Here is a 44,066-nt window from a genome sequence, read left to right on the forward strand (position 1 = left end):
GTGGGCACGAGCCCTTCCGGGGCCCTGGGGGCTCATGTCGCGGCGTCGATCGACGTCCGTGATCGGCTGGCCCTCCTGGATGACGGCGCTGTCGCCGCTCTGAGGCCAGTCGTCGCCGCCGATGTCACCGAGGAGCGCTACCTCGTGCCCGGCCGGACCGACCCCAGCGTCATCCTCCTGCGCCAGGGCGGCGGGCTGGGCCGCTCCATCCAGGTGGGAACCGCCCTGGCCGCGCTCATCGGCGTGGCCGACGGCGAGCTGTCCATCGCCCAGATCGCGGGCGCCGTCGCCGCCCTCCTGGACGCCGATGCCGAGGCGCTCACCGCCGAGCTCGTGGCCCAGTGCCGGGACCTCGCCGCCTGGGGAGTGCTCACGCTTCCCCCCGCCCCCTGATCACCGGAAACCGCCTCATCGAGACCGGTCGAAAACGCCATCGAAACCGGTCGAAATGGCGATCGAAACCGGTTCGGAGCCGCGTGGTGAGACTGCTCGAAGCATCGCGTGGCCGTGGCGGCCGCATCGGATGGTGACGCAGTGATCCCGCCAGGCGACCGGCCTGGTGCCCGGCTCGGACCTGTCGATATGGTGAGGCTTACCTGATGATCGGCCGACCAGTGGAGAGATCCGGCATGACCAACCCCTGGGAGATCTACGACGCGCTCATCGATGACATCCCCGATGACGCGCGCGTGACTGCCGTCCACCGCGGTCCGCAGTGGAGCCGCGTCCTCAACGACGCCGGTGGCCTGGGCGCCGGCTACACCATCGACGCCCACTCGCGCCCGGCGCTCAGCGCTGACTCCCCCGTGGAGGGCCGCTCGCTGCGAGACGCCGCGTCACTGGTGAGATCATGGAACCTGGCCGAGGCGAGCGTGGGCCTGGCCGCCATCAACTCCTGGTACTCCCGCCAGGAGAGCGCCGTCGCCAATGGCTTCGTGGCCACGGGCAAGGGCGTGGGGTGGCGGGAGGTCTTCGACCCTTACAACGAGCGCTTCGCGGGCGGTCGCATCGGCATCGTCGGTCACTTCCCCTTCGCCCGGGGCGCGCTGGCCCGCACCGCGGAGGTCATCATCCTGGAGCGCGATCCGCGTCCCGGCGACTACCCGGACACCGCCTGCGAGTACCTGCTCGCGGATTGCGACGCCGTCCTGATCTCGTCGTCGAGCCTGGTCAACAAGACGATGCCCCGCCTGATCGAGCTCGCCGTCGGCGGGGGAGCGCACACGGTCCTCGTGGGGCCGTCGACGCCGATGCACCCCCTCTTCCTCGACCTCGGCGTCGATACGATCACCGGCTGGGTGGCTGATAGCGGCCTGGAGCCCGCCATGCTCGATGTCCTGCCCGGCATCGGCCCCGGCCACCGCATGCATCTGCACCGCGTTCCCGCCTGACCACGACGGGTGGATACGAGTGCGGGCCCGTGGGCGAACCGGTCTCGTTGCCGTTTTCGACCGGTCTCGATCGCCACTTCGACCGGTCTCGGCGATTAGGGGAGGCGCCAGTCGACGGGGGCGGCGCCCTGCTCGACCAGCAGCGCGTTGGCGCGTGAGAACGGCCGCGAGCCGAAGAACCCCCGGGAGGCGCTCAGTGGCGAGGGGTGCGGCGAGGCGACGATCGGCGTCGAGCCCAGCATCGGCGCCAGCGACTGCGCGGGGCGGCCCCACAGGATCGCCACCAGCGGGCCACCGCGCTCCACCAGGGCCTCGATCGCCCGCTGCGTCACCCGCTCCCAGCCCCAGCCCTTGTGCGAGGCCGGTGAGCCCGGCCGGACCGTCAGCACCCTGTTGAGCAGCATGACCCCCTGGCGGGACCACGGGGTGAGGTCGCCGGAGGTCGGTCGCGGCACGCCGAGGTCGCTCACGAGCTCGGTGAAGATGTTCTCCAGGCTCCGGGGAGGGCGCACGCCCGGCGCCACGGAGAAGCTGAGCCCCATGGGATGGCCCGGCGTCGGATACGGGTCCTGCCCCACGATGAGGACTCGCACGTCGTCGAGCGGGTAGGTGAAGGCGCGCAGCACATCCGTGCCCGCGGGCAGGTAGCCGCGCCCCTCGGCGATCTCCTGGCGCAGGCGCGCGCCGATCTCATGGATCGTCGGTTCCACGGGCGCCAGGGCGCGCGCCCATGAGGGGTCGATGATCCGGTCGAGTGGCTGGGGCTCGCGGGACTCGCTCATGCCCCGAGCGTAGAGCGTCATCGCCGCCGAGGGGGCATGCGCGGGGCCCCGCATGGAAGCCTCCCGGCGGGTCCGCCCCAGGAGCCGCCGCGTCGCCCGTGCCCATGGATCAGCGGGGAGATATAACCACGCCCTCGTCGTGTCCGCTGCGCCGGGGACGATGGGCCGGTATTCTGCCCGCGTGAGCCACTACGACTACCCCGACGACGAGTTCGACGACGGCAAGGGCGCCGGGCCGGCGCCGATCGGCGTTCATCGCGCCGAGCTCCCCGCCTGGCGGAGCTGGGTATCCCTGCTCGCTGTGCTCATCCTGGTCCCGATCCTGGCCTGGGGGGCCGTCAAGCTCCTGGGGCGCTCCAGCAATAGCTCCACGAGCACGGCCGGCACGTCGACGGCGACCCCCGCCGGAACCGGGGCGCCCGCCTCTGAGGGCGTCGGCGGCGCCACCCCCAGCGATGGTGCGGGTGACGCCGCCGCCTCCGCAGCGCCGACCGGCGAGGCCGACATGTCCACCGGCATCACGCTCTACAACGGCACCTCCATCCAGGGCCTGGCGGGGCGCACCGGCGAGAAGCTGACCGCCGCCGGATACACGCAGGTCAACGTCTCACCGGGCGCCTACACCGTCGAGCAGCCCACGAAGACCACCGTGTACTACAACTCGGCCGAGCAGGCCGCCACGGCCCAGGCGGTCGTCGCCGCCCTCGGAGGCGGCGAGGCCGTGGAGGACCCGGGCCAGGCCCAGTCCAACCCGATCGTCATCATCCTGCGCGAGGACTACCCGGGCGCCTCCGAGGACGGCGCCGCCACCACTCCGGAGGATGGCCCCAACGGCGCCACTCCCGAGGTCGGTCCCAACGGCGCCACCGCCGAGGCGGACAACGGCGGCATCGGTAACGGCAGAGGCAACAACCGCTGATGAGCGCCTGATGGGCGATGGACACGCGCCCGACCCCGCCGCCCCGGTTGAGGAGCCGACGCGCGGCACGGGCACGGGGGCCCTGCGCCGCCGGACCGCCATCGCCCTCCCCCTCCTCGCCGGGGGCGCGCTCGCGGCCGTCCCCGCGGTCACGAGCCTGACGTCGCGCCCCGAGCCAATCCTCCTCAGCGAGGGGCTCGCCGTCGGGGCCGACGGCGTCGTCCACCCGCTCGCCCCCGGGACCGCCATCGACTACCTCCCCGGCGCGCGCGTGCCCGCCGCCTCCGCCGATCCCCTGGGCCTCGACGACGACGTCCGCACCACCGCCCAGGCCGTCGCCCTCCAGCGCGCGGGCATCGCCCGCCTGCCGGAGGGGCGCTGGCAGGGCCTCGCCGCTAACGCCCTGGCCGACCTGCTCGCACTCACGGGTCCCGACCTCGCCGTCGAGCCCGCCTCCGCCGCGGACGCGGCGACCCGTCCCGTCGAGACCGAGGGCTTCCCGGCGGGCGCCGTCGTCGCCGGTCCCGTGAGCGCCTGGCGCTACGTGTGGCCCCGCGACGCCTCCTTCGCCGCCGTCGCCCTCGACGCCGTGGGAATGCGGGCCGAGGCCCTCGCCGTCCTCCGCCGGCTCGCCGCGCTGCAGCTTCCCGACGGCGGATTCGAGGCCCGCTACAACGCCGTCGGCCAGGTGCCGGATGGCCGATCCCGCCAGGAGGATGGAGCGGGCTGGTTCCTCTGGGCGCTCGGCCGGATCATCGCGGGGGCGCGCATCGAGACCGGGCGCGCCGGGCCCCAGTCGCCCCAGCCGGCCCCGGCCGACCTCGGCCTGCCGAGCGATCTCGCCGCTACCGCGGCCCGGGCCGCCGACCGCCTCATGAGCCTCACCTCCACTCTCACCCGCCTTCCCCCGGCGGGACCCGACTACTGGGAGGTGCCCGAGAGGCGGACCACCCTCGGCCTGGCCGCGCCGGTCCTCCTGGGCCTGGAGGGCGCGCTCGCGCTCACGGACTCGCTCCCGGCCGATCGGGTCGACGCGGCGGGCGCGCCGGTTCGGCCATCCGCGGGCCCCTCGCAGGCCGCCCCGGGCCGCGATGCGCTCGCCCGGAGGGTCGACGAGGTCCGGGCCGCCATCGAGTCCTCCTTCAGCCCCGGCTGGGGTCGTCACGTGCGCGACGATGACGTGGACGCCGCGATCGCGCTCGTCGGCCCGCCCTTCACCCGCGCCCTCGCGGGCAGCGCGCGGGTCCGTGCCGGGGCCCGGGCGCGGATGACCCGTGCCGGGGGCGGCGTCGCCCCCGGCTCCCACTGGCGCGACGACGGCGTCTCCTGGACCCCGGAGACGGCCCTCCTGGCGTGGTCGGCGGCGGCCCTGGGGGAGCGGGCCGAGGCCGAGGAGCTCATGGCCTGGTTGGAATCGCATCGCACGGCGGCGGGCGCTCTGGCGGAGAAGGTCCTGGCGGATGGCCGCCCCGCCGGCCCCGCGCCCCTGGCCTGGACGTGCGCGCTCGTGCTGCTGGCGGTCGGCGAGCTCGCCGACTGACCGGCTCGGGGTCGCCGGGCGGGCCGCCCGCATCCACCGGGCGATCCGGTTCGCCGTCGGGGGAAGCCGGGCCCATGGCGCGGCGGGCGTCTTGCACTCGGGCACCGAGAGTGCCAGCATTGCCGTTAGCACTCGGAGCCTTCGAGTGACAATTGACCCGGCTGGGACGTGAGGGCCGGTGCCGGGCGTGACGTGAACGCCCGGAGCCGATCCGTCCGTCGCGGGCGCGAACCAGCCACCCACCACGCAGTGGAGGAACACAATGCCCAAGATCATCGCTTTCGAGGAGGAGGCCCGCCGCGGCATGGAGCGAGGCCTCAACACCCTCGCCGACACCGTCAAGGTCACCCTCGGCCCCAAGGGCCGCAACGTCGTGCTCGACAAGAAGTGGGGCGCCCCCACGATCACCAACGACGGCGTGACCATCGCCAAGGAGATCGAGCTGGAGGACCCCTACGAGAAGATCGGCGCCGAGCTGGTCAAGGAGGTCGCCAAGAAGACCGATGACGTTGCCGGCGACGGCACCACCACCGCCACCGTGCTCGCCCAGGCGCTCGTGCGCGAGGGCCTGCGCAACGTCGCGGCCGGCGCCAACCCGATCGCCCTGCGCCGCGGCATCGACAAGGCCGTGGCCGCCGTCGTCGAGCGCCTGCTCGCCGACGCCAAGGACGTCGAGACCCAGGACGAGATCGCTGCCACCGCCTCCATCTCCGCCGCCGACCCCCAGATCGGCGAGTTCATCGCCGAGGCCCTGGAGAAGGTCGGCCACGAGGGCGTCATCACCGTCGAGGAGTCCAACACCTTCGGCCTCGAGCTCGAGGTCACCGAGGGCATGCGCTTCGACAAGGGCTTCATCTCCCCCTACTTCGTCACCGACGCCGACCGCCAGGAGGCCGTCCTCGAGGACGCCTACGTCCTGCTCGTCGAGTCCAAGATCTCCAACGTCAAGGACCTCCTGCCGCTGCTGGAGAAGGTCATGCAGGCCGGCAAGCCGCTGGCCATCATCGCCGAGGACGTCGAGGCCGAGGCCCTGGCGACCCTCGTCGTCAACCGCATCCGCGGCACCTTCAAGTCCGTGGCCGTCAAGGCCCCCGGCTTCGGCGACCGCCGCAAGGCGATGCTGCAGGACATGGCGATCCTCACCGGCGGCACCGTCATCTCCGAGACCGTCGGCCTCAAGCTGGAGAACGCCACCATCGAGGACCTGGGCCAGGCCCGCAAGGTCGTCGTCACCAAGGACGAGACCACGATCGTCGAGGGCGCCGGTGACAAGGAGGCCATCGAGGCCCGCGTCGCCCAGATCCGCGGCGAGATCGAGAAGTCCGACTCCGACTACGACCGCGAGAAGCTCTCCGAGCGCCTCGCCAAGCTGGCCGGCGGCGTCGCCGTCCTCAAGTCCGGTGCTGCCACCGAGGTCGAGCTCAAGGAGCGCAAGCACCGCATCGAGGACGCTGTGCGCAACGCCAAGGCCGCCGTCGAGGAGGGCATCGTCGCCGGTGGTGGCGTGGCCCTCATCCAGGCCGCCGCCGCCCTGGAGGGCCTCGAGTTCGCCGACGACGAGGCCACTGGCGCCGCGATCGTCAAGGTCGCCCTGGAGGCCCCGCTCAAGCAGATCGCCGTCAACGCCGGCTACGAGGGCGGCGTCGTGGTCGACCGCGTGCGCAACCTGCCCACCGGCGAGGGTCTCAACGCCGCCACCGGCGAGTACGTGAGCCTGCTCGCGGCCGGCATCGCCGACCCTGTCAAGGTCACCCGCTCCGCCCTGCAGAACGCCGCGTCCATCGCGGGCCTCTTCCTCACCACCGAGGCCGTTGTGGCGGACAAGCCGGAGCCCCCGGCCGCCCCGGCCGCCGGCGGTGACGAGATGGGCGGCATGTACTGATCCGCTCCTCCCCTGAAGGGGATTTCTCCGGGGCATCAGCCCCCGGGCCCATCGGCGGCGGGCCGTTCCACTGAATCCCAGTGGGGCGGCCCGCCGTCGCACGCTGGGGCCCGTCGCGCGACGGCGGCTCATTTGGGGACGAAGAGGGCCTGGTTGCCGGACTCGGCGTTGGAGTAGGAGTCGGCGGAGACGCCGAGCGCGGCGCGGAGCATGTCGAGGCTGTCCTGGACCCTCAGCTGGGTGAGGTGCCAGGAGGCCGCCGCCGTGCTCATGGACATGGAGGCAGTGCCGGACCAGGTGGTCTCCAGCGTGGCGATGTCGCTGTTCATGGCATCGACCTCCGCCTGGATGGTGGCGATGCGGGTGGCGGTGCGGCTGGCGGTGTCGGAGACCGCCTGGGTGTCGACGGAGAAGACGGGCATGATGAGTACCTTTCCTGCGTGGGTGGGTGAGCGCCGAGCGGCGCCGTCGATTCCACGGTAGGCGCGCGCCAAGGAGCCCTCGGTCATCCGCGCACAGGCCGCTCCGAGCACTGCGCGCAGCGGCGCCTGTGGTGCTGGGCGCCCGGAGTCGGGCTCCGCAGTGGTCCCGGCCCGCGAGTTCGTATCTTTGGTGACGAGTTCGCACCCCTGCCCGCCGAACTCGTCACCAGAAGTACGAAGTCGCCGGGGGTGAGGGGCGCAGGAGGGGCTCAGGGGGTGAGGGGCGCAGGAGGGGCTCAGGGGGTGAGGGGCGCAGGAGGGGCTCAGGGGGCGCGGAGCAGAGGGGCGAGGCGTGTCAGAGGGTGCGGGGCTCAGAGATCGCCCGCGCCGTCCTCGACGACCTCGTCGAGGATCGGCGTGAACTCGCCTGTGCGGGCCTCGCGGGCGATCTTGGCCTCCTCGGTCTTGAGGCGCAGGCGCTCGGCCATGCGCTCGCGCTCGGCCTGGGCCATGGCCTGGCGGTCCCGCGCCACCGGCTCCTCCCCCGCGCGGGGCGAGGCCAGGAGGCGGTCGATGTCCTCGGCGCAGGTCTCCATCGAGGTGGCGTGCTCGTCGTGCTCCCGCCTCACCTCGGCGGTGCGCGGGATCCCCCGGGAGGGGGTCTGGGGCGACGGCGAGGACGGCGCCGATGACACGGAGCCCGGTGCCGGGCCCGATGCCGCAGGGGCCGCCGGCGGGATCGAGGGGGGCAGTGCCTCAGGGCGCGCGGCGGGCTGAGCGGGGGCGGCCGCCGTCGGGTCACCCGCGGACTCAGCGGGCCGGGCCTCCGATGGGGCCGTGGCCGCCGGGGAGGGGGGTGCCACTCTCTCCGCAGGAGCCGGGACGACCCTCGCCCCCTGCGAGGGGCCGGCCGGAGTGGCGGGCGAGGCCGCGGCACCGGCGTCGGCGCCCCCGGGGCAGGCCAGATCGTTGCCGGTCAGGGGCTCGCCCGCGGCGATCTTCGCCAGCGCGCACTCGATCCGGTTCTTCTCGGCGGCCAGGTTCTGCCGGGCGGGCAGCTCCCAGCGCTCGCCGAGCGGTGAGGAGAAGAGACGATCGCGATCCAGGAGCCGGGTGATGATCGCCAGGCGCGCCGCGTAGTAGCGCTCGTCGGGGATGTGGGCGTACTCCTCGCGGACGGCCATCCGGTACTTCTTGTACAACTGCGGCTCGACGGCGAGGGTTCCCAGATCCGCGTCATTGAGGGCGCTGGCGTCCATGTCGTTGGCGGGGAGTGTATGGCTCTTGAGGTTGAGGATGAGCGCGCAGACGCGGTCCACCGTGGCATCCGGCACCCCCAGGGCGGCGAGCTCCTTGGCGGCCTCGGCGGCGGAGGCGACCTCGTCCTCGCCGCCGTTGCGCTGGTAGGTCTCCTTGGTCTCCGCGGAGAACACGCAGCCGTGGTACCAGGCGGCGATGCGCATGATGTCGGGGTAATGGGACTCATCCGCGAGCTCGTCCACGCGGGCGAGCATGTCGATGACGTGCTTGAGGTTGTGGAAGCGGCGGTCCGGGGTGGACCAGCGCTCGATCAGCGCCTGGCCGGCAGCGCGGATCCGTTCCGGATCAGCCGTCGTGCCCAGGGCCTTGAGGCTGCGCACGAAGGCGGGGAGCAGCCACTGCGGCGCGTCGTCGACGGCCATGCCATGCCTCCGATGCCTCATTGGAGATAACAGAACAGTTGCCATCGTAGGGCTGCGGGGCGGGAAAGTCGAAGCGCGACCGTGTTCTGCCCGCCACCTCGGGCAGCGCTCCCCATGAGGGTCCGCCCGGGGGCTCCCCACCTGCGGCGACGGGCCTCACGTTCAGGCCGGGCCTACTCCGGCGCCTGGCCCGGCTCCTTCCCCCGCGCCGCCCGGGCCCCGCCGCCCGGGGCGGGGGGCTGAACGGGCTTGGCCAGGGGGATCTCGATGCGCACCGTCGCGCCGCCGCCCGGGGTCGGGGTGATGCCGATCGTCCCCTGATGGCGCTGGATGATCGCGGCGACGATCGACAGGCCCAGTCCCGATCCGCCGGTCTCCCGATTGCGGGAGGTGTCCGCCCGGTAGAAGCGCTGGAACACCTTGCTCGCGTCCTCGGGGGCGATCCCGGGTCCGTGGTCGCGCACCTCGATGATGGCCGAGCGCTCGCCGATCGGTCCCAGTGCGATCTCCACAGGCGTCCCCGCGGGCGTGTGGCGCACCACGTTGCCCAGGAGATTGGTGATGACCTGGGCGAGCCGGTCGCGGTCCCCCATGACGGTCAGCGGCTGAGGGTCCGCGGGGGCGCCGTCGAGCCGCAGCAGCGCGCAGTCGCGCTCAGGGGCGAGGACCGCCATGTCGGTGAGCGCGCCTGCGCACACGGCGGTGAGGTCGACGGGGGCGATGTCCATCTTGCGGCCCTCATCCATGCGGGCCAGCTGGAGGAGGTCCTCCACGAGGCGGCCCATGCGGGTGGCCTCGGACTCGATGCGCCCCATCACCTCGCTCGTGCGCTCCGCGGGCACGCCGCCCATGCGGTAGAGCTCGCCGTATCCCTGGATCGCCGACAGCGGGGTGCGCAACTCGTGGGAGGCGTCGGAGACGAACCGCGTCATGCGCTCCTGCGCGGTGACCTGGACGGAGAAGGCGTGCTCGTTCTGCTGGAGCATCGTGTTGAGGGCCTGCTGCAGCGAGCCGACCTCCGTCATCGGCGGCTCGGTCGCCGGCACGCGGGCGGACAGGTCCCCCCGGGAGATGCGGCCCGCCACGCCCTCGATCTGCCGCAGCGGGCCGAAGGACCGGTGGACGAGGTAGGTGGCCAGGGCCGCCCCGACGAGGACGACGATGACGTCCGCCACGGCGACGACGAGCCTGGTCTGCTCCACGGTCTCCTGGACATTGCGCAGCGGCAGCGCGATGGCGACGATGCCGGCGTAGTTGCCATCCTGATCCTTGATCTCCAGGGGCAGGACGCGCCAGTAGTGGCCCGGCAACGAGGAGGGGACGGTGAACGGGTTGCCGTCGTCCAGCGACAGGGTTCCCAGCGACGGGATGCCGTACTCCGCCGTCGTCTTGTCATTGACCATCCGGCCGATCTTGCCGCTGGAGTACTGGGCCTCCATGTAATAGGTGGTCGGGGCCTGCGAGCTCCTTCCATCCTGCTGGAGGTACTCCAGGCCCCGGTCGCCGATCGTCCGGGAGGTCACCTTGAGCTGGTCATCGACCTGCCCCATGAGGTGGGTCTGCAGCAGTGAGGTGGTGACCAGGGATGTGGTCAGGAGCCCCACGGTGAGCAGGCCCGTGGTAATGAGCGCCAGTCGGGTGCGCAGCGGCTGGGAGTGCCAGTAGCGCTTGGACTCGACGATGGGGTGGAAGCGGTCCCGCCTCCGGGATGGCGGCATCAGTCACCCTTGGGCTCGCGCAGCATGTAGCCCACGCCGCGACGGGTCTGGATGAGCGGGACCACGGTGGTGCCGTCGATTGCCTCGATCTGGTCCACCTTCCGGCGCAGGTAGGAGATGTAGGACTCCACGATCGCGGCGTCCCCGCTCCAGTCGTACTCCCAGACGTGATCGAGGATCTGGGTCTTGGAGACCACGCGCCCCGCGTTGATCATGAGGTAGCGCAGCAGCTTGAACTCGGTGGGGGAGAGCTCCACCTCGACGCCGGCGCGGTGCACCTCGTGCGCGTCCTCGTCGAGGATGAGGTCGGCCACGCGCAGCGTGCCGTCATCGGCCTCGTCGACGGCGTGCGTGCGGCGCAGGATGGCGCGGATGCGGGCCACCACCTCCTCCAGGCCGAAGGGCTTGGTGACGTAGTCGTCCCCGCCCACCGTCAGGCCCTGGACCTTGTCGTCCATGTCGTCGCGGGCGGTGAGGAACAGGATCGGCGTGGCGATGTCCCGCTCCCGCACCCGCCTGGCCACAGTGAAGCCATCCATGTCCGGGAGCATGACGTCCAGGACGATGAGGTCGGGCTCATCGGACTCGATGGTGCGCAGGGCCTGGTTCCCGTCTGTGGCCGTGATGACATCGAATCCCGCGAAGCGCAGGGAGGAGGCGAGCAGGTCGCGGATGTTCGGCTCATCGTCGACAACGAGGAGCTTGGCCTCGGTGGATGCCTGAGGCGTGCCGATGCGTGCGTCGAGATCCATGCGCCCATTGTCGCAGGATTCCTGGGAGTTTCCTGAGTGATCGCTGGGGTGCGGGAGCGCCCGCGGGAGGCCGGGCCGACCCGGTGCGGCCGGGCTCAGATGAACTGCAGCGGGTCGAACTCCTGCAGCGGGATGATCCGGATGCGCGGCAGCACGGAGGTGAAGGCGTCGACGTCGTACTCCAGGTCGTGGATCCTCAGTCCCCGGGCCTCCAGGGCGGCCAGATGGGAGTTGAGGAACTCGCGGAAGCACAGGACGCCGACCTGCGCGCCGCCGTCGAGGAGCCTCTCGACCTGGGGGATGTAGTCGCCGTCGTGACTGCCCAGGAGCACCTGGAGGCGAGCGGACTCGTCCTCCTCGCGCTGGGCGGCGAGGCGCTCGGCCAGCGCATCGAGGGTCCGCTGGATACCGGTGTCCACCACCTTCTCGTCGACGGCGCCGGAGCCCGACAGCGGGATCGGGCGGTAGTCCATCGCCATGAGCGCCTGGATGAAGCCCATCGGCATGTGGCCGCTCGTGGCGTTGAGGAAGAACAGGCCGTGGGCGTCCTCGCCCTTGCCCTCCGACGACGACGCGTCCGACAGGGAGTCGCAGAAGGATAGGACGCGGTCCCACCTGGGGCGCTCATCGGGCTCGGGGCGCCGTCCGAGGACGCTCATGCCGAGGGTGGCGTCGATGTTCTCGCCATCGATGAGGAGGTAGGTGGGGTTGCTCATGCGCCTATCGTAGCCGGGCGGCGCGCCGACGGGCGCGCCGCCCGGGCCGGGGCAGTGGGATGCCGGGGTCAGTACCGGGCTCGGCGGGTCAGTACGAGGAGGCGTCCTCGTCGGTGACGGGCTGGGCGGCGGGCCTGCTCTGGGCCTTGAGGGCCTCGAACGCGGCGTTGACGGCGTCATCCCCATCGGTGATCTGGGCGGGGGCGGCGGCCGCGGAGGGCAGCGCCCCGTTGCTGCCGGACTTGAGGGCGGCCAGGCGGGCCTCGGCCTCGATCTGGGCGTCGGAGGCCTCGAGCTCGGCGAACTGGGACTCCAGGGAGGAGCTCGCCAGCTCCATCTGGCCGGCCGCCTGCGCCTCGACGCGGCGCACCTGCTCCTCGTAGCGGGAGAGCTCGGAGGTGGGGTCCATGACGTTGATCGAGCTGATGGCCCCCTGGACCTTGACCTGGGCCTCGGCGGTCTTCTGACGGGCGATGAGCTGGTCGCGGCGGGACTTGAGCTCGCCGAGCTTGACCTCCATCTGGTTCAGGCCCGTCTTGAGCTGCTCGACCACCTGGCGCTGGGAGGCGATCATCGGCTCGGCCTCCTTGGCCTCCTTCTCCGCCGTGATCTGCTTGGTGATGGCCACCTTGGCCAGGGAGTCCCACTTGTCGGCGCCCGCGGCGTCCCCGGCGGCACGCATCTCGTCGGCCTTGCGGGAGGCGGCCAGTGCCTTGGCCCCCCAGTCCTTGGCCTCGGCGACGTCGGCCTCGTAGTCCTTCTCGGTCAGGCGCAGGTTGCCGATCGTCTGGGCAACGGCCTGCTTGGCCTCGGCGATGGAGTTCGTGTAGTCGCGCACGAGCTGGTTGAGCATCTTCTCCGGGTCCTCGGCGCGATCGAGGAGGGCGTTGATGTTCGCGCGGGTCAGCTGGGCGATACGGCCCAGGATCGACTGCTTCTCAGCCATGGTTGGGGTTCCCTTCGGGTGGTGGTTGAGGTGATAGGGGTTGGACAGTGGTGAGGGGGCTCAGAAGTCCCCGCCGGAGCCTCCGAAGTCGCCGCCGCCGAAGTCTCCTCCGAAGCCGCCGAAGTCCCCGCCGCCCCAGCCACCGATGTGATGGGGGCGGTCGTCGTCGAAGATGCTGCCCATGAGGATCCCTCCGAGCACGAGCGAGCCGAGGTCGAGGCCGCCGCCGCGGCGGTCATACCCCCGGGAGTAGTTGGAGCCGGGGCCCCAGGCGTTGCCGGCATTGCGCACGTCGGCCTCCGCCAGTGCCTGCGCCTGCGCCACCAGCGGCTCTCCGGCGGCCACTTCGGCCAGGGCCGCCTGCGGGTCCGCGGCCTGCGTGGTGGTGGCCGCCGAGGCGTGGCGGGCCGCCTCGGACAGGGCGGTGCGGGCGGACGAGCCGACGGCGCCGCGGTGCGTGGTGATGTAGGTGGTCACGGACTGCACCTGCGAGTTGAGGCGGGACAGGCGCGAGCCCAGCTGACTGCGGGCGCGCGAGTCGTTCTCCTCCTTCGCCCGCGCCGGAGCGAGGGCCGCGTCGATCGCGGTCTCGGCGCGGCTGAGGTGATCCAGCGCGGCCAGGGGGTCGCCCGTCACCTGATCGCCGGTGACCGGGGCGGACGGGTCGGTGCTGGCGCGCCCGGAGGCGGCGCGGCCCTCGGCGATCGCGGCCTCGGCGTCGGCCACCAGCGGGGCGAGTGTGGCACTGGGCACCTGGTCGGCCAGGCGCGTGGCGTCCACGAGGTCGGAGGACAGGGAGGCGATCGCCGCCGCGAGGTCCGCCGAGGCCGTGCTCAGCCGCTCATTGGCGCTGGTCACCTGGGCGGCCAGGGTGCCGGCCTGGGCGATCGAGCCCTGGGCGATGCGCACCTGCTCGACGGCGGTGGACTGCTGCCCGGCGTCGGCGCTGGCCCTGGCCTGCTCCAGGGCGGTGCGGCCCGCGGCCAGCAGTCTCTCGGCGCGCACGGGCGCCTCGGAGACCGAGGTGAGGGCCGAGGCGGGGTAGGTGGCGCGCAGGGTGACCAGGAGCGTCTTGGCCATGGTGATCGCCTGCTCGGTCTCGTCGGCGCGCTGGGCGGTCTCCGACATGGAGGTCGGCAGGGCGGACTCGATGCCGCGCCGCTCCTCGAAGAGCTGCTTCTGCGCCTGGATCGCGCCCATGGCCTGCTGGCAGCGGTCGAGGATCTCCCCGTACATCCGGCGCTGCTGGGGCTCGGTCTCGGGGATGTCGTCGTCGAGGATCTTGCGCAGCTCGAAGCAGCGGCTCAGATGCGCCTTGGCCTGGCTCAGCGCCTCGGTGAAGGAGTCGGTCGCGGACAGGCCGAACTGCGCCTGGGCGTAGGACAGCTCCTCGTCGGCGGCGCGCATCGCGTCATCGGCGGTTACGAGGGCGGCGCCCGCCTGGGTGATGAGCTGGTCCAGGGGCACCGGGCCGGCCTGCTCGGGCGCCTTCTTCTTGCGATTCCAGAACACGGTGTCCTCCTGGGGGGATGAGGCTCTCGACTTGCGTCGGCGCGAGATGGCGTAGGCGGTCCCCGCAGCGGCGGCGCCCCCACCGGCCAGCAGCACGAGGCCCGTGGCCGGCAGGCCCGACGAGTCGCCGCCCCCGGACCCGCCTCCGCCCTTGGCCTTGGCCAGGAGCCCCGGAAGCGCGGCGACGGCGCCGTCGAAGTCGTGGGAGCGCATGTAGGAGCCGATGTCGCTGCCCAGCTCGCTGCGCTTCGAGGCCGGGATGCCGCTGCCCGTGGCCAGGTAGTAGGAGTTCGATCCCGAGGCCGGCATGTTGATGACGAGCAGGGCGTCCGAGGCGCCCATGCCCTTGGCGCTCCACTCCTTCTTGGCCAGCGCCTCGGCCTTGCTCGTCTCATCGGTGGTCGTGAGGATCGACAGGGTGATCCCGTCCTTCGCGGCCTTCTCGACGGCGGAGGCGGCTGCGGCGTCGTCCAGGATGTTCGCGCCGTCGACGACGCGAGCGGCGGCGCCCGTGGCCGGCGCGCCCGTGGCCGGCGCCGCGGCGGCCATCGCGGCGGAGGCGGTGATGGCGGTGGACACCGGTGCCGGTGCCTGGGCGTCGGCGGCGGGCGCGATGAGAGTCCCCGCGCCCAGGGCGAGGAGGATCGGGATGGCCGGGCGCGGCGCGCCACAAGGGCGGCGCGAGGGGCGGGCTGTCGATAGCATCACGGCCCATCGTCGCCGTCGGAGTGTGCCTGAGGCAACTCGTTTCGCCCACGCCTGAGCGATCCGCTCATGGTCGTCGGCCCCGATGGTCTCGGAGGCGCGTCCCCGCAGGGCGGGAGGGATGACACTCCGTCAGGACATAGGACGTCAGATGAACGTTATGATCCTGGCGCCCGGAGTTCCCGCTCTACCACCCACAGTCCCTGCACGCATAGAAGGACAACGATGTCATGCTGCTGAGATCGAGGCGGCGGAAGGCCGCCCTCCTGCCCATCTTCGCCAGGCCGCCCAAGCCCCTCGCCGTGGCCGTTCTGGCGCTGACGATGATCATCACCCCCTCGGCCGCGGCCGCCGAGGACGTCCAAGGCGGCCAACCGCAACAGGGGCCGAGGCGGCCCAAGGCGGGCAGCCGACCCACGACAACCCGCTCCTCGAGCCGCTGAGGGCGAGCGCCGAGGTCTCCATCGCCATGACCGGCCAGGACTTCCGTCTTCGACGGCACCAGGGCCATCAGCCTCGATGATCGCGCCGAGCGGTTGCGCGGGCTGCACCACGGCACGGTTCTCATCCGCTTCCGCAGCCGGGGGACCAATGCGCCCGGGCTCCTCCTGGGCGCCAGGAAGGCCGGAGCCGCCCTGGGGGCCGTGCCCGGCAAGGAGCTCGATCGAGTGCCGGACGTCGCGTCCTTCTTCGTCAAGAAGGACGGGGGCGTCGTGCGCTACGCCCTCCCGCAGGGCCAGGCCGAGTCGGCCCTCGGAGCGGGGCGCGACCAGTGGCACATGGCCGCGTTCAGCTCGACCGACGCCAAGACGATGCGTCTGACGGTCGATGGGCGCGAGGTGTTCAGCACCACGAATACCGCCTTCGACGGCCTGCTCAGCGCCCTCACCGGGATCAACGAGGTGAGCATCGGCGGCTACCGGGAGGCCGACGGCACGGTGCGCCACGGCTTCACCGGCGAGATCTCCGATGTCCTGGTGACCTCGCAGGCAGTGTCCGATGAGGACGCCAAGACCATCACGCTCGCCGGAGCGCGCTCGGACGGCCCCGGCGGGGCGCGCGCCGAGCTCTTCAACGACTCGCCGGACAACACCTGGGCGTTCACCGGGGGCGCCGACGTCGCCGGCGGCTTCTCGCAGACGCGAGGGGTCCGCAATTACGTCGGCCAGTTCGAGGAGTACATCCGTTGGGACCGGGCCCAGAGCGGGAACAAGGTCCACGCGATGCAGCGCTACACAGTCAACCTGGCCCGCCCCGGCGCGGTCCTGTCCGACGTCGTGGCCGACTTCGACACCCGTGTCGCGCCCCTGAGCCCGAAGGCCACCGCCTACCTCATCGGCCCTGACGACTACGCCGCCGACGAGGCCGGGGTCCCCGCCTTCCAGGGCAGCCTCCGGCAGTTCATCGACAAGGCGGTCGGCGTGCGATCCGGCGCCTTCGCCGTCGTCCAGCTCCCCTACCAGCCCAAGGAGGGGGCGGACCTCGCCGAGCGCTACGCGGCGGCCGCGAAGGACGTCGTCAACGAGTACGCGGGCAAGCCCGTGATCCACTCCAGGATCATCATCGTCGACCACCTCTCCCAGACCAGGGCGGACAGCGACTTCACCTCGGCGGTGCTGAGGGCCGACTCCGCGCTCACCGCCCGGGGCCACCTCATCCTGGGCCGCCAGCTCGCCGATGCGACGATCGGCCTGCCCTCCGACTTCCCCGGGAAGGGCGTGGCCGTCGATCGCAAGGAGAGCCCCGCGCCCACGACCTTCAGGACGGAGACGCCGACCGCCGCCCTGAAGTCCGGCTCCCTGTCGGTCTCGATCCCCCAGGAGGTCGGCGGGCGCTGGCGCGTCGAGGCCCGGGTGATCCTGTCCGACGAGGACACCGACCTCGCCCCGCCCAAGGTCGGCGCGACGCTCTCCTCCGTCTCGGTGGATGCCGGGGGCACCGCACCGCTTCGCGGCCTGCCGGGCACCGGGCGCGTCGAGATCGTCACCACGTCGGCCGACGGCGCCCAGCGACTGACGACGCTGCGCGGCGACCTCGCATCCGGCTCCTTCAGCCCCGCCGCCGCCACGCCGATCGAGAGGCTCTCGGGCAAGCTGGGCCAGGGGCGTCCCCTGACCTGGCTGTTCATGGGGGACTTCATTACTCACGGGGCGCTGCACACCAAGGGCTACGACGCCGTCCCCCAGGTCGTGGAGAAGTACGTCCACGAGGTCCTGGGCCGCAAGGACGACGTGGTGGTCAACACCGCCGTGTCCGGGTCCACCACTGCGGACACCCTGGCGCAGATCGGGCCGCGCCTGGAGAACTACCCGGCCGACGTCGTCTCCCTGATGATCGGCACGAACGACTCCACCAACGCGGCCACGCCCCCCGAGACCTACCGGAAGAACCTCCGGACCATCATCGAGCGCATCCGGGCGAAGAACCCCGACGCGGTCATCATCCTGCGCACCCCGACTCCGGGCAGCAGGAGTGAGCAGGTCAAGCCCTATGTCGCCATCATGAAGCAGCTCGGCGCCGAGGACGACGGGCTCGTCGTCGTCGACCAGTTCACCCGATGGCAGGAATCCGCGGAGTCCTACCCCTGGCTCATCAGCGACCCCGCGGACGCCAACAAGGTCGACCAGATCCTCATGGGCAACAACCTGCACCCCGGGTTCAACGGGCAGCGCTACATGGCCAGGCTCTTCCTGAGCGCCCTCGGCCTGTGGACCCCGGACAACGAGCAGGCCGTGCTCCAGTACGAGCCGGCCATCTCGGCGGCCCAGGCGCCCGCGCCGGGGATCACGGTCAGCGCGGCCGCCTCGGGGACCACGGCCACCGTCGACCTCCAGCCGTTCACGCAGCCGCAGGTCGGCGCGATCGGCGACATCGCCGTCACGGTCTCCGGGAAGGACGAGGGCTGGTCGGTCACCCGAGTGGTTCCGGCGGGGCAGGCGGAGGCCACCTTCGAGAGTCTCCCCAATGCCTCGTCCTATGTCGCCACGGCCATCGCCTACCGGACCGGCTCCCCGGTCCGAGTGGCCTCGGGCGAGGCCGGCGCCCAAGGGCCGGGCGACGCGCCGCGCCCGCCGGAGCGCCCCCAGCCGGAGGCCACGGATCACTGGGTCCCCCAGCCCGACGGGACATGGAGGTTCCAACGCGCGGACGGCTCCTGGGCCACGGGATGGCTCAACGATCGCGGCACCTGGTACCTCTTGGACAGCGCCGGCACGATGCGCACGGGCTGGGCGCTGGACGCGGGCAACTGGTACTACCTGCGCGAGAGCGGCGCGATGGCCACGGGTTGGGTGAGGCTCGGACCCGACTGGCACCGCTTCTCCGAGTCCGGGGAGTGGATCGGCTGACGGAGCCGGGGCCGGTCGGGGCGCTCACGCGCCCCGACCGGCCCTTTCCTCACAGGTCGTCGGCCTCGACGATCTCGTAGGCGTAGCCCTGCTCGGCCAGGAAGCGCTGGCGGTGGGCGGCGAACTCCTGATCCTTCGTGTCGCGCGCGACGACGGTGTAGAAGTGCGCCTGGCGGCCGTCGGACTTGGGGCGCATGATCCGCCCCAGGCGCTGCGCCTCCTCCTGCCGGGAGCCGAAGGAGCCGCTGACCTGCACCGCCACGGAGGCGCCGGGCAGGTCGATGGAGAAGTTGGCGACCTTGGAGACCACGAGCACGGGGACCTCGCCCGCCCGGAAGTCGTCGTAGAGGCGCTGGCGCCGGCGCACCGTCGTCGCCCCCGTGATGATCGGCGCGCCCAGGTGCTCGGCCATCTCCTCGAGCTGGTCGACGTAGGAGCCGATCACCAGCGCCTCCTCGCCCTGATGGCGCGCGAGGATCCGCTCAACGACATCCAGCTTGCGCGGGCTGGTGGCGGCCAGCCGATAACGGTCCTCCGCCTCCGAGGTGGCGTAGGCCATCCGCTCCCCGGCATCGAGGGTGAGGCGGACCTCTGTGCACACGGCCGGCGCGATCCAGCCCTGATTCTCCAGGTCCTTCCAGGGCGCGTCGTAGCGCTTGGGCCCGATGAGGCTGAAGACCTCGTCCTCGCGCCCGTCCTCGCGCACGAGCGTGGCCGTCAGCCCCAGGCGGCGGCGCGCCTGGAGGTCCGCCGTCATGCGGAACACGGGGGCGGGCAGGAGGTGGACCTCGTCGTAGACGATGAGCCCCCAGTCGCGCGCGTCGAGCAGGTCCAGGTGCGGGTAGACGCCCTTCCGCTTCATCGTGAGCACCTGGTAGGTGGCGATCGTCACGGGGCGGATCTCCTTGCGCGACCCCGAGTACTCGCCGATCTCGTCCTCGGTCAGCGAGGTGAAGCGGATGAGCTCCTCCTTCCACTGGCGCGCTGAGACCGCGTTGGTCACGAGGATGAGCGTGGTGGTGGATGAGCGCGCCATCGACGCCGCCCCCACGAGCGTCTTGCCGGCCCCGCAGGGCAGGACGACGACGCCGGAGCCGCCGGCCCAGAAGGCATCGACGGCCTCGCGCTGGTAGGGGCGCAGCGCGAAGGCCCCGGGGGCGCCGGCGGCCGCGGCGGCCGGGTCCTCGGCCAGGGCGATGGGGTGGGCCTCGCCGTCGACGTAGCCCGCGAGGTCCTCCGCGGGCCAGCCCAGTTTGATGAGCGCCTGCTTGAGGCGGCCCCGCTCGGAGGGGTGCACGACGACGTCGGTGCCCCCCAGGCGCTCCCCGAGCATCCCCGCGGTGCGCTTGGAGCGCATGACCTCCTCCAGGACCGGCCGGTCCGCGGCGCGCAGGATGAGCCCGTGCGCGGGGTCGGCGATGAGCTGAAGGCGCCCGTAGCGGCCCATCGTCTCGGCGATCTCGGTGAGCAGGGCGTGCGGGACCGGGAAGCGCGAGTAGGTGACGAGCACGTGGACGACCGTCTCCGCGTCCAGGCCCGCGACGCGCGCGTTCCACAGGGCCAGGGGCGTGATCCGGTAGGTGTGGATGTGCTCCGGGGCCCGCTCCAGCTCGGCGAAGGGCGCGATGGCGCGGCGCGCGTCATCGGCGGCCGGGTGAGCGGCCTCGAGCAGGACCGTCCGGTCGCTCTGGACGATGAGCGGGCCGTCGGGGGCCGAGGGGGTGGACGGGCCGGGCGTGGTGAGCATAGGGGTGAGTATCGCGCTCCCGGTGCCGAGGAGGATATGAGCGCTCTGCCACGTCGGTGGAGCCGGCCCCCTGCTCTATATGGGTCTATGGGCGAGTATGTTGTTCTCGGATACGCGTGCATACGACTGCGGAATCAGTGGACGCGGGGCGGGGTGGCGCGGGGCGGTACCGTTGGTGGGATGAGCAGTGAGGAGGCGCGGCGGCGCGCGGCGAGCGCACCAGGCCCGGCGACGGTGGAGGACCTGGCCGCGCGCCTCACCGGCCTGCCCGACCGCGAGATCGCCGCCCTCCTCCTGGCCCGCCCCGACCTCCTCTCCCCGCCGTCGCCCTCCTTCACCGCGCTCGCGGCCCGCGCCGCCGGGCGAACCAGCACCGATCTCGCCCTCGCCCAGCTCGATGCGGCCGCCATCGCCGTCGCCGAGGGCCTCATCGGCCTCACCGGGCAGGCCGATCCCGTCAGCGCCGACGATCTCGCCGCGCTCCTCGCCGACCGCCTCTCCCTGCCCCTCGGAACCGTCGCCGACCGGCTCTCCCAGCTCTCCCGCCTCGCCCTGACGATCTCGAACCGGCCCGCCCCCGGCCTCGCCGAGGCCCTCGCCCCCGACGCCTCGGCCTGGCCCCCTCCCGTCGAATCCCTCACCGGCCCCAACCCCGACTCCCTGACCGTCATCGCGCCCGCGACCATCGCCGCCGAGTCCGCTCAGCGCGCCGAGGAGGCCGTCCGCCTCGTCACCGCGCTCCTGCGCGAATGGCTGCGCGAGCCCGGCCCCCTGCTGCGCACCGGCGGCGTCGGCGTGCGCCCCCTGGCCCGCACCGCCGAGGCCCTCGGCCTGGCCCCCGCCCAGGCCGCCACGATCATCGAGATCGCCGCTGCCGCGAACCTCCTCGGCCTCGACGACGACGGCGCCGCCTGGCTCCCCGCCGCCCCCGCACTGGACTGGCTCTCCCACGACGACGCCCCGCCCCTGCCCGAGCGCTGGGCAGGCCTCGCCACGGCCTGGGCCTCCAGCGCCCGCACCCCATGGCTGGTCGGCAGCCGCGGTGAGGACGGCGCCCTGAGGGCGGTGCTCGGCGACGCCGCCGAGGCCCCCTGGGCCTGCTCCTTGCGGCGCCGCGTCCTCTCGCTCCTCGCCGCGCTCCCCGACGGCGCCTCCGCCACCCCCGGCTTCGTGCGCGCCGCTCTCACCGCGGCCCGCCCCCGCCGCCCCATCCCCGAGGGCGCCATCACCGCGATCCTCGCCGAGGCCGAGCTCCTGGGGGTCACAGGAGCCGGGGCGCTCTCACGCGCGGGCCGCGCCCTGGCCGAGTACGAGCGCGCGGGCGCCGAGGCGGATACGGCCCCACTGGCTGCCCTGGAGGACGCGCTCGCCGCCGACCTGCCCGAGCCGGTGCCCATGCTCCTGGTCCAGTCCGACCTCACCGCGATCGTCCCGGGCCGCCCCGTCGCTCCGCTCGCCGCCCTGCTCGAGCGCAGCGCCGTCGTCGAGTCGCGCGGCGGAGCCCTCACCCTGCGCTTCACACCCGACTCCGTGCGCGGGGCGCTCGACGCGGGCCTGAGCGCCGAGGAGATCCTCGACGCGCTCGGCGCCTACAGCCCGGCGCCCCTGCCGGGGGCGCTGGAGACCCTCGTCGAGGACGCCGCCCGCCGCCACGGCGCGATCCGCGTGCGCCCCGTCGCCTCGATCCTGCGCGTCCCCGACCCGGCCACCGCCGCCGGGCTCCTCGCCGAGTCCCGGCTGGCGGGCCTCGGCCTGGATGAGGTCGCCCCCGGGATCCTCACCGCGACCGCCGGTGCGGGACGGGTCCTGCGCGAGCTGCGGGCCACGGGGCTCGCCCCCGCCCCGGAGGACGAGCACGGCCGCCTCGTCATCGACGGAATCGCGGGCGCCGGCGCGCGCGGCCGCGACGGAGCCCCCGAACCCACCCGCCCGGGCCAGTCCGTCCCCTCCCGCCGCCGCGTTCCCACCAGCCGGGAGCTCGCCGTCATGGTGGGCAGGATGCGCGCCGGCCAGGAGGCCCTCACCGCCGCCGGGCCCGCTGTCGCCGTGAACGATCCCGTCCACGCCCTGGCCGTCCTGCGGCAGGGCCAGGCCAGCCGCTCCCTGCTGCGGCTGCGCCTGGCGGGACCCGACGGCGAGGTCCAGGAGCGGCGGGTGCGGGTGCGCGCCGTCGAGCCCGGGCGGGTCCGACTGGCCGACGTCGTGCGCGAGACCGAGCTGACCGTGGCCGTCCACCGCATCGTCTCCGTGGAGCCGCTCAGCCGGGGCTGACCGGGCGCCCGGCGCTCCTGCGGCGGGCCCGCCGACGAGAGGGGCGTGGACGCCCCCTCTACACTGGGGGCGTGACTGGAACCGAGAGCGCCGTGGTAGGCGCGACCTCCCCCGAGATGAGCGCGACCCCGCAGAGCCCTGAGGCCCCCGAGGTCCCCCGGGGAAGCGTGGGGACCGCAGCCGACCCCGCCACCGCGAACCTGCCCCGCGGGGGCTCGCTGCCCACGGCGTCCCAGGCCGCCCTCGCCGCCAAGGATCGCACGCTGACCAGCGCGACCGCCGTCGAGCTCGCGCGGACCGCCCTCATGGAGATCACGATCCCCGAGACCGTCGGCGCCCACGCGGCGGCCCGCGCGGATGCCGAGCGGCTCGTCACCCACCTCTTCGAGTGCACCCTGGCCGGCTACCGCGGCTGGCGCTGGGCCGTGACGATGAGCCGCGCGCCGCGCTCGCGGACCGCCACCGTGGTCGAGCTCGAACTGCTGCCCGGCGAGGACGCGCTCCTCGCCCCCGTGTGGGTGCCCTGGGCGGACCGCCTGGCCCCCGGCGACGTCGGCCGCTCCGATCGCCTCCCCCTGCGCGAGACCGATGAGCGCCTCGAGCCCGGCTGGGAGGCCACTGGCGATGAGGAGGGGGACCGGGTCGCCCTCGACGAGCTCGACCTCGGGCGCGCGCGGGTCCTCAGCCCCGAGGGTGTCCAGCGGGCCGCCCAGCGCTGGTACGACGGCGATCACGGACCCCACGCCGACGGCGTCCGCAAGGCCCACGCCACCTGCTCCACCTGCGGCTTCTTCATCCCCATGGCGGGGCCCTTCCGCCAGGCCTTCGGGATCTGCGCCAACGAGTGGGCCCCCGACGACGGCTCCGTCGTCTCCCTCGACCACGGCTGCGGCGCCCATTCCGAGACCGACCTGCCCGATCAGGGGCCGGAGTGGCCGGTGGCGCCCTCGCGCATCGACGAGGGCCGCATGGAGGTCGTGGCCTCGGACGGCCAGGACCTGCGCGGCGGTGTTCCGCTGGACGAGATCGCCGAGGAGGCGGCAGTGCCCGCCGCCGGGGACGTCGCCGAGGAGACCGCGCCCATCGGGCCCGCCGCCGACGAGGCCCCGCAGACCCCCGGGACCCCCGTCGGCGCCGCGCCCGGGGCCGAGACGGATCCTGCGGGGGATGACGCGCCGGGGACCGCTGACACCAGCCAGGACCGCGCCGTCGCCGCGCGCGACGCCGTCGCGGTCCTGGCCGCCGAGCTCGGCACGGAGCGCTCCGCCGAGCCCGCCGGGACCACCGCGCCCACCGGGACCACGGACGGGCCCGATGCCGAGGACGAGGCTGCTGACTCAGTGACCGGCACGACCGGCACGACCGGTCTGACCAGCCTCGCCGACCTCGAGGCCCTCATGCCCAACCGCGCCTGAACGGCCGCCCCTCCCCGAGGCCGCCCGCGCCCCTCCCCGAGGCCGCTCGGACCCGCTCATGAGCGCGGCGACGTCGTCGGGGAACGGGAAACTGCCCGGGCGGTAATTGCAGGAGGCGTCCTCCGCATGAAGATCGCCGGTCATGTTGTAGGCGCGCGCCCGACTGCCCCCGCACACGGCCTTGTACTCGCAGGCCCCGCAGCGGCCCTTCAGCAGCCCCGGGTCGCGCACGCCGGTGAAGACCTCGGAGCGGCGGTAGATCTCGGTCAGCGAGGAGTCGCGCACGTTCCCGGCGCTCTTCTCCAGGAAGCCCGAGGGCGTCACCTCCCCGGTGTGGGAGACGAACACGAAGCCGCTGCCCGAGCTCACGGTGATCGGCGGGCGCCGCCGCCGGGGCCCCGAGTCGAGCCCGAGCTCGACCACGCGCTCCCGCAACCGGCGGTACAGGGGCCCGTACCCCATGATCCGCATCATCTCCTCGTCGGAGACGCCCCGGTCGGCGAGGACCTGGCGCTGGAGGCACACGCGCCGGAAGTGGTGCCCCTCGGTGGTGCGCACGGGGACGGCCTCGCCCATGTCGTAGAAGGCGCCGAGCACGTCCTCCACCTCGTCGGCGCCCAGGGCCCCCAGATCCACGCCGCGCCCCGTGGGTACCAGAAGGAACCCCGACCAGGTCATCGCCCCGTGGTCGCGCACGAGCGCGGCGATGTCCGGGAGCTCATGGACGTTATGGCGCGCCACCACCGAGTTGATCTGCACTCTCATCCCCAGCTCACGGGCGGCCTCCCAGCCGGCGATCGTGCGGTCGAAGGTGCGCTCCAGCCCCCGGAAGGCGTCATGCGTGGCGGCGGTGGCGCCGTCGACGGACAGGGAGATGACATTGACCCCCGCCTCCTGCAACTCGGCGAGCGCATCCTTGGTGAGCTTGTCCGTCCCCGACGGCGAGAGCGCCACATGCAGTCCCAGGCCCGTCCCGTACGCGGCCAGTTCCGCCAGGTCCGGCCGCTCGAAGCAGTCGCCCCCGGTGATGATGAAGATGACGGCGGGCTGCCCGAAGGAGGCCGCCTCGTCCATGAGCGCCTTGGCCTCGTCCAGCCCCAGCTCGAAGGGGCTGCGCAGCGGCACGGCCTCGGCCCGGCAGTGGCGGCAGGCCAGGGCGCAGGCGCGGGTGGCCTCCCAGGTGACCAGCATCGGGCGCTGAGCGGGGTCATGGCGCTGGACGCGCACCGGTCGGGCGGAGGGCCGCCGGGCGGGGGCCCCGATCCGCGACGGCGTCATGCCAGCCCCTCGATCGGCTCGCCGGCGGGGGTGGAGGCCACGATCCCGGCGTTGCGCGTGATCCGCTCCATCGCGCCCACGGGGCGACCGCCCGCGCCATGCGGGGTGAGGATGAGGTTCGGCGCGTCCCAGAGCGGGGAGTCCGCCGGGAGCGGCTCCGGATCGGTGACGTCCAGGCCCGCGGCGGCGATCCTCCCCTCGCGCAGCGCGGCGTCGAGGGCGGGCGTGTCCACCGTGGAGCCCCGGCCGGTGTTGACCACGACGGCGCGGCGCGGCAGCAGGGCCAGCCTGCGGGCGTCCAGGGCCCCGGCCGTGGACGGCGTGGCGGGCAGGATCATGACGAGCAGGTCGGTGGCGGGGAGGGCGGAGTCGATGTCCTCCGCGGCGATGACCTCGTAGCCCGCCCGCGTCCCCGCGCTGCGGGCGACCCCGCGCACCCGGGCTCCGACGGCGGTCAGCAGGCCCGCGGTCGCCTGGCCGATCGCGCCGAATCCCCAGACGAGCGCGCGGGCGCCGATGAGGGTGGTCAGGCGATCGGGATCGTGGAGGGGCTTCGCCCCGCCGAGCTCGCGGGCCCACCGGTGCTCGCGCTGAGCCGCCAGCGCCCGGGGCAGGGATCGCGCGCAGGCCAGGGCGAGGGCCAGCGTGTGCTCGGCCACCGTCGCATCGTGGAAGTGGCGCCCCGTGCTGATCGCAACGGAGCCCGGGAAGCCCGCGGCGAGGATGGCGTCGGGTCCGGCGGCGAGGGTCTGGATCCAGCGCAGCCGCGTCATGTAACCGGCCATGTCCCGCAGGGTCGTGAGGGCCCGCGCGCCGCCCATGCCCCACAGGACCATCGCCTGAGCGTCGCGGTGCTCGGGCGGCACGGGCGCGGTCTCATCGAAGACGACGACCTCGTGGCCTGCGGCGGCAAGGGGCGCGGGATCGAGGTGGGAGGTGGCCGTGAGCAGGATCTTCATGGGCCCATTATGGTTCGCCGGCGCCGCCGGCGGCTTCTGACGGGGTGTCACGGGCGTCGCCGGGGTCTGCGACAATAGGGCAACGTGAGCATCACTTCCCCCGGGCGCCCCGCGCCCTCCCGCCCCGCGCCCTCCCGCCCCGCGCCCTCCGCCTCGCTGCCGGCCCTCGACCGCTTCTTCCGCATCACCGAGCGCGGCTCGACCGTCGCCCGTGAGCTCAGGGGCGGCGTCGTCACCTTCTTCACGATGAGCTACATCCTCGTGCTGAACCCGCTCATCCTGGGCAGCGCCCTCGCGGGCGACGGCGACGTGACCGGCGCCAAGGCGAAGATCGCCGCCGGCACCGCGCTCATCGCCGGGGTCATGACGATCCTCATGGGCGTCGTCGCCAACTACCCGCTGGCCATGGCCGCCGGGCTCGGCATCAACGCGATGGTCGCCTACACGATCGTCGGCAACCACGGCATGACCTTCGCCGATGCCATGGGCATCGTCGTCATCGAGGGCGTCATCATCCTCATCCTCGTCCTCACCGGCTTCCGCGAGGCGGTCTTCCGGGCCGTCCCGCCCTTCCTGCGCACCGCGATCAGCGTGGGCATCGGCCTGTTCATCGCCCTCATCGGACTGGTGGACGCCAAGGTCGTGCGCGTCGGCGGCACGCCCCTCGAGCTCGGCCTGGGCGGCTCCCTCAAGGGCTGGCCCGTCATCGTCTTCCTCCTGGGCCTGTTCCTCACCATCATCCTGCACATCCGCAAGGTCCGCGGCGCCATCCTCATCGGCATCGTCAGCGCCACGCTCCTGGCCGTCATCATCGAGGCCGTTCAGGGACTGGGCGCCTTCGAGGAGGGCTCCAACCCCACGGGCTGGGCGCTGAGCGTCCCCTCGTTGAGCGGCAGTCCCGTCTCCGTGCCGGACCTGTCGGGCCTGGGCCACTTCTCCCTGCTGGGCTCCTTCGAGAAGGCCGGCGCCGTGTCGATCGTCCTGCTCGTCTTCTCCATGATGCTCGCCGACTTCTTCGACACGATGGGCACGATGGTGGCCATCGGCGCCGAGGGGGGCCTCCTCGACGAGGACGGCAACCCGCCGCGCACCCGCGAGATCCTCGTGGTGGACTCCGTGGGCGCCATCGCCGGCGGCCTCGGCGCGGTGTCCTCCAACACCTCCTACGTGGAGTCCGCGGCGGGCGTCGGGGAGGGCGCGCGCACGGGGCTGGCGAACATCGTCACCGGGGCACTGTTCCTGGCCTCGGTCTTCCTGTCCCCGATCGTCGCGATGGTCCCCTACGAGGCGGCCACCCCGGCGCTCGTCGTCGTCGGCTTCCTCATGATGACCCAGGTGGCCGACATCGACTGGAAGCGGCCCGAGCTGGGCATCCCCGCCTTCATGACCATCATCATGATGCCGTTCTCCTACTCGATCACCAACGGCATCGGCGCGGGCTTCCTCACCTACGCGCTCGTCGAGATCGCCGTCGGCCGCGCGCGCCGGGTCCACCCGCTCATGTGGCTGACCGCGGCGCTGTTCGCGGTCTACTTCACGATGGCGCCCATCAAGGAGATCCTCGGCCTTGCCTGAGCCGGTCAGCACCGCCAGTACCGCCAGTACGACCCCGGGGTCCTCCGCGCTCGCGGAGGACCCCGCCTGGTCCGAGCAGGGCCGCACCTTCGCCTCCCTGCGCTTCCACAACTACCGGATCTGGTTCTTCGCCGCCCTCGTGGCCAACACGGGCACCTGGATGCAGCGGGTCGCCCAGGACTGGCTCGTCCTGCGCATCCTCACCGACGACTCCGCCACCGCCACCGGCATCACCACCGCGCTGCAGTTCCTCCCCGCCCTCCTCGTGTCCGCCCACGCCGGGCTCGTCGCCGATCGCGTCAACCAGCGCCGCTTCCTCATCGCCACCCAGTCGGCGATGGGCCTGGTCTCCCTCGTCCTGGGACTGGCGGTCATCTCCGGCCGCGCCCAGCTCTGGCACGTGTACCTCGCGGCCCTGGCCTCGGGCGCCGCGGCCGCCTACGACGCCCCGGCCCGCCAGACCTTCGTGGCGCAGCTGGTGCCCGCCGGCTCGCGGGCCAACGCGATGGGCCTCAACGCCGCCTCCTTCAACGCCGCCCGGCTCCTGGGCCCGGCGGCGGCGGGCGTCGTCATCGCATGGGTCGGCGCGGGCGTCGTCTTCGAGATCAACGCCGCGAGCTTCCTGTTCCCCGCGCTCGCCCTCATCCTCATGCGCGGCGACGAGCTCCGGCCCGTCGCCAGAGCCCCGCGCTCCAAGGGCCAGCTGCGCGAGGGCCTGGCCTGCATCCGGCGCCGCACCGACATCCTCGTCATCATCGGCGTCGTCACGGTGGTCTCCACCCTCACCCTCAACTTCCAGCTCACGATGGCCGCCATGGTGCGCAGCGTCTTCCACCTGGAATCCGACGCCTACGGCACGGTCTCCTCGGTCTTCGCGATCGGATCGCTCGCGGGCGCCCTGTGGGCGGCCAGGCGCCGCTCCCCCCGCGTGCGCACGGTGGTGGTGGGCTCCTTCTTCCTCGGGCTGTTCACCATGGTGATGGCGCTCATGCCGACTTACAGCTCCTTCGCGGTGGCGACCATCCCGGTGGGCCTGTGCGTGCTCACCGTTCTGACCGGCGCGAACCAGGCCATCCAGCTCTCCGTGCCCGATGAGGTCCGCGGCAGGGTCATCAGCATCTACATCATCGCCCAGCTGGGGACGACCCCGATCGGCGCCCCCGTCATGGGAGGCCTCGCCGACGCCTGGGGACCCCGGGCCTCACTGCTCATCGGGGGCGCGGCGGCCGTCCTGGTCGCGACGGCGGCGCTGGTGTGGACGCGCCGCCACTGGCACCTGGCGCTGACCCACTCATCGACGCGCCCGTACCTACGCATGACCGGCCCGCGCGAGCGCTCCGCCGCCGGGGGCCCGGAGCCGCCCCCGGCGGGCAGCGCTCCGGGCCCCGCGGACGGGTGACCGATATCCTTCTCCCAGCCCCCGCGCCCCACGAGAGGGGCGGCGCGAGGGCCCGGCCGCCCGCGTGGGCGGGGAACCGTCGTCGCAGGAGGCGCGAGCGCACATGAGCGAGCTCATCGACACCACCGAGATGTACCTCAAGACCGTTTACGAGATGGAGGAGGACGGCGTCACCCCTCTTCGCGCGCGGATTGTCGACCGCCTCGACCACTCCGGCCCCACGGTCTCCCAGACGGTGGCGCGCATGGAGCGCGATGGGCTCATCAGGGTCGCCGAGGACCGTTCGCTGGAGCTCACCGAGGAGGGGCGGCGCCGGGCCACGGAGGTGATCCGCAAGCACCGCCTTGCTGAAAGGCTGCTGCTCGACGTCGTCGGCCTCGATCGGCGCTACATCCACGATGAGGCCTGCCGCTGGGAGCACGTCATGAGCGAGAGGGTCGAGGACCGGCTCGCCGAGATCCTCGGGGACGTCGTCTCCGACCCCTTCGGCAACCCCATCCCCGGCAGGCGGGCCGACCACCCGGCGCCGGGCGAGGACGAGTCGAGCGCCAACCGCGTGGCCCGCGACGGCGTCGGATCCGCCGTCGTGCACCGGATCGGCGAGCCGATCCAGGCCGACGCCGAGCTCCTGGGCCTGATGGAGGATGCGGGGATCTGCGCGGGCGCGCGCGTGGAGCTGCGCGGATCGGCCGGGGGCGTGCGCATCGTGGGGCCCACGGGCATGCCGATCGTGCTGCCGGGCGACGTCGCCCGGCACCTCTTCCTGGAGCAGAGCGCCTCCGCGCGCTGAGCCCGCGCCGCGATCACCCTGAACCGCCGTCTGTCGGGCCCTCAGCAGGCCTGACCAGGTCGAATGCGCCTATGAGGCCCCTAGGAGAGGGATGCCACACGGGGTCGGGGTACTCAGGGCTTCACTCTTCCGCGGAACTTCGACTAGTGTCGGCGATGCAGCCGATGCCCCGGTTGTGGAGAGATGGGCGGAGCCAAACCCTGTCGGCGCCCCTCGCTCCTGATTCCCACCCAGATCACCGGCAGGGACGGGGGAACCATTTCCCGGATGAGAACGAGCCCGCGCTCGGTCCTCCTTGGGGTGAATCCCGCCTCGGCGGGTAGGGCGTCTCCAGCCCGAACCCGACAGCTAACCTCGACGGCTCTCCAGGAGAAAAACCAGTGACTTCCAGCGTCAAGGCACGCCACCGCAAGGCCACTCGACCGATCACCCCGTTGTCGAGCACCGGTCCGGCCGCACGTCGCGGCCTCGCCGTCGTCGCGACCTCCGGTCTGGCCCTCACCATGATCGCCTCCGGCGCCAACGCCGCGAGCGACACCGCCCAGCTCGACGAGTCCGCCGGCTCCCTCGGCGAGAACGTCGGCACCGCCGCCCTCGCCGCCCCGGCGCACGAGGCCGTCATCGCCAACGCGGCCGTCGAGGTCGCCAGCGACGCCCAGGTCGATGGCTTCAACCACGCCGTCGAGGCCGTCGCCGCCGAGGCCCCGGCCCCGGCTCCCGCCCCCACCGCCGAGGCGGCCCCGGAGGCCACTGAGGCCCCCGCCGCCGAGGCGACCCCCACCGCGGAGGACACCCCGGCCGCGACCGCTGAGGCCACCGCCGCCGAGGCCGCCGCCCCGGCCGCCCCCGCCTCCGGGAACTCCATCGTGGGTCTCGCGATGGCCCAGGTCGGCAAGGCCTATGTCTACGGCGCGGGCGGCCCCAGCGCCTTCGACTGCTCGGGCCTCGTCTCCTACGTGTACGCCAACGTCGCGGGCATCAGCGTCCCGCACTCCTCCGGCGGCATCCGCTCGGCCGGCACCGTCATCTCGGCCTCCGAGGCCCAGCCCGGTGACGTCCTCTGGTGGCCCGGTCACGTCGCGATCTACGCCGGCGATGGCATGATGGTCTCCGCCGAGTCCGAGAGCGTCGGCGTGCAGTACCTGGCCGTCCGCGGTGGCGCCACGTACCTCCGCTTCTGAGCGAACCGGCGGTCGGGCAGAACCGGCTCCGTCTCTCCGTCCCGGCCCCGCTCCCCTCGTGGGAGCGGGGTCGGGACGTCTTGTGTGGTGATGCTCTCATCGTGAAGCGGGTCATGCGGGAGGGCTCGAATGAGGGCTTGACCTGGCCGGAACCCGTTGGAATGACAGGGAAGAAGAGAAGTTCCTGTGCGGCAGGTCACGATCATGTTGTTGATCTTCCCGTGACTCTCCTGTCAGCGCTCCGGTAGCCTCTCAGGTGTCGCAGGGCCTTCCCCTCGCGGCGCCCGAGCCGGGGCCCAGTCCCATCGTCCGGCCCGGGCTGGCGAACAATCAGCGATGGGGACGGGGGAACCGTTTCATGGGTCGCGGCCCTGATCGCGGCCCTCGGGGTGAATCCCGCTCAATGCGGGTAGGGCGTCTCCAGCCCGAACCCGGCAGCTAACCTCGGCGGCCACAGGAGAGGAACATGACCACCCATTCCCAGGCTCGCCACCGCGCGGCCAAACGTCCCACGACTCCCCTCACCGAGGTCGCGCCCGCCACCCGCCGAGGCATCGCGCTGGCCGCCTCCTCCGGCCTGGCCCTGACCATGGTCGCCTCCGGCGCCGCCACCGCCTCGGTCGCCGAACCGGCCCGGGCCTCGGCGGGATCCCTCGACGCCTCCGGCCTCAACTACCTGGCCCTGGACGCGCGCACCGCCGTGGCGACCAATGCCGCGATCGTCGTCGGGACCGACGTCCAGGCCGATGCCTTCGACCACGCCTCGGAGGCCGCTGAGGCAGCCGCCGCCGAGGCCCCCAAGCCCGTCGTCGAGACTCCCGCCCCCCAGGCCGAGCAGGCCCCGGCCGCGCAGGACGACTCGGCGGACCAGCCGGAGGCTCAGGCGGCCCCCGCCGCTCAGGCGCAGCCGGCGGCTCAGGCGGCCCCCGCCGCCGCCCCGGCGTCCGGTTCGAGCATCGTGTCCATCGCCATGCAGTACGTGGGCACCCCCTATGTCTACGGCGGCTCCTCGCCGTCGGGCTTCGACTGCTCCGGCTTCGTCCAGTACGTCTACGCCCAGGCCGGCATCAGCCTGCCCCGTACCTCCGGGGCCCAGGCCGCCGCGGGCACGGCCGTCTCCATGTCCGAGGCCCAGCCCGGCGACATCGTCTACTACGGCTACCACGTCGGCATCTACGCCGGCAATGGCATGATGATCGACGCCGGCAACGAGTCCACCGGTGTCGTCTACCGGGAGATCTGGGGGAGCCCGACCTCCTTCATCCGGATCGGCTGACGCGGGCCGGCACGGATCCGAGCCGCGCTTCGAGGGGGCGACCGTTACGGCGGTCGCCCCCTCGAAGCACGGCCGGCCGTGCTCACTGAACCTCCCCGTCGTGCGCTGCGCCACAGGTATGCTGGGGGCACCTGGCTCACCGGATCCCCGGAGGGCCGGGGTGTCCGATGGAAAAGGCAGGGAACCATGGCTGAAGACAAAGTCGTCCTCGTTGGCGTCGACGGATCGCCCGAGTCTCTCGGCGCTGTCGACTGGGCGGTCGCCCGCGCGGCGCGCGAGGGGTGGAGGGTCCACATCCTGTGCGCCTACTCGCTCCCATCCTTCACCGCCGCCTCCCTCGACGGCGGCTACGCGGCCCTGGACGACACCGCGATACGCGCCGGCGCCCAGGCGGTTGTCGACGAGGCCGTCGCCCGCGCCCAGCAGGCCGGCGTCGCGGTGACCAGCTCGCTCGAGACCGGCGACCCCGCCGGTGTGCTCGTGGATCTGTCCTCCGATGCCGCCCTGGCGGTGGTCGGCACGCGCGGTGGCGGTGGCTTCGCCGACCGCCTGCTCGGCACGGTCTCCTCCGCCCTGCCCGCGCACGCCAAGTGCCCCACGGTCATCGTGCCCCGGCACACCGCCGGTTCCGCCTTCACCCCGGTCAAGCGGATCGTCGTCGGCGTCGACGGCTCCGGATCCGCTCACAAGGCCGTGCGCCGCGCCGTCCGCGAGGCCGAGGCCTGGGACGCCGAGCTCACCGCCGTGGCGGCCGTCCCCATGAGCACCGGCAGCGGGGCACTCGCATGGCTGCCGGCCGCCGTGGACCGCCAGCAGGTCCTCACCGACGTACGAGCCGGCCTCGACCATGCCGTGGCCGAGGCCCTCGAGGGCCACCCCGGGGTGACGGTCCGCCGTCATGCGCTGGACGGCAACGCCGCCGAGCTGCTCGCCGAGTTCTCCACGGCCGTCGACCTCGTCATCGTCGGCTCCCGCGGGCGCGGCGGATTCGCGGGGCTCCTCCTGGGCTCCACGAGCCAGGCGGTGCTCTCCCACGCGGCCTGCCCGGTGATGGTGGTGCCCGCCCGTTCCAGGGACGACGACTCGGCCGTCTCCCGCTCGAACGTCCCCTGGGAGCGCGCCTGAGCGAGCAGGGGCACGCCGGTACTCGGCCGGCGCGGCGCGCTGGTAGGCTTGCCGCGCCCAGCCCTCGTAGCTCAGGGGATAGAGCACCGCTCTCCTAAAGCGGGTGTCGCGCGTTCGAATCGCGCCGGGGGCACATAAGACCCTGCTCGCCAGGGGAAACGGATCGGGGTTCCGAGTCGCATGAGCGCTCGTGGCCCCGATCCGCTCTTCTGCGCATCTCCTTCGCTCACGCTCTGCCCTCCGCCGCGGGCTCGCCAACGCGCTCCGGGCTCGCCAACGCGCCGCGGGGGCGCGTCCGCAACCCCGCGGCGCGTCCGCAATTCCATCGTCGCCGTCGCCGCAGGCCCGCTCGTGCGCTGACGCGGCGCCACCCCGGGGCGCCTCGGGCAGGAGCGCGTCGCGCGCGGATATTGTCGGAGCATGGCGCCTTCACTCTTCTCCTTCGGCCGCGCTCGGCACAGCGCGGGCCACGCAGCGGGCGATCGCGTGGGCTCTGCCGAGGGGCGCGCCAGCGGGGTCGGGCGCGAGAAGCGCCTGCCCGGCACCATCGTCCCCCAGCACGCGCCGACGCCGGAGCCCCCCGCCCCGGCCTCCCCCACGGATCTCGACGACGCGAGCCGGGCCCGCGTGGACGCCGCGCTCGCGAGCTGGCGCGAGGAGCTCGTCGGGCTCGGGGGAGTGGCCAGCCTCGACGACGTCTCGCTCCTCGACGGCGCCGTCGACCTCACCGCCGCCCACCCCTCGGGGCTCGCCCAGCTCTACGCCGGGCGCCCCACCCCCCTGTCCAGCCTCATCCGCGAGCCCACCGCCCTGGCCGCGGCCCGCAAATCCGTGCGCAAGGTCGCCGGGCGCACCGACATCCTCGCCAGGCAGTTCGGCGTCGCCCCCGTCTACCTCGCCATCGGGGTCGCCACCTGGACCGAGACCATCCGGGACGAGTCCCGGCGCCCCGGCGCCGCGGCGGCCGACGGTGCCGGGAGCCCCGAGAGCGACGGACCAGGCGGTCCTGGCGGCTCCGATGCCGGTAGTGATCCCGAGCAGCCCCACCACGAGATCCCCGACCCGGTCCTCACCTCGGTCCTGGAGAGCGCGCTCTCCTCGCGCCCGGCGGGCCCCCCGGGCACCGTCCGCACGGTCAACGCCCCTGTACTCATGCGGCCGGTCCGCCTGGCCAGCGCCTCCGCCGACGCGACCATCGCCGTCGACCCGACCATCGAGGTGAACCCCGTCCTCACACGCGCCCTGCGCCGCTACGGATCGACCGCCGACATCCAATCCCTCGCCCGTGCCGCCCTCACCGCGGAGGGCTTCACCCCGCGCGCCGCCCTCACTCGCATCGCCGCCGCCTGCCGCGACTACCTGCCCGGCTTCGAACTGCGCGAGCGACTCGTCGTCGGCGCCTTCGTCCACCCCGGCCAGGCCCTGGTCGAGGACTTCGACGCCGTCGTGGACCGCGCGCGCCTGTCCGCGATCGTGGCCGCCCTGGCCGGGGTCGAGCCCGCCCAGCGGGCCCTCGCCGTCGACCTGCCCGCCCCCTGGCGCGAGGATCGCGCCCCCGACGCCGAGCGCGGCGCGGGGGACCTCGACCCCGGGCAGCTCGACGTCGTCGAGTCCGTCGGCCTGGGGGCCTCCCTCCTCCTCGACGCGCCCCCAGGATCGGATGTCGCCGCCACGCTCGCAGCCGTGCTCGCCGATGCCGCCGCCACCGGCCGCACCGCCATCCATATCCCGGCCACCAGCGGGGACGGCCACGCCGTCGCCCAGGCCCTGGAGGACCTCGGCCTGGGGGACCTCGTCGTCGACCTCACGGAGGACGCCAGTTGGCGCCGCCACGCCGCCGAGGCCGTCCAATCCGGGCTCGGCTCCCAGCCGCCCCAGCTCGACGTCCCCGAGATCCTGCGTGTCCGCCAGCGCCTCACCGCCGTGCGCAAGCGCTTGTCCCGCTACGTGACGGCGCTGCACGCGCGGCGAGAGCCATGGAACGTCTCCGCCTACGAGGCCCTTCAGACCCTCGCCGAGCTCACCTCGTCGCGCTCCAAGGCCCGCACCACCGCGAAGATCGTCCCCGGGCGCCTCGAGTGCCTCGACGATGCCGGGCGCGAGCGGGCCTCGCGCATCCTCCACCGCGCCCACTCCCTCGGGATGCTCAACCCGGTCCAGGCGCCCTCGCCCTGGAGCGGCTTGGCACTGACCGACCTCGACGAGGTCACCGACGCCCTGGGGCGCCTGGGCCGCCTGGCCGACGACATGCTGCCCGCCGTCGAGACCCACAGCCGCGAGGTCTCCTCCCACATCGGGCTGCGGCGCGCCACGACCCTGGCCATGTGGTCCGATCAGCTCGACATGCTCGACGGCGTGCGCGACTCCCTCGACGTCTTCCTCCCCGAGGTCTTCGAGCGCTCCGCCGCCGACCTCGTCATCGCCACGGCCACCAAGCGGTGGCGCGAGGAGCGCAGCATCGTCATGAGCGGCTCCGCGCGCCGCCGCTTCACCCGCCAGGCCAAGGACCTCGTGCGCCCCGGCCGCGTCGTCGAGGACCTGCACGCCGAGCTCGTCAAGGTGCAGCGGCGCCGCGAGGAGTGGCGCCGTCACGACCCCGACGGCGGCTGGCCCACGCTCCCGCAGGGCCTGGACGAGATGCGGCGCACCTGCGAGCGCGCCATGAACGCCCTCACCGAGCTCCAGCCCCTCCTCGACCGCCACGACGGCTCCCCGGCGCTCGTCGACACACCGCTCGTGGATCTGACCACCCGTGTGCGGGCCCTCGCCGACGACCCGGAGACCGCGCAGGCCCAGCCCGAGCGCAACCAGACCACCATCGCCATCGACGAGATGGGCATGGGGCCCCTCGTCGAGGACCTGCGCGCCCGCCAGGTGCCCGACGACGAGCTCGACGACGAGCTCACCTACTGCTGGTGGTCCTCCGTCCTCGCCCAGGCCCTCCGCGAGGACCCGGATATGGGAGGCCTGGACGCCAAGGCCCTCGATGAGCTCTCCGAGAGTCTGCGCCGACTCGACGCCGCCCAGTCCGCCTCCCTGTCCGGCCCGGTCGCGCAGGCCTGCGCCCGCCGCGTGCGCGCCGCCGTCGAGGCCGACAAGCAGCAGGCCCGCTCCCTGTACATCGCCCTGTCCAAGGACGACGGCGTTCCCCTGCGCGACATCCTCGACGCCCACCCGGTGGCGTGGCTCGCCCGCCCCGTCTGGATCGTCCCGCCGACCCTCGTGCCCCAGGTGCTGGCCCCCAGCGCCGTCGTGGACCTGGCGATCCTCGACGCCTCCGCGAGCATGCCGGTGGCTCAGGCACTGCCGGCCCTCGTGCGCGCCGAGCAGGTCCTCGTCATCGGGGATCCGCGCCGGGCGGACAGGGGCCTCGCCGCAGAGCTCGGGCCTCTCCTGCCCGCGGTCACCCTGCCCACGGGCCGCAATCAGCTCGACGCCGGCATCGCGTCCTTCCTCGCCTCCAACGGCTACGAGGGCATCGTCGAGGTGATCCCCGGACCCCCGGGGGACACCACGCTCTCCCTCATCCGTGTGGACGGGCGCGGCATGCCCGCTCCGGGCAGGACCGCCGTGGAGACCGTGCCGGCCGAGGTGGACCAGGTGGTCGACGTCGTCATCGAGCACGCGCTCACCCGGCCCGATGAGAGCCTGGGCGTCATCGCCCTCAACACCCGTCACGCCGATGAGATCCGCCGTGCGGTGGCCGTGGCGGCCGCCGAGTCCCCGGCCCTGGATGACTTCTTCTCCTCCGCCGTCAAGGAGCCCTTCACGGTGATCGACCTGCGCGAGGCCCGCTCGCTGCGCCGCGACCGCGTCGTCCTGTCCGTCGGCTTCGCGAAGACCCCGCACGGGCGCACCATCCACGCCTTCGGCGAGCTCGGCGAGCAGGGCGGCATGGTCTCGCTGGTCGAGGCCCTGTGCGCCTCCCGCGGCGCGACCACCGTCATCTCCTCCATCGGCGCCGAGGACCTCGACCCCGACCGGCTGCGCGCCCCGGGCGCCCGGCTGCTGCGCGAGGTCCTCGCCCGGGCCGCCGGGGGCGGGACCCCCGTCGGCCCGGCGGAGAACGGCGAGCCCGACCGCCTCCTGGTGGATCTCGCCTGGCACCTGTGGCGCAAGGGTCTCGTGGTGGTCCCCCAGTGGGGAGCCGACGGCGGCCCCCGCATCCCCCTGGCCATCGGCCACCCCGACTACCCCGAGGAGCTGTTCGTCGCCGTCCTGACCGATGACGACGACTACGTGGCCGAGCCGAGTCTGCGCCGTCGCGACCGGCACTGGGTGGAGCGCCTCGAGAGCCGCGGCTGGCGGGTCCACCGCTCCTTCTCCGCAGGGGTCTTCGTCGACCCCGAGGCCGAGGCCCGCACCATCGAGATCATGATCGACGAGATCCTCGATGAGCGCTCCGCCGCCCAGGCCCGTCCGGAGGGCCCCGAGCTCCCCGAGCACGTCGACGACGCCGCCGCTGAGGGTGCCGCCGAGAGCACCGCCTCCCCCCAGGGCGCTGCTGCGGCGCGCGCGACGGAGGGGGCGCGGCCCGATGAGGACGGGCGGGAGGCCTCCGCCGGGGCGGAATCCTCCTCCCCGGGGGCCGAGGCCCCGGGCGCTCCGGTGAATCCGCCCCGTGCGGATGGGCGCGCGGCCCGCCCCCCGATCGCGCAGGGACTGCCGATCCAGGCCTACTCGGATGACGAGCTCGACGACCTCGTGGCGTGGATCCGCTCCGACGGGGTGGCGCGCAGCGAGGAGGAGGAGCTCACCGAGTTGCGCGAGACCCTCGCTCTCACCCGCCGGGGGACCGGTGTCGACGCCGTTCTCGGCAACGCCGTGCGGCGGGGCCGATGAGCGCTCCGGCGGCGGGCCGGCCCCGCCGGCGCCGAGTGGTCCTGTTATCCCCCCAGGACGCCGCGCGGGTGGCCCGCGGTGAGATGACCGAGGAGGACGCCGAGAACGCGCGGCGCCGCAGGGTCGACGCCCTCACGGAGGCCCGCGCCCGCGGGGATGACGCCTCCGGCAGCGGCAGTGCCAATGACGCGCGTCTGCGCGCCGAGGTCCCGCCCCACTGGTCCTGACCCTTTTCACCGAGACCGGTCGAAAACGTCATTGAAACCGGTCCGCGGACCGGTTTCAATGACGTTTTCGACCGGTCTCGCGAGACAGCGGCGCGGGGAGTGGGCCGCAGCGGGCACCGGCGGGCACCGGTGGATAGGGCTGAGCCCCGCCGTCCACTCGGGTCGGCGGGGCTCAGAGGCTCACTGGGGCGCGGCGGCCGGTGCTGCCGGGCGCGTTCCCTCTCAGTGAGCGCGGGCGGCGAGCAGGTCGCGGATCTCGCCCAGCAGCTCGACGTCGGTCGGCTCGGCGGGCTTCTCCTCCTCGTTCTTCTTCTGCAGGGCCTTCATCTTGTTCATCGGAACGACGATGCAGAAGTAGACGGCGAGGGCCACCAGCAGGAAGTTGATGAGCGCGGTGATGATCGTACCGGGCTGGATGTAGGTATCCGAGCCGCTGTCGATCTTGAACTGGAGGACGGAGTCGAAGTTCGGGGAGCCGATGATCTGACCAACGATGTCCAGAATGACCTTGGTGATCGAGTCGACGATGGGCTTGAAGGCGCCACCGATGATGACGGCGACGGCGAGCTCCAGGGCGTTGCCCTGAGCGATGAACTCCTTGAATCCCTTGATCATGAGGGGAGAACCTTTCGGTGAGTGCGCGCCCCGCAGGGGCGACAGGCGCGAGGCCGGGACGATGATCGACAGCCGGTTGGCTGCATCGGGCAGTCGGCGCCGGCTGAATATGCCGACGGATCAATGATCATCTCGACTGTGATGAGGTCGTCAGGGGCTCAGCGCGAGGCCGAGGGCGCCCTGCGTTGCCGCACCGACGATAAGGGTAGCGGTGTCCGCCGGAACGGCAAGTTCTACTACTGTGACCTTATTCCCTGAAAGAAACCTAGAAGTGTCACCTTCTGTTGTGGTACCGATGACCCGTGCGCCGGAGCAGAGAACACTGGTCCCCTCGCCCGTTGAAAGCGGCAATGGCGCGGAATCGCCCGCCTGATCGCGGAGCGCCGCGGGGCTCGCAGATGCGCTTGCGGCTGTGACTGGACTCTCACCGATGATGTCGACGATCGCGCCCGGCTCGGCCAATGATCCGCCCACTCCGACGGGCACCTGGACGATTCGCTCATCGGCGCCGAGCCCCTGGACTCGTGCCGAGCTGGTCATCGACACCGTGAGGACGGTGCCCTCCTCGAGCCTGATGGCCGCCCTGCTCCCGATGACTCCCTCATCCGCCACCCCACGGGCCGGCAGCGCCGGCTCGGGGATCGCGCGGCGCTCGACGTCGTCGGCGCTGATCGTCTCCCCGGCGCTGATCCTCCTGGTCACTACCAGCGCCTCGCCGTCTCCCGGCGGGGACGGGCGCAGGACGGAGAGCGCGAGCAGCACGGCTGCCCCCACGCACGCGGCGACGACGAGGTGGCGCGCCCTCCACAGGCGCAACGATGGACGGGTGGCGGGGGAGCGCTCCAGGCGCGGGCGGGGGCTCATGCCCCCAGGGTGGACTCGTCGACCGGGCGGCCGATCGCCTCATCCACAGGGCGCGGCCGCGGCTGAGCGCGTGCGAGCCCGTGGTTCCCGGCTCCGGTGCGGGCGGGCCCCCTGACATCCCGCGACGCCCGCGGGGCCTCAGGACCCCGAGGCGAAGACGGAGCGCTCCAGGAGGAACCACTGCTCGGGCGTGATGACGGCGTCCACCCGCTGGTCGTGCGGCTCAGTGGGCAGTGGCGAGGCGATGAGCTCATCGTCGTAGACCATGGCGAGCACGAGGGCGCCCTCGTGCCTCAGCGGCAGGGCCCGGTCGTACCAGCCGCCCCCCTGGCCGAGCCGGTTCCCGGCCCGGTCGATGGCGAGTGCGGGGATGAGGAGCGCGTCGACGTCGGAGACCGCCTCCGCCGGGAGGGGCTCGCCCCCCGGTTCGGGAGGGCGCCCCGGCGCGCGCTCGGCCAGATCGGCGATGCCCGTGAAGCGCCCCCACCCCCGGGAGAGCTGCGGGCCCAGGACGGGCAGGAGGACCTCACGGCCCCCGGCCTCCAGGCGCTCCAGCAGGAGCCGGGTGCAGGGCTCATCGCCCACCGAGACGTAGGCGGCGATGGCCCCCATGCCCTCGACGGCCTGGAGGGCGTGCTCCATGAGGGTCTCGCAGGCGGGGCAGTGGCCCGCATCGGGGTGGGGGTGTCGCTTGCGGCGCCGCTGGCGCAGGATCCGGCGCCATTGGCCCTTGTCGTGACTGGTCTCCAGTCCAGCGGGAACAGGGAGTGCGCGCGCCTGAGAACTCACCCCCCGATTCTCTCAGGTTCTCCTTCGTTACGGGCGCGCCGAGCCGCTCCTGGGATGGGGAGAGGGGCCCTTGCGGGTAGCCTGGCCGCCTGGAGCCGCAGGCCTCACCCCGGTGCCGCCCCGAGGTCCCGGGACCTGCGGGCAGGGAGGAAGCCATGAGAACCGTCGCCGAGCACCTCGCATCGTGCCTGGAGATCGCGCAGCCGGCCCCGCCGCTCGACGTCGTCCTTCTCGACGCCGTCGGCTGCGTCCTGGCGGAGGACGTCGTCGCCGAGTTCGATCTTCCCTGCGCGGATCTGGCCGGCCTCGACGGCTATGCGGTGCGCGCCGCCGACATCCGGGGCGCGACGGCGAGCGAGCCCGCCCGCCTCGACGTCATCGACGCCGTGCGCGCCGGCGACACCTCCAGCGCCCGGCTCGTCCCCGGTACCGCCATGCTCATCGACTCCGGCGCCCCCCTTCCCGTCGGCGCCGACGCCGTCGTCCCCTGGATCGAGACCGACCGCGGCACCCAGCGGGTCGAGGTCCGCTCCGTCGTCGTCGAGGGGGAGAATGTGCGGCGCCGCGCTGAGGACGTCGCCGCCGGGACAACGGTCATGCCCCAGGGCTCGCGCGTGTCGGCCCGGCAGATCGCGCTCCTGGCCGGCGTGGGGAGGCTGCGCGTCAAGGTGCGCCCCGCGCCGCGCGTCGTCATCGTGTCCATCGGCGATGAGCTCGTCGAGCCCGGCTCACCGCGCCGGGACGGCAGCGTCTACGACGCCAATGGGCACGCCCTGGCCACCGCCGTCACCGACGCGGGCGGGCGGGCCTTCCGCGTTGCGGCCGTCCCCGATGAGCTCGGCGCCCTGACCGAGACCCTCGAGGACCAGCTCGTGCGCGCCGACGTGCTCATCACCACCGGGGGTCTGTCCGTGGGGCAGGGGGACACCGTCAAGGAGGCCCTCGCCCCCCTGGGCTCGGTGCGCTTCGACGCCGTCGCCATGAGCCCCGGGCGCCAGCTCGGCGTCGGCACCGTGGAGGGCACGCCGATCTTCTGCCTCCCCGGCGACCCCGTGAGCGCCCAGATCGCCTTCGAGACCTTCGTGCGGCCCGTACTTCGGGAGATCGCCGGCTGGCAGGGGCTCCACCGCTCGAGCCTGCCGGCCGAGATGACGCGGGGATGGGCGTCGCCCGCCGGCAGGAGGGAGTTCGTCCCCGTGCACCTGACCGGCTCGCCCTCCACCGGCTACCGCGCCGAGCCGACGGCGGAGCCCGGCACCACCCGTCTCATGGGCCTGGCGCGGGCCAACGCCATCGCCGTCGTCCCCGAGGAGGCGCGCAGCGTCTCGGCCGGGGACACGCTCCACTGCCTCCTCCTCGACGCCTGATGACCCTCCCCGGTCGAGGCCTCGACCCCATTGGAGGAGGCGCTGGGTCGAGCGCCGGGCGCCCGCTCACGAAGTGATTCGTGGTAAGCGAGTGACTGTTGTGATCGTCGGGGCTCACGGGGCTGGATTGGCGTCATTCCGGGCCTCAACACGCCGACGATCTCTCCTGGCGGGGGGTCGGCGGCCCGTACCGTGGCGCTGTGGGAATTGAAGTCTGGGCGCTCCTCGCCCTCGTCGTCGTTCTCACCGCGTACCTCCTGCCCTTCCTGGTCGGGCGCCGTGAGGTCATGAAGCTGTCCCGCAGTGATGATCGCTATTCCGCCGACTTGCGGATCCTGGCGACCGGCGAGACGGCCATGACCCCCGACGAGGCCTGCGAGCAGGGCGGGCACGCGAGGATCTTCCGACGGCTCCCGGAGGTGAGGGCGATGAACAGGCCAGCAGTGAGGAATGTCCGCGCGCTGCGCGTCGAGCGTGAGCTCGCGCAGGCCCAGCGCGCGCATGACGCCGCCCGTGCGCGCCGCCGGGACGCCGCCGCCAATCGCGCTCGCGTGGCCGCCGGGCTGCTCGGGGTGAGCCTCGGACTGTGGCTGGTGGGGCTGGTGACGGTCATCCCGTGGTGGCCCGCGCTGCTGCCGACGGCGCTGCTCGGAGTCTCGATGGTCGCCGGGCATAAGGCCGCCAGGGCGTCGCTCGCCGCCGATCGCGCCGAATGGAGGCGCGTCGTCGCACTCCGGCGCGACCTCGACGCCCTTGCCGGTGCCCGCCCCACGTCCCGGATCGAGCCCGCCGCGCCCAGGGTCGCGGCGCCGACTCCCGCCCAGGGGCTGCTCGGAACGAGCGCCGAGGGCTCGGACGCCTCCGAGGGGCAGGCGGTCCTCGCGGAGGGCGCCGAAGCGAATGGCATGGACACTGGCAGGGACACTGGCAGGGACTCGGTCGGGTCGGCGTCGAGGGCGGCGAGCGCTGCCGAGCCGGCCGCTCATGAGGAGTCGGCCGAGTCGGTGAGTGCGCCCGCGGCCTCCGGGGCGGAGGAGACCGTCGGGGAGGCGGCCCGGGCGAGTGACGAGGCGGAAGCGGCCAGGCCCATCGAATGGGTCATGGAGCCGCGCCCGCTGGAGTCGGCGGACGACGCGCCCGTCGAGCCTCATAGCACCGACGCCGATCAGGGGGGCGGTGCGGGTATCGCCGCCGCGATCCGGCACGACGACGCTCGGGAGGCCCTCTCGGCCGGGAGCGGCACGGAGGGCGCGGCCGAGGTCGGGGGGGGTGAGCTTGCTCAGTCCCGATCGGCGGGGCCCCTGCCGATCCGGCGCGACGCGACTTCTACGCCGCCTCAGGGCTGGCGCCCCGTGGCGGTGCCCGCTCCGACGTACACACTGGCCGCACGAGCACGTCGCCGGGCGGTGCCGGATCTGGAGCTGCCGGAGGCGGAGTCGGTGCCGTCCCCGGTTCGGCCCCGCAACGCGCGCGCCTACGCACCGGCCCCGATCCTCGACGACGAGCAGGCCTTCAAGCCCATCGACCTCGACGAGGTCCTGGAGAGGCGCCGCGCCGCGGGTGCGTGACAATCTGCGCAAACCGTGCGGTGGTGCGGTTCACGGCCCGCCGGGTTGCGGACGGCCGGACCGTAGGTGCTAAGATCGTCCGGCACCTGGGGCTATGGCGCAGTTGGTAGCGCGTCTCGTTCGCAATGAGAAGGTCGGGGGTTCGAATCCCCCTAGCTCCACCGGTAGAGGCCCGGGCTGAGAGGCTCGGGTCTCCTATCGCCCGGGCATCGTTCTTGGACGATCCGGGGTTGAGATCGGGATCACAGAGCTCGAGATTGACAATCGCTGCGATCATCTGGTTAAGTTGGTCGAGTCGCCTTGAGAGCGGCGCGAGGAGTGAAAAGCTCTTCTGATCGCTCTCCATGGGTGTGTTGTTTGAGAACTCGATAGCGTGTCATGCTTGTTTATGTCTTGTTTTTTGTTTGGCCTGTGCTGCTGCTGCTGTTGTTTGTGGTGGTGGTGTGGGTTGGGCCTGGTTTTTG

At 73.0% G+C, this 44,066-nt stretch carries 33 protein-coding genes, 2 tRNA genes and 2 riboswitches (1 of these 37 only partly in view); of the genes, 21 read left to right on the plus strand and 14 right to left on the minus strand.

The window, feature by feature from the left end; all coding sequences use genetic code 11:
- A protein-coding gene (locus B1H55_RS02495) for a DUF7059 domain-containing protein (RefSeq protein ID WP_077240886.1) crosses the window boundary here: on the plus strand, window positions 1–393 show its final stretch. The gene continues 1,320 nt to the left of window position 1, outside the view; 393 of the gene's 1,713 nt are visible here — the last part of the coding sequence; its start codon lies beyond the left edge, outside the window; the stop codon is at window positions 391–393.
- A 236-nt stretch (window positions 394–629) separates the two neighbouring features.
- Complete coding sequence (locus B1H55_RS02500) at window positions 630–1,391, plus strand: Rossmann-like domain-containing protein (protein ID WP_073452663.1); 762 nt, start codon at window positions 630–632, stop codon at window positions 1,389–1,391.
- Window positions 1,392–1,486: 95 nt separating this feature from the next.
- Here B1H55_RS02500 and B1H55_RS02505 read toward each other — a convergent pair whose 3' ends face one another.
- Entirely contained in the window at window positions 1,487–2,173 is a 687-nt protein-coding gene (locus tag B1H55_RS02505) for a uracil-DNA glycosylase (protein WP_073452665.1), read from the minus strand.
- Window positions 2,174–2,354: 181 nt separating this feature from the next.
- Here B1H55_RS02505 and B1H55_RS02510 point away from each other — a divergent pair, with 181 nt between their 5' ends.
- From B1H55_RS02510 to groL, 3 genes are all read left to right on the plus strand, one after another.
- A complete protein-coding gene (locus B1H55_RS02510) occupies window positions 2,355–3,092 on the plus strand; it encodes a LytR C-terminal domain-containing protein (RefSeq protein ID WP_073452596.1) in 738 nt (245 codons plus the stop codon).
- Window positions 3,093–3,102: 10 nt separating this feature from the next.
- The gene (locus B1H55_RS02515) at window positions 3,103–4,632 is read left to right on the plus strand and encodes a glycoside hydrolase family 15 (protein WP_080461551.1); all 1,530 of its coding nucleotides are present in this window, start codon (window positions 3,103–3,105) and stop codon (window positions 4,630–4,632) included.
- A 262-nt stretch (window positions 4,633–4,894) separates the two neighbouring features.
- Entirely contained in the window at window positions 4,895–6,514 is a 1,620-nt protein-coding gene (gene groL / locus B1H55_RS02520; RefSeq protein WP_080461552.1) for a chaperonin GroEL, read from the plus strand.
- Window positions 6,515–6,642: 128 nt separating this feature from the next.
- On the opposite strand, the gene B1H55_RS02525 is transcribed toward groL, so the two are convergent.
- From B1H55_RS02525 to B1H55_RS02555, 7 genes are all read right to left on the minus strand, one after another.
- The gene (locus B1H55_RS02525; protein ID WP_073452599.1) at window positions 6,643–6,936 is read right to left on the minus strand and encodes a WXG100 family type VII secretion target; all 294 of its coding nucleotides are present in this window, start codon (window positions 6,934–6,936) and stop codon (window positions 6,643–6,645) included.
- 371 nt (window positions 6,937–7,307) lie between these two features.
- On the minus strand, window positions 7,308–8,618 hold the full coding sequence (locus B1H55_RS02530) for an HD domain-containing protein (RefSeq protein WP_077240887.1): 1,311 nt from the start codon (window positions 8,616–8,618) through the stop codon (window positions 7,308–7,310).
- A 173-nt stretch (window positions 8,619–8,791) separates the two neighbouring features.
- Window positions 8,792–10,336: a sensor histidine kinase gene (locus tag B1H55_RS02535; RefSeq protein ID WP_073452604.1), complete on the minus strand. Its 1,545-nt coding sequence runs from the start codon at window positions 10,334–10,336 to the stop codon at window positions 8,792–8,794.
- Window positions 10,336–11,088 (minus strand): response regulator transcription factor, encoded by a 753-nt coding sequence (locus tag B1H55_RS02540; protein WP_080461553.1) that lies wholly within the window; start codon window positions 11,086–11,088, stop codon window positions 10,336–10,338. Before B1H55_RS02540 ends, B1H55_RS02535 begins: the two co-directional genes overlap by 1 nt.
- 95 nt (window positions 11,089–11,183) lie before the next feature.
- Window positions 11,184–11,804, minus strand: a complete 621-nt coding sequence (locus B1H55_RS02545; RefSeq protein ID WP_073452607.1) for an NYN domain-containing protein — start codon at window positions 11,802–11,804, stop codon at window positions 11,184–11,186.
- 88 nt (window positions 11,805–11,892) lie between these two features.
- Complete coding sequence (locus B1H55_RS02550; protein WP_073452609.1) at window positions 11,893–12,750, minus strand: PspA/IM30 family protein; 858 nt, start codon at window positions 12,748–12,750, stop codon at window positions 11,893–11,895.
- 60 nt (window positions 12,751–12,810) lie between these two features.
- Window positions 12,811–14,967 carry a coiled-coil domain-containing protein gene (locus B1H55_RS02555; protein ID WP_080461554.1) on the minus strand — a complete coding sequence of 719 codons (2,157 nt, stop codon included), beginning with the start codon at window positions 14,965–14,967 and terminating at the stop codon, window positions 12,811–12,813.
- Between the two features lie 230 nt (window positions 14,968–15,197).
- Here B1H55_RS02555 and B1H55_RS12115 point away from each other — a divergent pair, with 230 nt between their 5' ends.
- Window positions 15,198–15,410: a hypothetical protein gene (locus B1H55_RS12115; protein ID WP_143163851.1), complete on the plus strand. Its 213-nt coding sequence runs from the start codon at window positions 15,198–15,200 to the stop codon at window positions 15,408–15,410.
- Window positions 15,411–15,503: 93 nt separating this feature from the next.
- Window positions 15,504–18,314, plus strand: a complete 2,811-nt coding sequence (locus tag B1H55_RS02565; protein WP_073452615.1) for a GDSL-type esterase/lipase family protein — start codon at window positions 15,504–15,506, stop codon at window positions 18,312–18,314.
- 49 nt (window positions 18,315–18,363) lie between these two features.
- On the opposite strand, the gene B1H55_RS02570 is transcribed toward B1H55_RS02565, so the two are convergent.
- Window positions 18,364–20,061 (minus strand): DNA repair helicase XPB, encoded by a 1,698-nt coding sequence (locus B1H55_RS02570; RefSeq protein WP_073452616.1) that lies wholly within the window; start codon window positions 20,059–20,061, stop codon window positions 18,364–18,366.
- 180 nt (window positions 20,062–20,241) lie between these two features.
- Between B1H55_RS02570 and B1H55_RS02575 the strand changes: the two genes are divergently transcribed.
- A complete protein-coding gene (locus B1H55_RS02575) occupies window positions 20,242–22,332 on the plus strand; it encodes a helicase-associated domain-containing protein (protein WP_169917275.1) in 2,091 nt (696 codons plus the stop codon).
- 71 nt (window positions 22,333–22,403) lie between these two features.
- Window positions 22,404–23,747 (plus strand): DUF3027 domain-containing protein, encoded by a 1,344-nt coding sequence (locus B1H55_RS02580; protein WP_080461556.1) that lies wholly within the window; start codon window positions 22,404–22,406, stop codon window positions 23,745–23,747.
- Here B1H55_RS02580 and B1H55_RS02585 read toward each other — a convergent pair.
- Both B1H55_RS02585 and B1H55_RS02590 read right to left on the minus strand, forming a co-directional pair.
- Window positions 23,670–25,025: a TIGR04053 family radical SAM/SPASM domain-containing protein gene (locus tag B1H55_RS02585; protein ID WP_231952640.1), complete on the minus strand. Its 1,356-nt coding sequence runs from the start codon at window positions 25,023–25,025 to the stop codon at window positions 23,670–23,672. The genes B1H55_RS02580 and B1H55_RS02585 overlap by 78 nt on opposite strands.
- Entirely contained in the window at window positions 25,022–25,984 is a 963-nt protein-coding gene (locus tag B1H55_RS02590) for an NAD(P)-dependent oxidoreductase (RefSeq protein WP_073452622.1), read from the minus strand. The genes B1H55_RS02585 and B1H55_RS02590 overlap by 4 nt, the downstream gene beginning before the upstream one ends.
- Window positions 25,985–26,140: 156 nt before the next feature.
- Between B1H55_RS02590 and B1H55_RS02595 the strand changes: the two genes are divergently transcribed.
- The 9 genes from B1H55_RS02595 to B1H55_RS02635 all read left to right on the plus strand — a co-directional run bounded on the left by B1H55_RS02595 (window position 26,141) and on the right by B1H55_RS02635 (window position 38,399).
- Window positions 26,141–27,559, plus strand: coding sequence for an NCS2 family permease (locus B1H55_RS02595; protein WP_096519628.1), 1,419 nt, complete (start codon window positions 26,141–26,143; stop codon window positions 27,557–27,559).
- A 97-nt stretch (window positions 27,560–27,656) separates the two neighbouring features.
- Window positions 27,657–28,958 carry an MFS transporter gene (locus tag B1H55_RS02600; protein ID WP_073452670.1) on the plus strand — a complete coding sequence of 434 codons (1,302 nt, stop codon included), beginning with the start codon at window positions 27,657–27,659 and terminating at the stop codon, window positions 28,956–28,958.
- Between the two features lie 103 nt (window positions 28,959–29,061).
- Window positions 29,062–29,748 (plus strand): metal-dependent transcriptional regulator, encoded by a 687-nt coding sequence (locus B1H55_RS02605; protein WP_073452623.1) that lies wholly within the window; start codon window positions 29,062–29,064, stop codon window positions 29,746–29,748.
- 218 nt (window positions 29,749–29,966) lie between these two features.
- Window positions 29,967–30,125: riboswitch (cyclic di-AMP (ydaO/yuaA leader) on the plus strand.
- A gap of 3 nt (window positions 30,126–30,128) precedes the next feature.
- Window positions 30,129–30,929 carry a C40 family peptidase gene (locus tag B1H55_RS02610; protein ID WP_080461558.1) on the plus strand — a complete coding sequence of 267 codons (801 nt, stop codon included), beginning with the start codon at window positions 30,129–30,131 and terminating at the stop codon, window positions 30,927–30,929.
- A 301-nt stretch (window positions 30,930–31,230) separates the two neighbouring features.
- Window positions 31,231–31,396: riboswitch (cyclic di-AMP (ydaO/yuaA leader) on the plus strand.
- Window positions 31,396–32,205, plus strand: coding sequence for a C40 family peptidase (locus tag B1H55_RS02615; RefSeq protein WP_077240892.1), 810 nt, complete (start codon window positions 31,396–31,398; stop codon window positions 32,203–32,205). Its footprint overlaps the riboswitch before it by 1 nt.
- Before the next feature lie 186 nt (window positions 32,206–32,391).
- The gene (locus B1H55_RS02620; RefSeq protein WP_073452627.1) at window positions 32,392–33,330 is read left to right on the plus strand and encodes a universal stress protein; all 939 of its coding nucleotides are present in this window, start codon (window positions 32,392–32,394) and stop codon (window positions 33,328–33,330) included.
- 60 nt (window positions 33,331–33,390) lie between these two features.
- Window positions 33,391–33,463, plus strand: a tRNA-Arg gene (locus B1H55_RS02625).
- 287 nt (window positions 33,464–33,750) lie between these two features.
- Window positions 33,751–38,172 (plus strand): DNA helicase, encoded by a 4,422-nt coding sequence (locus tag B1H55_RS02630; RefSeq protein WP_080461559.1) that lies wholly within the window; start codon window positions 33,751–33,753, stop codon window positions 38,170–38,172.
- 35 nt (window positions 38,173–38,207) lie between these two features.
- Window positions 38,208–38,399, plus strand: coding sequence for a transcriptional regulator (locus tag B1H55_RS02635; protein ID WP_231952638.1), 192 nt, complete (start codon window positions 38,208–38,210; stop codon window positions 38,397–38,399).
- Window positions 38,400–38,621: 222 nt separating this feature from the next.
- On the opposite strand, the gene mscL is transcribed toward B1H55_RS02635, so the two are convergent.
- The 3 genes from mscL to B1H55_RS02650 form a co-directional block, all read right to left on the minus strand.
- The gene (gene mscL / locus B1H55_RS02640) at window positions 38,622–39,014 is read right to left on the minus strand and encodes a large conductance mechanosensitive channel protein MscL (protein ID WP_073452633.1); all 393 of its coding nucleotides are present in this window, start codon (window positions 39,012–39,014) and stop codon (window positions 38,622–38,624) included.
- A gap of 150 nt (window positions 39,015–39,164) precedes the next feature.
- Window positions 39,165–39,878 (minus strand): SAF domain-containing protein, encoded by a 714-nt coding sequence (locus B1H55_RS02645; protein ID WP_077240894.1) that lies wholly within the window; start codon window positions 39,876–39,878, stop codon window positions 39,165–39,167.
- Window positions 39,879–40,016: 138 nt separating this feature from the next.
- On the minus strand, window positions 40,017–40,667 hold the full coding sequence (locus B1H55_RS02650) for a 5-formyltetrahydrofolate cyclo-ligase (protein WP_073452634.1): 651 nt from the start codon (window positions 40,665–40,667) through the stop codon (window positions 40,017–40,019).
- A gap of 155 nt (window positions 40,668–40,822) precedes the next feature.
- Between B1H55_RS02650 and B1H55_RS02655 the strand changes: the two genes are divergently transcribed.
- The 3 genes from B1H55_RS02655 (at window position 40,823) to B1H55_RS02665 (ending at window position 43,763) form a co-directional block, all read left to right on the plus strand.
- Entirely contained in the window at window positions 40,823–42,034 is a 1,212-nt protein-coding gene (locus B1H55_RS02655; RefSeq protein WP_073452636.1) for a molybdopterin molybdotransferase MoeA, read from the plus strand.
- Window positions 42,035–42,234: 200 nt separating this feature from the next.
- Window positions 42,235–43,602, plus strand: a complete 1,368-nt coding sequence (locus B1H55_RS02660; RefSeq protein WP_077240895.1) for a hypothetical protein — start codon at window positions 42,235–42,237, stop codon at window positions 43,600–43,602.
- Window positions 43,603–43,690: 88 nt separating this feature from the next.
- Window positions 43,691–43,763: transfer RNA gene (locus tag B1H55_RS02665), tRNA-Ala, on the plus strand.
- The last annotated feature ends 303 nt before the right edge of the window (window positions 43,764–44,066 follow it).

Source organism: Actinomyces denticolens (assembly GCF_002072185.1).
Lineage (GTDB): Bacteria > Actinomycetota > Actinomycetes > Actinomycetales > Actinomycetaceae > Actinomyces > Actinomyces denticolens.

Bases quoted from the DNA above. Each gene is read 5' to 3' on its own strand.
- mscL (WP_073452633.1), bottom strand. From the start codon at position 39,014: ATGATCAAGGGATTCAAGGAGTTCATCGCTCAGGGCAACGCCCTGGAG.
- B1H55_RS02630 (WP_080461559.1), top strand. From the start codon at position 33,751: ATGGCGCCTTCACTCTTCTCCTTCGGCCGCGCTCGGCACAGCGCGGGC.
- B1H55_RS02530 (WP_077240887.1), bottom strand. From the start codon at position 8,618: ATGGCCGTCGACGACGCGCCGCAGTGGCTGCTCCCCGCCTTCGTGCGC.
- B1H55_RS02555 (WP_080461554.1), bottom strand. From the start codon at position 14,967: ATGCTATCGACAGCCCGCCCCTCGCGCCGCCCTTGTGGCGCGCCGCGC.
- B1H55_RS02515 (WP_080461551.1), top strand. From the start codon at position 3,103: ATGGGCGATGGACACGCGCCCGACCCCGCCGCCCCGGTTGAGGAGCCG.
- B1H55_RS02590 (WP_073452622.1), bottom strand. From the start codon at position 25,984: ATGAAGATCCTGCTCACGGCCACCTCCCACCTCGATCCCGCGCCCCTT.
- B1H55_RS02505 (WP_073452665.1), bottom strand. From the start codon at position 2,173: ATGAGCGAGTCCCGCGAGCCCCAGCCACTCGACCGGATCATCGACCCC.
- B1H55_RS02545 (WP_073452607.1), bottom strand. From the start codon at position 11,804: ATGAGCAACCCCACCTACCTCCTCATCGATGGCGAGAACATCGACGCC.
- B1H55_RS02570 (WP_073452616.1), bottom strand. From the start codon at position 20,061: ATGCTCACCACGCCCGGCCCGTCCACCCCCTCGGCCCCCGACGGCCCG.
- B1H55_RS02550 (WP_073452609.1), bottom strand. From the start codon at position 12,750: ATGGCTGAGAAGCAGTCGATCCTGGGCCGTATCGCCCAGCTGACCCGC.
- B1H55_RS02655 (WP_073452636.1), top strand. From the start codon at position 40,823: ATGAGAACCGTCGCCGAGCACCTCGCATCGTGCCTGGAGATCGCGCAG.
- B1H55_RS02645 (WP_077240894.1), bottom strand. From the start codon at position 39,878: ATGAGCCCCCGCCCGCGCCTGGAGCGCTCCCCCGCCACCCGTCCATCG.
- B1H55_RS02575 (WP_169917275.1), top strand. From the start codon at position 20,242: ATGAGCAGTGAGGAGGCGCGGCGGCGCGCGGCGAGCGCACCAGGCCCG.
- B1H55_RS02615 (WP_077240892.1), top strand. From the start codon at position 31,396: ATGACCACCCATTCCCAGGCTCGCCACCGCGCGGCCAAACGTCCCACG.
- B1H55_RS02500 (WP_073452663.1), top strand. From the start codon at position 630: ATGACCAACCCCTGGGAGATCTACGACGCGCTCATCGATGACATCCCC.
- B1H55_RS02605 (WP_073452623.1), top strand. From the start codon at position 29,062: ATGAGCGAGCTCATCGACACCACCGAGATGTACCTCAAGACCGTTTAC.
- groL (WP_080461552.1), top strand. From the start codon at position 4,895: ATGCCCAAGATCATCGCTTTCGAGGAGGAGGCCCGCCGCGGCATGGAG.
- B1H55_RS02535 (WP_073452604.1), bottom strand. From the start codon at position 10,336: ATGCCGCCATCCCGGAGGCGGGACCGCTTCCACCCCATCGTCGAGTCC.
- B1H55_RS12115 (WP_143163851.1), top strand. From the start codon at position 15,198: ATGCTGCTGAGATCGAGGCGGCGGAAGGCCGCCCTCCTGCCCATCTTC.
- B1H55_RS02585 (WP_231952640.1), bottom strand. From the start codon at position 25,025: ATGACGCCGTCGCGGATCGGGGCCCCCGCCCGGCGGCCCTCCGCCCGA.
- B1H55_RS02540 (WP_080461553.1), bottom strand. From the start codon at position 11,088: ATGGATCTCGACGCACGCATCGGCACGCCTCAGGCATCCACCGAGGCC.
- B1H55_RS02620 (WP_073452627.1), top strand. From the start codon at position 32,392: ATGGCTGAAGACAAAGTCGTCCTCGTTGGCGTCGACGGATCGCCCGAG.
- B1H55_RS02525 (WP_073452599.1), bottom strand. From the start codon at position 6,936: ATGCCCGTCTTCTCCGTCGACACCCAGGCGGTCTCCGACACCGCCAGC.